Raw genomic sequence first — 42,116 nt, 5'->3', positions numbered from 1 at the left:
CACAGATGTAATTCTGTTTACCACGACGATGCCCGTTCTTACGGACATGATTAGATGCACAATTAGGACAGTTCATCCCTTAATTATGCAACGCCCAAATTTTAATTGCTTTCTTAGCATGAATTAAAAAATGCGATCGCACAAGTTACAGGTAATAGTCCAAAAACTGTGAAAGATTGGGGGACTGACTTTGGCCGACGACCTAAATACGTTACCCGAATATTACGGCAAGCTGATTTAATCAATCAATTTAAACAACTAGTTGTCAAAGGAATTGTTATCTTACCACCAGACTTTCCTCAAGACTAAGCAAAAGCGATCGCTACTCACGACCAACTGCCCCAAAAACCCCTTGCTGTTACCCCAAAGAGAATCTTAGGCTGAGGTACAGAAGTACTAGCTGTAGCGAGTAGCCGCATCTTTCTTGATGACAAAAATGGCAGAACATCCAATGGACTCAATCTCTACCTTTGACATCACTAAATATTTTCTCCTTGATGTCATGAAAGACATTAAAACTGGACGTATCCAACTTCCAGATTTTCAACGAGATTGGGTTTGGGACGATATCCATGTGCGTCGTCTGCTTGCCAGCATATCTCTGGCTTACCCAATTGGCGCAGTAATGATGCTTCAGCAAGGTAATCAAAGCCGACAATTCAAACCCCGCCTAGTCAATGGGGTATTAAAACCAGAAAATTCTACTCCAAGCCTATTAATCCTTGACGGTCAGCAACGCCTGACAGCTTTGTTTATGGTGCTGCTATCTGAGCTACCTGTATGCATCAAAGACCAAAAAAGCCAGAAATTTATCAAAAAGTGGTACTACCTAGATATCAAAAAATGCCTCAACCCAGAGTGCGATCGCACTACAGCAATCGTTGTGTTGCCAGAATCCAAAATTATGCGAATTTTTTCCGGTAACTTAATTGATTGTTCTACTCCCGAAAAAGAATATGAGGCACTCTTGTTTCCTTTATCCAAGGTTTTCTTTTTTTCGGAATGGCGTAGTAAATTCTCTAAGCATTGGCGATACAATCCTCAAAAGCTGGAATTAATTGATACTTTAGAACTAGAAATTCTCAAGAAATTCGAGCATTATCAAATACCTGTTATCCAACTGCGTGACTCCTTACCAAAAGAAGCTGTTTGCCAAGTCTTTGAGGATACAAATACTTGCGGCTGTGACCTTAATTATTTCGATTTAATGAGTTCCAGCTATTGTACTGCTGACTTCAGTTTGAGAGATGATTGGAAGCAACGGGAAAATCGCTTCAAATCATTAAAAGTATTGCGAAAGCTAGGAAGCACTGATTTTGTATAAGCAGTTACGTTGATCGCCAGTTACGCTAAGAGGATAGAAGCTTTAAAAAAAGGCTGGAATGTCGATAAACTACCGGGTGTTGCTTGCGGTCGCGCTGAAGTACTAAAACTCACCAAAGAAGAATATCAGAAATGGGCTGACCCAATTACCAGAGGTTTTGAAGAGTCTGCTCGCTTTCTTTATAACCAAAAAATCTTTGATGCAGATGATTTAGCTTACCCCATTCAATTAGTCATCCTCAGTACCATTTTTACTGTTCTGGGAGAGCGCTCCCGTTCTTTTCAGATACGTTCTATGCTGGAACGCTGGCTATGGTGCGGGATGTTTGGTGAAATATATACACATTGGTATGAGGCACGAGCCGGGCGAGACGTTATAGAAGTATCAGAATGGTTAGCAGGTGGATCACTGCCGCTTACTATTCTGCAACCGGATTTTTCTTTTGATAGGTTGATTAGCGTTAGAAAACGTTACGGTGCAGTGTATCAGGGTTTAGCTGCTTTACTACGACGTGAGGGGGCAATTGATTGGTGTACGGGAGAAGAAATCAATGATGTGATTTATTTTGAAGAACAAATAGATTCGCACCATATCTTCCCTGTAGCATGGTATCGCAAAAAAGGCATTGACCCCAAAAAGTATAATTGCTTGATTAACCGCACCCCTCTAAGTGCCAAAACAAACAAAAAGATTGGAAGTAAAGCACCTTCGGTTTATTTAGAGGAGTTTAAACTTTCTGGGACATCAGTTACAAGACTTGATGAAATATTGCGATCGCAAAAGCTGAGGACACTATGAGCGTTGTTACAATTCAATGTCGCTTGGTTGCTGAAGAAGACACTCTTCGTCAACTGTGGGAACTGATGGCTGAAAAAAATACACCACTCATCAATGAATTATTGGCACAGGTAGGAAAACACCCAGAATTTGAAACTTGGCTACAACAAGGCAAAATACTTACTAAATTCCTTAAGACACTTGTTAAATCGCTTAAAACTCAAGAGCGTTTTGCTGATCAGCCTGGACGCTTTAACACTTGTGCGATCGCTTTAGTAGATTATGTATATAAATCCTGGTTTGCTTTACAAAAACGAAGAAAGTACCAAATAGAAGGGAAAGAACGTTGGCTCACAATCCTCGAAAGTGATCTTGAACTAGAACAACAAAGTCAACTTAGCTTAAACTTAATTCGTACTAAAGCGACCGAAATTATTACCAAACTTACTCCCCAGTCTGAGCAGAATAACAACCAGAAAAAAAGCAAAAAAACTAAAAAATCTACAAAGTCCAAAAAACTTTCGCTTTTTCAGATTTTTTTAAATACTTACCAAGAAACAGACGACCCTCTTATTCGTTGCGCTCTTGCATATCTGCTCAAAAATAACTGTCAAATTAGTGAAATCGACGAAGACACAGAAGAATTTACTAGAAAGAGACGCAAAAAGGAAATAGAAATTGAGCGATTAAAAGACCAACTTCAAAGCCGCATACCGAAAGGTAGAGATTTGACAGGAGAAGAGTGGTTAGAAACTTTAGAAATTGCTACATAATGTAGCTCAAAATGAAAAAGAGGCAAAAGCTTGGCAAGCAGCACTTTTAAGAAAAACTGCTGATGTCCCCTTTCCTGTGGCTTACGAATCTAAAGAAGATATGACATGGTTAAAAAATCACAAAGGTCGTTTCTTTGTTCGGTTCAATGGCTTGGGAAAACTGACCTTTGAGATTTATTGTGATAAGCGTCATTTGCAGTACTTTCAACGCTTTTTAGAGGATCAAGAAATTAAACGCAATAATAAAGATGAACACTCAAGCAGCGTGTTCACTCTGCGTTTAGGAAGGCTTGTTTGGTTGCCAAGAGACGAAAAAGGCGAACCTTGGAAAGTAAATCAACTCAATCTTTACTGTGCTTTAGATACTCGGATGTTGACTAATGAAGGAACTCAACAGGTAATTGAAGAGAAAGTCACAAAAATTACTAAAACTTTAGTGAAACAAAAACAGAAAGATGACCTCAACGCTCAACAACAAGCTTCTATTACTCGTCAGCAATCCACGTTAGATCGAATTAATAACCCTTTCCCTCGTCCCAGCAAGCCTACTTATCAAGGACAACCCTCAATCCTAGTTGGTGTTAGTTTTGGTCTAGAAAAGCCAGTAACAGTAGCGGTGGTAAATGTTGTTAAAGGTGAAGTTTTAGCTTATCGCAGTGTCAAACAACTACTTGGTAAAAACTACAACCTTCTCAATCGCCAGCGACAACAACAGCAACGTCTTTCTCACGAACGCCACAAAGCTCAGAAACAAAATGCACCCAACTCCTTTGGTGAATCAGAGTTAGGACAATATGTGGATAGATTATTGGCTGATGCAATTATTGCGATCGCTAAAACCTATCAAGCAGGCAGTATAGTTATCCCAAAACTCCGCGATATGCGTGAGCAAATCAGTAGTGAAATTCAATCCAGAGCAGAAGAGAAATATCCTGGTTATAAGGAAGTTCAACAAAGATATGCCAAATGAATATCGTATGAGCATTCATCGCTGGAGTTACGGTCGATTAATTGAGAGTATTAAATCCCAAGCTTCAAAAGCCGGAATTTCTACTGAAATTGGTACACAGTCAATCAGAGGCAGTCCACAAGAAAAAGCGCGAGATTTAGCCGTCTTTGCATACCAAGAACGTCAAGCCATTTTAATCCAACTCACTGATCCGAACCTTGAAAATATAATATTGTAATAATAGCGCCGCAGTTCATGCTCTTTTGAGCCAATGTTCTCTGAAAAATCTGGGTTAGTTTGGCGGTTGTCAGACCGTCATGCTTTCTGACCCTGGTAGCTGCCCGCTTCTGATGCTGCCATCTGTAGAATTCTATAGATGGGATAGGTGCGCTCCCAGCAATAAGGAGTAAAGCTTTTAACCGTAGCCGTTATTTATAACGGTGTGGATTACCACAGTGGTGGCTACTGAATCACCCCCTTCGTCGGGGAAACCCTCTCAAATATTTTTTTGGCATGTCGAAGCAGGGGCAAAATCCCTGGAGTCCTGCCAAAATCTTAAAACCCTGGTAATGTCTTAATTTCAGAGACTAATGTGCCAATTGATTTAGTTTTTTGATGTGAGACAAAGGAAGCTTTTTCAGAGATATGCCAAATTTGTATCTGGAAAGCTTTATTTGCAAGGGGTCTAGGCGGCGCGGTTTCAACAACCATCCCGGCTAGGGGTGGGTTGAAAGGTTATTTGAAAACAGGCGCATTTCTGATACACAATGGGTTTCAACAACCATCCCGGCTAGAGGTGGGTTGAAAGGATTTTTTGTTCGTGAGGCAAAACTCGAAAACCGTGGAAGTTTCAACAACCATCCCGGCTAGGGGTGGGTTGAAAGGATTTTTTGTTATGCAGGCTGAATTAGTTTCAGTTAGGTTTCAACAACCATCCCGGCTAGGGGTGGGTTGAAAGAACCCACATCCATAACTTACACAGCCATATTTCCCGTTTCAACAACCATCCCGGCTAGGGGTGGGTTGAAAGATTTATTCTAGTGCCACATTTGCTAAATATCCAGGTTTCAATAACCATCCCGGCTAGGGGTGGGTTGAAAGTACTTAGAAGCTGTTGAATCGAATGGAGTTGCGAAAGCGTTTCAACAACCATCCCGGCTAGGGGTGGGTTGAAAGACGCCATAATCAAATACCCACTTTCCCCAGATGTTTCAACAACCATCCCGGCTAGGGGTGGGTTGAAAGTATTTATTATTAGCTAAATAACGGCGAGCGCTTTTGTTTCAACAACCATTCCGGCTAAAGATGGGTTGAAACAGAAAAGACTCATGAGAATTACTTGTGAGTCCTTGATTTAAATAAATATTCCGGCTAGGAGTGAATTAAGAAGAATATTTGGCGTTGCTGAATCATGGGATGATTTCATCCTATTTGTTTGGAACAAATTTTCAATGGTTTCAACTGCCAATTCATCCCATATTTATACAACGCCGAATATTTGAAGTATTAAAATTTTTTTGAGAGGGTTGAAAAGCGCACTTCGTTCGGGAGTATTTCAACATTTTTCAGTATATTTCAATATATTAGAGATGTGCTGGACTCAACTCTACCAAAAATATCGGCGACATTAATTTGTTAACAGATGTTTGGCGAAAATCGGCGACATTAATTTGTTAAGACGATATTTAAATCGTTAATAACGACACTAATGTGTTAACAACGACAAATAAAGTGTTATTCGACATCGACAAATCGGGATGACTGGATTCGAACCAGCGGCCCCTTCGTCCCGAACGAAGTGCGCTACCAAGCTGCGCCACATCCCGGCATAAAAATGCCATTGTAAATTAAGAATATCACAACCTGTGCAAAATAACAGAATTACATCTATATGTATGATCGCTTCACCCAAGGCTTTGCTTGCTACGATTAAATTTGTACAACTTTAGTGGTAAAAGCGGATTGTGACTGTAAAACCAGACTGGTTGCGGGTAAAAGCACCTGGGCGTGAGCGCATTGGTAATGTTAAAGATATTTTGCAGGATTTAGCCCTCAATACAGTTTGTGAGGAAGCATCTTGTCCGAATATTGGTGAATGTTTCAATGCTGGGACTGCCACATTTTTGATTATGGGCCCGGCTTGTACACGCGCTTGTCCTTACTGCGATATTGATTTTGAGAAAAAACCCAAACCACTAGACCCCACGGAACCTGCACGATTAGCAGAAGCTGTTCGCCGCATGAAACTTAATCATGTTGTGATCACTTCTGTAAACCGAGATGACTTGCCAGATGGTGGTGCGTCTCAGTTTATAGCCTGTATTAATGCGGTTCGCACTGTTTCACCCAACACCACAATTGAGGTATTAATTCCTGACTTGTGCGGTAATTGGAATGCTTTAGAGTTGATTCTACAAGCTGCGCCAGAGGTATTAAACCACAATATAGAAACTGTTCCACGCCTCTATCGCCGGGTGCGTCCCCAAGGAAACTACGATCGCACATTAGAATTATTGCACCGCTCTCGCCAAGTTTCTCCTAACACATACACTAAATCTGGTATTATGGTTGGACTTGGTGAAACTGATGCCGAAATTCGCCAAGTCATGCAAGACTTGCGAGCTGTAGATTGCGACATTTTGACAATTGGGCAATATCTCCAACCCAGTCAAAAACACTTGCAAGTAAATGAATTTATCAACCCAGAACAATTTGCAGCTTGGAAGGCATTCGGGAAAGAAATCGGATTTTTACAAGTTGTTTCTTCACCATTGACAAGAAGCTCATATCATGCTGAACAAGTCAGGGAATTAATGGAATGTTATCCCCGGTTTAAAAGTTAGGAGTTAGGAGTTATGAGTGAGCAGATGTACTCCAACTCAAAATTATCGGTTGCAATTCTTGGTGCAGGTGCTTGGGGTGCATCTCTGGCAAATCTCGCCACAGCAAATGGTCATCAGGTGCGCGTCTGGTCGCGTCAAGGTTCCCAAATCCAAACAGTTTTAAAAGATGTCCAAATCGTCCTATCCGCTATCTCGATGATTGGTGTGAGGGATGTTGCTTCCCAAGTCCAGTCTTTCCCCCTTTCTCCAGAGACAATTTTTGTCACAGCGACGAAAGGCTTAGACCCCCAAACCACCTGCACGCCGTCACAAATTTGGCAAATAGCATTCCCTAACCATGCAGTGGTTGTTTTGTCTGGGCCTAATTTATCTAAAGAAATTCAACTAGAATTACCAGCAGCCACGGTGGTAGCCAGTAATATTCTCACGGCTGCGGAAATAGTGCAGTTAGTATTTTCTTCTCAACGTTTTCGGGTATATACCAATCCCGATCCTTTGGGGGTGGAATTGGGGGGAACACTGAAAAATGTGATTGCGATCGCAGCTGGTGTGTGCGATGGTTTACAACTGGGAACCAATGCCAAAGCTGCTTTAGTCACCCGTGGACTCACAGAAATGGTTCGCATCGGCAACAACTGGGGTGCGAAGACAGAAACATTTTATGGTTTATCAGGTCTAGGGGATTTGTTAGCAACCTGCAATAGTCCCTTAAGTCGCAATTACCAAGTTGGCTACCAATTAGCTGGTGGTAAGTCACTTACAGAAACTCTCGAAAATTTACAAGGAACTGCTGAAGGAGTGAACACTTGTCGGGTTTTGATGCAACGAGCCAAGCAACAAAACATTCCTGTTCCAATTACCGAGCAAGTTTATCGTTTACTTCAGGGTGAAATCACACCTCGACAAGCGCTCGATGAACTGATGCTGCGAGATATCAAGCCAGAATACAACTACTAGCAATACCGTTCGGTTAAGGAATTTTTTGGTTGAGGCAGCCAGGGGAGGCAGGCGGAGAGAATTTCTGAACAATAAGCTTCTTTCCTCCTCTGCTCCCCCTGCTTTGTGCCTTTCTTCTCACTTCAACAAATAACTTCAGTAGACCCAACCGTATTGTCACCTCTTCTATCTCCGTGTCAAGAGAATTTTTGCCGTTAATACTAATCACTTCTCCAATATCTATTAGCTCTACTTATACCTAACTAATCCTGAGAAAAAATTGCTAAATCGTCAGGATATTACTTTTGTAGCCATGTAAATGTGACTATGCCAATTATAAAGATGACATTCACTGAAGGATGTTTATACTGTGTTATAAAAATTACCATTTAAACCATCAAGGTTGAAATGTTAACTAAGTAGTTTAAATATTGAAAACCTAGCTACCGATTTGAATAGCTATTGGTTTAATCAAAAGTTTAGCAGCCGATTAAGTTCAGTAATGCTGTATCCAATAAAACCCTTACAGTTAATTTTAAAAAAAATTGTAATGGAACGTTCAACCATGTTAGTTCATCGTAAGTCACGGGAACAATAGCAACAGTTGAATAGCTGACCGTAATCTAAGCTGACCGAAATCTATTGTTACCTGGAGCCATTGAGACGATCTTTATGCCAGCAACATCTTTTTATGCAGATGCCCCCTACAACACCAAAAAGTCCCGCCAGGCTTTGGACTCGGATCTCACGGTTGATGAAAGTGAGTTATCGGTAGATGATCTACAGGAGCTAGAGATAGCTTCTGCTGACAATGCTAACTTTGCTGCTAACACTAACCGTCGGAGTACAGACCTAGTACGTCTATATCTTCAGGAAATTGGTCGGGTTCGCTTGTTAGGGCGGGATGAAGAGGTTTCTGAAGCTCAAAAAGTCCAGCGCTACTTGCGGATGCGGATAGTGCTTGCTAATGCCGCAAAGCAAGGAGATGAAGTGATTTCGCCCTATCAGAGGTTAATTGAAGTTCAAGAACGTCTGACCTCAGAACTAGGACATCGCCCGTCTTTGGAAAGATGGGCTGCCACTGCTGGCGTAATGATATCGGATCTCAGACCAACTTTAGCAGAAGGCAAACGTCGCTGGGCTGAAATTGCCAAGTTGACTGTAGAAGAGTTGGAGCAAGTTCAGTCCCAAGGACTCCAAGCAAAAGAACACATGATTAAGGCTAATCTTCGCCTAGTTGTGTCTGTTGCTAAGAAGTATCAAAATCGCGGTTTGGAATTGTTGGATTTAGTCCAAGAAGGCACACTTGGTTTGGAGCGGGCTGTAGAAAAATTTGACCCAACTAAGGGTTATCGCTTCAGTACTTATGCTTACTGGTGGATTCGTCAGGGAATTACACGAGCGATCGCTACTTCTAGTCGCACCATCCGCCTCCCTGTCCATATTACTGAAAAGTTAAACAAAATCAAAAAAGCTCAACGCAAAATTGCTCAAGAAAAAGGTCGCACCCCTACTCTAGAAGATTTAGCAACTGAGTTAGAGATGACACCAACACAAGTACGAGAAGTTTTGTTGCGGGTTCCTCGCTCCGTTTCTTTAGAAACCAAAGTAGGTAAGGATAAAGACACTGAGTTAGGCGAATTACTCGAAACTGACAGTGTAACTCCAGAAGAGATGTTAATGCGAGAATCTTTACAAAAAGATTTGCATCATCTTCTGTCAGATTTGACTAGCCGGGAACGTGATGTCATTTTGATGCGGTTTGGTTTAGCAGATGGTCATCCTTATTCTTTAGCAGAAATTGGCCGCGCTCTTGATTTATCACGGGAACGAGTCAGACAAATAGAATCCAAGGCTTTGCAAAAGCTACGTCAACCCAAGCGTCGCAACCTCATCCGCGACTATTTGGAATCTCTAAGTTAGTCATTTGTCATTTGTCATTTGTTATTTGAAAACTACACTTGACAAATGACTACAGACAAAGGATTGATTTGATCCCCAAGTTAAACAATTTTGGATTTTAGATTTGCAATTTTGAATTGACTTTGCCCACAAGGGGACTTAGCTCAAGGATTTGAGATTGGTTCTGTACACAAGGGACGGCGAATGAACCAACAAATTATTTTAATTCAAAATCCAAAATCTAAAATCCAAAATCTAAAATCTAAAATTGCTGGTCAAAAGTCTTTTAGAGGCTTGTAGCAAATATTTTGCATTTAATTATACAAGAGTTTCTCCACACCTTTGCTCAAATATCTTGAAGGTGGGGAGCAACTGAGCAATTCAAAATCCGCTTATACAAAATTCAAAGTCAAGGGATGCAATCGTTATAAGTATCCTAACTATTAGCTGTATGCAAATTAAATGCACTACAGCTTATTACTTGAATTTTGATCAAGATTTGATGAATTGTTCTTAAATATTTAGTATATATTCTCAATAGGCAATGATTGTTGCAAATTGCTCCCAAGATTTGTTATATTCTCAATTAATAAGGTTTGTTGAGAAATATTAGTATGACTGTCTACACAACTACTTCACTCAAGGCAGAACTGAACGAACGAGGCTGGCGATTAACTCCCCAGCGCGAAACAATTTTACACATTTTTCAAGAACTTCCGCAAGGTGAACATCTAAGTGCGGAGGATCTTTATCATCGGCTAGAAACTGATGGTGAAGGGATCAGTCTGTCAACTATTTATCGGACTTTGAAGTTGATGGCAAGAATGGGAATTTTACGGGAACTAGAACTGGGCGAGGGACATAAGCATTATGAAATCAACCAGCCCTATCCCCATCATCACCATCACTTAATTTGTGTTAGATGCAACTCTACTATTGAGTTTAAAAATGACTCAATTTTAAAAATTGGGTCAAAAACCGCTCAAAAAGAAGGTTTTCATCTGCTTGACTGTCAAATGACTATCCATGCAGTGTGTCCCAAATGCCAAAGGGCACTGATGCCGCTTTAGCACTTGGGTAGATAAAAAACAAAACTACTCAAATTAACCAAATAAATGGAATTTTGAGCAGTTTGTAATTTGTTGTTATTGGAGGCAAGCAACCAGTTGGGGACTGATACTAACAACGCCAAAGCGGATGTTAAAAGCGTCCGCTCTTAAGATCCTTAAGACTGATGCCGTAGAATTCTTGGGCTTGTTTAATTGCTTTTTTGGTGTCATTTGCCATCACACCGTTCAGCTTGCCTTTATAAAAACCGCGCTCCTGTAGTCGCGTTTGGATTTCTAGGGTATTAAATTCGCTTTTGCTAGAAGTGTTAACTGAGCTATATAACTTAGCTCGGGTAGTTGGGCCAGCAACACCACTTGCTGATAAGTAATTAGCTGCCTGGAATCTCCTAACAGCATCGGCAGTATAGGGGCCATAGTAGCCATTTGGCTCTCCCTCTAAATATCCTGCCTGGATCAATTGTTGTTGAAGTAGTCTAACTGGCTCACCGCGATCGCCTACACGAAGTTTACTGCGATTGACTACCTTTGTGGGAGCCTCTTCTCCATCACCAATGCCAATTCCCGGCAATTTAGCTAATGTTGCTGGGCCAACAACTCCATCAACGCTTAATTTGTAAGAATCTTGGAACCGCTTGACAGCTTCTTCGGTAATTGGGCCAAATATTCCTGTGGCGTTCCCGTAATAAAAGCCTGCAATTCTTAAGCGTTCTTGCAAAGCTCTGACATCTTCACCTTCAGCCCCTTTAGTAAGGTAGTTGGAATTGCGGCGTTGGCTAGTTGTTGAACTGGCTGAACTAGTTGTGCTGGGCTTTTTGGCTTGTGCGCTTCTTACAGCAGTAGTTTTTTTAGTTTGTGTAGCCGTAGTTGTGGGCTTGTTCGCTTGCCAACTTTCTAATTTTTGCAGGGTGCTTGGGCCAACAATGCCGTCCACTGGTAAACCAGCGGCCTTTTGAAAGCGCCGTACAGCTTCTTGTGTGGATGTGTCATAAACTTGGGTAACAGAAGATTGGTAAAAACCTACTGTTTTCAACTTTTGTTGTAGATTTCTGACAGAAGGGCCTTGATCGCCTTTTTCCAATGCCATGACGCTAGTAACAGCGCCAAGAATAGATAAAGACAGAGCAAGGGGCAACATATACTTCCAAGCCCTACCTGAAAGCCGTTTCCAGTCTGGTGCAGCTGCGTCCTTAAACAAGGAACTGAGGGAGACCAATTCACTGGGTGTGCTGTCTTCGTAGGCGAAAGCTAGGTGCAAATACGCAAGATTTTCCATATTTGTTTCCTACACCATTGATTTTTCTTCGATCACTGCTTCAGCTTGATGTACTAGGTTCCTCAAAGCTTCTAATGTTCCTATATTTACATCCTCCCACAAATTGCGCTTGTGTGCTTCTAATAATTTTTCAGCAATATCACGCAGTGCATAAGGGTTCTTTTCCTGAATAAATTCTACGACAACTGGATCGAGTAAATAAGCGTCTACTATGCCTTGATACATATAATTTTCAACACATTTAGCTGTTGCATCATAGGCAAATAGATAATCTACCGTCGCTGCCATTTCAAAGGCTCCTTTGTATCCGTGGCGCATAATTCCGGCAATCCACTTAGGATTAACTACGCGAGAACGATACACTCGGGCAATTTCTTCTTTCAGTTGGCGGACTCGTGGTTTAGCGGGTATAGAATTATCACCCAAATAAGTTTGGGGATTTTTTCCCTGTAGAGAACGCACCGCCGCAGTTAAGCCACCCTGAAATTGGTAATAATCATCAGAATCTAGTAGATCGTGTTCACGGTTATCTTGATTGTGTAAGACAACTTGCATCTGGGATAAGCGTTGTTTGAAGGCTTCGGTATTGGGTATTGGGCATGGGGGAGCCACTGCGGTCTTGGGGTCTCCCCAAGTGGAGCAAGTGGCGTCATGGGGCATTGGGCATTGGGAGTTAGGAAGAAGTTCTGCTCCTCTGCTCCCCTGCCCCTCTGCTCCCCTGCTCCTCTGCTCCCCTGCCCAGTTTTCTGAAGAGTAGGCGTAAGAACTCCAGTTGATGTAGGCGCGGGCTAAATCTTGGTCATCTGTCCAGTTTTGCGATTCGATTAAACCTTGGAGTCCGGCGCCGTAAGCACCGGGGCGAGAACCAAAGATGCGATAGCGCGATCGCACTACTGCTGCTTCTAAAGTTAATCCTTGGCTTGTCCACAAATCAATTTCTTGGCGAACTGCATCTGCAAGGGGATTTTGTTCTGGCGGTTCATCCAAGTCTGCGACTGCTGATACTGCTTGAGCAAATAAATCAATTAAGTTGGAAAAAGCATCGCGGAAGAATCCTGAAATTCGCAAGGTGACATCTACACGGGGACGCCCCAAAATCGCTAGGGGCAAAATTTCAAAATCTACTACTCGCCGTGCTGCACCATCCCACACAGGTTGAACTCCGAGTAAAGCTAAGGCTTCGGCTATATCATCACCGCCTGTTCTCATGGTGGCTGTTCCCCACAATGATAAACCTAGTGTTTTGGGATACTCTCCATGTTCTTGAGTGTAATATTCAACGAGGGTTTCGGCGGCTTTTCTACCGATATCCCAAGCTGTCTCTGTGGGAATGGCGCGAATATCGACAGAATAAAAGTTTTTCCCTGTTGGTAGAACTTCGGGGCGGCCGCGGGTGGGTGCGCCAGATGGGGCACTTGGGACGTAACCGCCATCAAGTCCGTGTAATAAGTGGGTGATTTCTTCGGGGGTTTTTTGTAAAGCTGGAAGAAGGCGATCGCGTATCCAGGTAGAGACGCGATTTATTGCGTCTGTGCTGGGGGGGGAGAGGCGATTTATCGCGTCTGTGCTGGGGGGGGAGACGCGATTTATTGCGTCTGTGCTGGGGGGGGAGAGGCGATGAATCGCGTCTGTGCTGGGGGGGGAGACGCGATGAATCGCGTCTGTACAAGAGTCCTGATTTATTATTTTTTCTGCTAGGAGGGCGGCGTGTTCTTCTAGGATTTCGACGATATCGCCGAGGGTACGGCATTCTGTGCCATTGACTATTGAGTATTCACCGCTAGGCATTGACAAATCGGCTGTGAGGGGGTCGAAATCTAAACCCCAATCTTGAGCTATGGCGCGGGTAATACCTGAAGAATGGCGATTGGGTATGCGAGCGATCGCTACTATTAAATCTCGTAACTGCCTTCCTTGGGGACATTGCCCAAAAATATGCAACCCGTCGCGGATTTGGGCTTCTTTTAGTTCACAAAGATAGCCACCGATAGAATTCAAAACTAAAGATTTAGAATTAAAAATTTCTGTTTCATTTTGGATTCCTAAATCTAGATGGAGATTTTCTTTGATTACCAGTTCGTGGATGCGATCGCGTATCACTGGCAAACGCGAAGGATCTAAACTATCGGCTTCATAATACTCATCAATTAAATTTTCTAACTTTTGTAAAGAACCGTAGAGTTCTGCACGAGTCATGGGCGGCGTGAGATGATCTATAATCACCGCTTGAGCGCGACGTTTGGCTTGGGAACCTTCACCAGGGTCATTCACAATAAATGGGTACAGGTGGGGAAGTGCGCCGAAAGCCACTTCTGGATAACAATTACTGGATAAAGCCACACTTTTACCGGGTAGCCATTCTAGATTTCCGTGTTTCCCTACATGAACTACAGCATCAGCACCAAAACATTCTCTTACCCAATAGTAGAAAGCTAAATAAGCATGAGTTGGTTCTAAATCCGGCGCATGATAATTCAAACTGGGGTCATTATCATAACCCCTTGCTGGCTGAATTCCCACAAATATGTTGCCGAGTTGAATTCCGGGAACGGGCATTGGGCATTGGGCATTGGGCATTGGGCATTGGGGATTAATTATTCTCCTCTTTTCCCCCTGCTCCCCCTGCTCCCCCTGCTCCTCTGCCCCCCTGCCTCCCTGCCCCCATGCCCCCATGCCCCATTCCCCATGCCCCATTTCCCAACGTTCACTAATACCCTGCTGCACTGCTGGCGGTAATGAAGCGAAATATTCTTGATATTCTTCCCAAGAAACACTTTGGTGTACCGGAAGCCATTCTCTACTTTCTGGATCGTTGGTTACGCCATCTGTCAGCCGTTGAATCAACTCGTCTCCTTGAACAGGTGGATTTTCTACTTCATACCCAGCTTGATGTAAAGCTTGCAGGATTTCTACACAACTAGCTGGGGTGTCAAGTCCTACACCATTGGCGAGGCGGCCATTGCGGTTGGGGTAGTTTGCCAGAATTAGGGCTATTCGACGTTCTTGGGGAGGTTTGGAACGTAGACGCGCCCAATTTGCTGCTAGTTTAGCAACGAACTCGATGCGATCGCTGACTGGTTCATAAATTACCACATCTGTCTCTAGATGTGGATTACGAGTTTGCACTGCTTTAAAAGACACAGCACGAGTAATAATCCGCCCATCTACTTCTGGTAGCGCCACATTCATCCCAATATCGCGGGGAGAAAGCCCTTGAAACTGTGACTCCCACTGTTCAATTGATCCGCCACTGAGGATTACTTGCAACACAGGCACATCTAATGTTTCCCATAGTTCAGTTTGGGGTGTTTCGCTTTCTAAGCGTGCTAGAGAAAAACTGGTGGTATTCAGCAGTACAGCTATTGCTTCAGCTTCTTTGGGTTGAAAAAATTCACTCAATTCAACTTGCACATCAGGTTCACGCAATGAAGAAACAAACACTGGCACAGGTTGTAAATTTTTCTGCACCAAAGCTTCGCATAAAGCATCAATTACTTTAGTGTTTCCCGCTAAATAATGAGCGCGGTAGAAAAGGATGCCAATTTTGGGCATGGAGCATAGGGGAGCCACTGCGGTCTTGGGGTCTCCCCAAGTGGAGCAAGTGGCGTCATGGGGCATTGAGTCTTGGAACCTTTGAGCTTCAAAGGTGGATTCATCCGGTTCAAAGGTGGATGAACGGAGTTCTGAGGTGGATTCATCCGGTTCAAAGGTGGATGAACGGAGTTCTGAGGTGGATTCATCCAGTTCAAAGGTGGATGAACGAGTATCTGAGGTGGATTCATCCAGTTCAAAGGTGGATGAACGAGTATCTGAGGTGGATTCATCCAGTTCAAAGGTGGATGAACGGAGTTCTGAGGTGGATTCATCCAGTTCAAAGGTGGATGAACGAGTATCTGAGGTAGATGAATGGAGTTCTAACTCTCTTCTGCTCCCCTGCTTTCCCACTCCCCACTTATACAATCCTACGCGTGGAACTGGCTGTGGTGGACGGGGATTATATGTAGTTAATAAGCAACTATCGGAGATAAATTGCAGGGCATTAACGAAATTTTCTACGCCACCTTCGCTAAAATACTGCCATACCTGATTCACAACACCCAAGGGCACGGTAGACTGAGAAATTAAATTGGGATCAAAAGCGTCATCCCCTGGCATTACAATGAGGGTTCTACCATTACGTTGCACAATTTCTTGCACTACTTCTAAACCATAACTCCAGTAGGAACGTCCTCCTAACAGGCGCAAAATAATTACTTGGGCAAGTTCCAAAACTTGCTCTCCATAAGTATCTATGGTTAATTGTTGCTGTAACTGCAACAGGTTGGCTACTCTTAATGCAGGAAAGCTTGTAGGTAATTTTCTTACCGCAGCTGCCAAGGTTTGAATGTCTGTATCAGCAGCCGTAATTAACACGAAAGGCGCTGGAGTTTGTTCTAGAAAAATTAAACCCTCTGACTGATTCCATTCACCCGATGTGCTACTTGTACGATGCATAATCCTGTATTACCGTTTTAAAATTGTTGGTTAGTAGATAATCAAAACAAACTTTTTTCCCTGCATTTAGCCCTCTCTTACCAAAATGATTGAAAATGCTTAGTTCTCCTGATTTGAGCTTTTCTCGAACCTTGCCTATTGTTGTATTTAATCAGCTTGGGGAGTTGTTAGAGCAGATTGCTCAAACGGTGGAAAGTGGCGCTTTAGTACTGACAGAAGCTGTGTTAGTAAGAATTTCTATACCTGTGGAGTGGCAAAGGCAAAGGTTTACGGTAGTAGTTTCTGAGCAGTTTAGTGCGCTTCTGGTAGGAAACTTAGCGCAGGAGGAGCAGGGGAATAGGGGAGATGAGGGAGAACAAGTACCCACTCACAACTCGGTACTCAATGCTAGTTTGACATTTAATTTAGAGGCGATCGCAACATTTGTCTACGAATTAAGAGACTTGTTTGAGTGTGATTCCTCCACTTACCAAAATCTTGAAGGCTATCGCCAAATTATTCGACCCAATGATGCCACACTCCAAAGTCAATTTTCACTGTTGTTATTAGAATATCTTTTAACTCAGCCAAACCAAGAAATAATAGCACCTCCAAGCTCAACTGCGCCGACAATTTATATCTGTCAGCCAGTGGAAGATGCTTTAAAAAAACAGATTTCCCAAGAGCGGTTGTTAAATCAGGTAACAACGCAGATCCGCAAAAGCTTGGATTTGCCGGTGATTATGGCAACAGCAATTACACAAGTGCGTGAGTTTCTAGAATTAGACAGATTAGTAATCTATAAATTTGCAGGTTCTAAAGTCCAGACTCAACAATACCAGTCTGACAGTATTCCACTTAATGGAACCGCACTACTAACAGGTATGGAACTGTCGGTTGGCGAAGCTTCGGAAATCTATTTTTCTATAAATGAGAACAACGGTAAACACTCGTCTTCTGTGTCTGCCAATAATCAACCATTATTAGAAGACTACCAAAACTATGGAGGTTATATTGTCTATGAAGTCCGTGCTACAAATACTATTACATCAGTGTTGAATTATACGGAAAGAAATTGCTTTATCCGAACCTCTCAATGTTGGGAAAAGTATCGGCAAGGTTTTACCTTAGCTGTGGATGATGTCGAAAAAACTTATGCTTTAGAAGAGTGTTTGTTGAATTTTTTGAAGGAAAGCCAAGTTAGGGCTAAGTTAGCAGCACCGATTATATTTGAGGACAAATTGTGGGGATTGCTGATTGCTCATCAGTGCGATAATCCACACCAGTGGAGTGAGAGTGAAAAAAACTTGCTGACTTCGATAGCAGAACAATTAGCGATCGCAATTCACCAAGCTGAGTTAATGCAAACGCTCACCCAAGAAAAACAAACTCTTGAAGAGCGAATTATTGAACGCACAATAGGGCTACGTGATGCTCTCCTCGCCGCCGAAGCTGCTAGCCGCCTCAAAAGTGAGTTTCTCGCTACTATCAGTCACGAATTGCTTACGCCTTTAACTTATGTGATTGGAATGTCATCTACGTTGTTACGCTGGCCTTTAGGTGAATTGAGTCAACGACAACGGGGTTATCTGCAAACAATCCACGACAGTGGAGAACATTTATTAGAAATGATTAATGACATCCTCGATTTATCGCAAATCGAGGCTGGTAAGACAGCTTTAAATATTTCGGAATTTTCTTTGGTGAATGTTGCTGAAAATGCTGTTGAATCACTGCGAAAAAAAGCAATCAGTGAGCAAATTAATCTCAACCTTGATTTGCAAATCGATCCTAAGCGCGATCGCTTTATCGCCGATGTCGAACGAGTAGAACAAATTCTCTGGAATCTGTTAACTAATGCGATTAAATTTACCCCCGAAAGTGGCAGCGTTACTTTACGTCTTTGGGTGGAAGATAATACTGCTATTTTTCAAGTCGAAGACACCGGGATTGGTATTACCGATGAACAATTACCATTATTGTTTGAGAAATTTCAGCAACTAGATACACCCTATCGCCGCCGCTACGAAGGTACTGGACTTGGACTGGCTTTAACTAAACAACTTGTGGAACTCCATCGCGGACGAATTGAAGTAGAATCAACTGTAAGTATTGGCTCAATTTTTACTGTATGGATACCAACTCAGGCGATGAGAGCAGTGAATGCTGAGTTATGAGTCAACCCCTTCCCTACAGAAGGCTGCGCGTAGCTTGCTTCCTTGCAGGGGTACGGGAAAGTCAAAAGTCATCTAATTTTAGATTTTAGATTTTGGGTGAACCTATCTGACTATTCTAATAATCCTTACTTCTTTTCGGAAGATGTGCTTGAAAACCTTGATTTTTAGTTTTTAGTTCTCAATAAGCTTAAGCTTTGTAGCACAATATATTATTAGTGGGATAGGTTTAGAGAAAGCAGGATAATTTAACAACTTCCAAAATTCCTCCCCTACCTCCTTCAACTTGAGGCTAGGCTGATAAGCATTTTTTCAAAAATTCTCAACACAGGCTCCTCTCCATTATCTCTAGTAAAAATACTATAATTTGGATGAGAATTGATTTCAATTAACCAATATTGTTTATCTCGATCTAAAACTATATCTAAACCACCATAATCAAGGTCTAATTCTTCAAAAATTGGTTTAGCAAAATTAGCAATCTGTAACCATATTTGTGGATCATTGATATACTTGGCTTTTGCACCATCCCAGTGTAGAGGACTAAGATTACCTGTAAATTTTGCGTCAGTTATATCTTTTTCATAGAGCAAAACTAACTCTTTATTTAAGAAAACCGCTCTATATTCCGATTTAATGTGAATAAATTCTTGAGCGATCGCAACGTAATCATACTTGTGATTAATATTAAAAATCTCTTTAACGGCAGTTTCAATTTCATCTGTATTCTGACATAAAAAAACGTTATGTCCACCAGAACCAGAATTCCTTTTCACAATCACTGGTGTTTCAAATTTTTCTTTAATCTCTAATACGATATCTTGAATACTGGGGAATTTTAAATAAATTTTATATTGAATGTCACAAAAAGGGGAAAGAAAACCTACTGTCCGAGGAATTTTAATCTTTTGTTTTAAAATATGGTAAGTGTATTCTTTGTCTTTTATTATTTTTGCTACTGCTTGATTAATTAACGGAGTGCTATAGTTACAAAAATAGTGCTGTTTATTATTGAGTTTAATTCTTATTAAATTTTCAGCAGGTTTAAAAATTTCATAGCTGATGTTTAAATTTTCACAAGCTTGGAGCAATAGCGAAACATTATCTAACATAAGTATTTTAAGTGAAATATTTTAAAAAGTGTTTACATGAATTACGAACAGATATTTTACTGAAATTGATGAATATCAACTCAGCTTTTCTATAATATGTTGAAATTATCTTTTGTTTAAGCTTTCGATAAAAGCCATTCTGTACAATACACCTATTTACTAGATAAAGCAACAGTTTTTCGGTAATTTCACAATAGAAAATAATGTTTTATATTTACATCTAATTCTTGAGCTAAAAACGTAGATAATTTTTTTATAATATATAATTTTGAGAGCGTTGCATAAAGAAGGGATGAAATTTAGGCATTGAAAAGTAAAAAAACTCATCCCCTCTGTGTGAGACAAATTATCCTAAAAATATACAATGCTAATTTTTAACTTGCTGTTTGCCGTTTAAAAATTACTATTTCAGTACCAACAACTGGGTTACGCGCTATCAACCTATTTTGGGAGTCAATAATTTCTAAATGGGTAAAATCAAGTTCTTGTGAGCGTTGTAATATTTCCCCAGCTAGTTTGTCTTGCTGAGATTCTTTGAGAGTGTACCAATCGTCACTAATTTTAACCGTAAGGTTGCTGGTGCGGAAGTTGGCTTGAATTGACTTTATCAGACCAGAGGCAATGCGATCGCTAGTTTCAACTACCTGATTTTCAATAGCCGCAATCAAGGCTTGTTCTGGTGTTAATTCTATGGCTGGTGTTGGCGTTGGCGTGGGAATTGGTTCGGGTTCGGGTTCCGGCGTTGGTGGCGGGGGAGTTTCTAGTTGTGGTGGCGGCGTAATTTCCTCTGGTGGCTGTGGCGGTTGTGGTTCAGGTGCAACTGACTCACGGGGAGTAGTTATCGTTGGTGTCGGTGTTGGTGTAGGAACTTCTTCAATGGGTGGAACTGTTGCTATTTCAGTAGGTTTATTAGAAAAGACACTCGCAGTTGTCCAAAGGATAATTACAGCAATTGCAGTAACAATTCCCGTCAAAGCTGTATCTGATAACTTTGTTGACAAATTTGATGGTAAAAACAAGCGGATTGTCCTTAACAGTCCACCCCACCACAACTGAAACTGCTGGAAAAAACTGGGTTTTTCCTTAGTACCAGGTGGGGGTTCTGTCTCCAGTTTCTCCACGCTTACTTCTAAAACCCCAATCGTCCCTCGCAGAAGTTGGATAATTTTAGCCTTCCAAAATGGCTGAACTCTCTGATAAGGTTTTTGGGGAGGTTGAGTTACCTGCTCATCCGTCGGTTTTGACTGATTGTCTTGTGACATGGAACTTTCACCAAAAGCAGCGAATCAAAGACAAACAACGTACATTATTACTGGTGCTGCCTTCTTTTGCCTTAATGTATCACTTCAATTGCACGTTGCTTCAGCTAATCTGACTATTTATTAAATTTGGTGAGTTATGAACCTAAAACGCCGTCAATTTTTATTTTTAAGTAGTCTCAGCGCCATTGGTGCAGGATTTTTAGCCTGGACGTTTCGTCAAAATCATCAAATTGCTGATATTAACGATTCAACAACCGCTATAGCCGCCAACCCAGCCAAAAAAGACTTATTATTACGTTTTGTGTCTGTAGCAGATACAGGAACTGGGGCTAAGGGGCAGTATGCTGTGGCTGGAGCGATGAATGCGTATCATCAGAAAAATCCTTATTATTTAGTTGTTTTAGCTGGAGACAACATTTACAATAACGGCGAAATTGAGAAAATTAATGCAGTTTTTGAGCGTCCCTATCAAGGTTTACTTAAGCAAGGTGTGAAATTTCAAGCTTGTTTAGGTAATCACGATATTCGTACTGAAAATGGCGAGCCACAAGTCAAGTATGCTGGCTTTAATATGAAGGGACGTTACTATACATTTAAACGTAATCAAGTACAATTTTTCGCTTTAGATACTAACGATAATGCTGATTGGAAAAACCAGCTAATTTGGTTAGAAAAAGAATTAAGTCTTAGTAATGCTCCTTGGAAAGTTGTATTTGGTCATCATCCGATTTATTCATCGGGTCAGTATGGGAGTAATCCAGATTTTATTAAAACTTTCACTCCTCTATTTCAAAAATACGGTGTTCAACTTTACATCAATGGTCACGAACATAGTTATGAACGTACTCGTGCTATTGATGGGACAACTTATTTAATATGTGGCGCAGGTGCTGGTAATCGTCCTGTCGGACGTTCTGAGTGGACAAAGTATTCTACGAGTGATTTAAGTTTTGCTTCTTATGAAGTGTATAAAGATAGAATAGAAGTAAGTGCGATCGCTACTAATAATCGCGTTTTTGATAAAGGTATTATTCAGTTAAAATCAGCGTAATTATTATGAAAGTCAAGCGATTGAAAATGCAGTCCTTCCGTGGAATAGAAAAATGTATTAAATTATACTAAATTTTAGCCAACTAAGTTGGTAAACTTTTATAAATATGTAAAATTGGTTACAATAATAGCTTTTGCTAAAGTGATAATTTTAGCTACATCATCCTTTGCTTAATATTTAGTAATTAAAATTTATATCAGCACGCTGTCATTCTATTTTTGATTAAAGATTTAGATACTCGAATCTAAGTTTTTTGACATAAATTTTTTTCATTGTAGTAGATAAATTATTTATCAACCCTATAGAAAATACACAGTTAGTAAGAAATATTTATTTATATGTTCTCTGTTACCTTTACTAAACACTCATTTTGAATAACAACTATAGAAAATTTTTTAGTAATTTATTGTGACAATGACACTAATTCTTTCCCAAGCAGATTTATGGGAACTATTAAACACAGCAGAGCCAATTCAGCAAAATGGCGATTTTGATAAGTTTGACATTACTCGAAAATATCCAACCTTATTGGCACAAGGGTATCATCGGCATATTAAATTACGAGATTGCATATTTATTGATATTTACAATTGTCAGCAATATAAATCAGTAATTGTAGAATATCCGGCTAGAGAGCATTTGTTAGAATTTCGATTCTATATTATGGTGGATTCTCCGTCTAATAATATACCATTCCAGACTGGGGAATATTTCTTGAGCGGCAGTGGTATGGCTTGTGAGTGTACTGATTTAGGTGAGGAGTTACTGCGAGAAGTAACAGTAGCTATTCATCTAGAACCAGAGATATTTCGTTGTTTTGCAGGAAATACATCTGGAGAACTTCCAAAAGAATTACAACATCTGATCAGACGACCGGATCAATTAACATATGAATGCTATAGAACTCAAACTCCAGGAATGCTATTAGCACTACAGCAAATTCTTCAATGTCCTTACCAAGGTGTGACTAAACGCGTCTATCTTGAAAGCAAGGTTTGGGAATTAGCAGCATTAGTTATAGAACAAGAAATACAAATTTACCAAGGTTTTTTAAAGGTTCATGCACTTAGACCATCTGAGGTTGACTGCATTTATCATGCTAAAGAAATTTTATTAAAAAATCACGATAATCCGCCCTCTCTGATACAACTAGCACGGCAAGTGGGATTAAATGATCGCAAACTTAAAGAAGGCTTCCGTTCTGTTTTTGGAACTACAGTATTTGGTTATCTCCACAATTATCGTATGGAGCTAGCACACAATTTGCTCATCCAAGGCCAGATGAATGTTACACAGGTGGCACATCAAGTAGGCTACGCTAGTCCAACCTCATTTTACAATGCCTTTCGCAAGAAGTTTGGCGTAAGTCCTAAGTCTTGTCACGGCTAAAAAGTCCGGCTCGAAGAGAAAAAGTCCGGCTCGAAGAGGACGCGATCGCCCCAACAATTGTATTCTTTGTGAATAATCCTGGTTGGTATAAATGGGTTACTTTACCAACTTTTTCTAGTGTGGTGTATTGGTCTGGAGCGGATAAAAATGCTTGTGAAATTACCCTATGCTGTTATTAGCATCTTAATACCAATCTTCTGTGTAACTGTAGCTAATTCGGCCTATGGTGAGCAACCATCAGGTTCGGTTCGCTTTGCCAGTGAAGTGCAGTCTGCTAAAACTAGTGCAGTATATTTGTTGAGGATACCCACAGAGCAGAACAAAGTTCCCCAACTGAGTCAAACGATATTAGATGTGGTGTCAGTTACAGATGTGAAAGTGAACACCACAGATAAAGGTATAGAGTTAATTTTAATTACACAAAATTCACATAAATTACAAGTTAAAGGCAGAATAGCGGGTAATTCTTACATTGCAGATATCCCTAATGCGAAGTTACAGCTTACGAGTGGGAAGAGTTTTCAACAATTAAAGCCAGCAGTAGGAATTGCTGAGGTGACGGTTGCAAATGTAGATGTAAATATTCTACGGGTGACGGTGGTGGGTGAAACGGGTACGCCTATGGTCAATTTGTTTGATACTACAGAGGAGGGGTTGGTATTTGGAGTAACTGCTACTGCATCGACTACACAACAACCGATAACTACGCCACAGCAAAATCCCCAAACAGAACAGAACCAATCACCAATTGAATTGGAGGTAACAGCTCCACCAGACACAGATTATCACGTTCCAGATACCAGTGTCGGTACAAAAACAGATACACCACTGCGAGACATTCCCCAATCGATTCAAGTGATTCCTCGGCAGGTGTTGGACGATCAAAACGTACAAAACTTTAGCGATGCGCTTAGAAATACAGGTATAATAGGGGCGCTCGTTCCAGCCAGTACTAATGCTGATATATTTACAATTCGAGGTTTTCAACAATCCAGAGTTATTCTTCGCAATGGTTTAAGAGATCCGTCTCGCATTGATTCTGGTCGCACTCAATTAACCAACATAGAACGGATAGAAGTTCTTAAGGGACCTGGTTCGGTACTCTATGGTCAACAATCACCAGGAGGCACTGTTAACTATATTACAAAACAGCCACTTTCCGATCCCTACTTTGCTGCCAACATGAGCGTTGGGAACTATGATTTTTATCAACCCGCCCTTGATATTTCTGGTCCTTTAAACTCTGATAAAACTGCTTTATACCGCTTAAATTTTTCTTACAATAATTCGGGAAGTTTTATTGATTTCCTCAGTAGTCGGAACTTGCTAATTGCACCAGTGTTAGCTTTTCGTCTGGACAAGAACACAACATTTAAGCTGGAAGGAGAGTTTTTAAATCAAGAACAAGACAGTGTTAATAATGGTCTGCCAGCAGTGGGAACTGTACTACCTAATCCTAATGGCAAGATTCCCCTAAATCGTAATGTTTCAGAACCAACAGATTCAAACTTTCGTTATTCAACTTTGCTTAATTATAGCTTAGAGCATAAGTTTAATGAGAATTGGGCGTTGCGAAATGCTTTTCATGTCAGATTTGTACGCAACAATCAAGATATTTTCTTTCCCATAGGTTTACTATCAGATGGTCGGACTTTAAATCGGATAAAAAGTAGTTTTAATGGCCCAGCTTTGGAAAATACTTATGTGATGGATACTAACGTTGTCGGCAAGTTTAAAACAGGCAATGTTGTACACGAACTATTAATCGGTTTTGACTTATTCAGAGATATATTTGCTTCCGAAAATATTGTTAGAGAAGCTGCTTCGCTCGATTTATTTAATCCTATATATAATCAACCTTTAGGTTCTATTACATCTACAAGCAACACTAAAGGAAGAAATGATGCACTAGGGCTTTATGTTCAAGATCAAGTAAATTTATTTAACAACCTGAAATTAGTTTTGGGTGGACGCTTAGACTTTGCAGAAAATAAAGTTACTAATTTTATAACTTCCCAAACCACCAGTCAAAATGACTCTGTCTTTAGTCCTCGTGTAGGCATTGTTTACCAACCTATCGAACCTGTTTCCCTTTATGCCAGCTATAGCCAATCATTTACACAGAATGTAGGCGCAACTTTTGATGGCAGTCTCTTTGAACCTAGTCGTGGGACTCAATATGAAGTTGGGGTCAAAACTGATTTACTTAATAATAAGTTATCCGCAACACTCGCTTTGTATCAACTCACCCTATCCAATGTTCTCACACAAGACCTTGCTCATCCATCGTTTAATATTCAGACCGGGGAGCAAGAAAGTCGGGGCGTTGAGTTAAATGTGATTGGTGAAATTCTACCGGGTTGGAATGTGATTGCGTCCTACAACTATACCTATGCAGAAATTACCAATGACAACAGGTATAAAGTAGGCAATTTATTGGTGAATGTCCCTGAAAATAGTGCTAGTTTGTGGACTACTTACATCATTCCCAAAGGTTCACTCCAAGGTCTAGGAGGTGGCTTTGGTATGTTCTATGTTGGCGATCGGCAGGGTGACCTAAATAACTCGTTCAGCGTGCCAAGCTATTTACAATTAGATGCTGCACTTTACTATCGCAGAAATAACCTTCGCCTTGCACTTAATCTAAAAAATCTATCTGATGTTAGGTATTTTACTCCTCGAAGTGCTACACAGGTATATCCTAGCGATCCCTTTACAATAGTGTTAACAGCAGGGTGGGAGTTTTGATGAGGAATGGAAAAATCTCACTGCGGATAAAAATGTACCGTGTTCTTCGACTATCTTTGTTTGGTCTACTAACTCTGCTGTTAGTTTCTTCTTGTACCTACTCGTTTCGTAAAGCAGCAACTCCTCACCGAGGTTCTTTAGAGAAACCAATATCAGCCACTGTTCGGCTAGTGAAACACGCAATGGGTGAAACTCTTGTTCCTGTTAGCCCACAAAGAATAGTTGCATTAGATCCATTCCTAGCTGAAGATGCTTTAGCTTTAGGAGTTAAGTTAGTAGGCGCTCCTCAAAAGAACTTATCAGAACTTCAACTATGCTATGACCAATGTTTGAATATAAAAGATATTGGATGGAGACCCACCAATATAGAAAGAATTGTTGCTCTTAAACCTGACTTGATCTTGGGTAGCACTATTGATAACAAAGAAACCTATAAATTGTTATCGCATATAGCACCTACTGTTTTATACAAATACAGTTTTGAGGAATGGAAAGACACATTTATACAAGCAGCTAATGCTTTAAATAAGACCGAGTCAGCCCAGATGGTCTTGGCAAAATATAATACACGTTTAGCCCAATTCAAAGCCAAGATGGGCAACCGACTCCAAAAAACTGTTGTGTCATTTTTAAGCCCTAGACCTGAAATAATGGTTGTATTCACTAAAAAGTCATTTTCTGGACTTATCTTAAAGGAGGCTGATGTGGCTCGCCCAACTTCACAAATGTTACATAAAGAGGCAACCCCTGGCAAAGGAGGGAATATTGCTTATAATCTATCACGGGAACTTCTAGAAGACGTTGATGGAGATGTTCTGTTTGTCAGCCCAACATCTACTGCCAACACAACTTCTCAAAAGGTACTTCAGAAACTTCGTTCTGAACCATTGTGGTCAAAGTTAAAAGTTGTCCAGCAGGGCAAAGTTTATTTGGTTAGAGATTACTGGATATGCTGTGGTTCAATTGCAGCTAATCGCGTGCTTGACGATCTATTTAAGTATTTGCTCAACGAGTAATAGGATTTGAAATTGTTCTTTGTAAAAATAGTCTATCATGCTGGATTTAAATGCCATTCGCACGGGAATAATGCAAGAAGTACCCTATCGCTGGGCATTTTTGCAAAATCTGTTTCCACAAAAACAGAGTTTAGAGTTATCCAATAACTATCCTCAAGAAGGTTTTTATCAAGATGGCAAAGGGTTTCCAATGCGAATGGTATTTGATGAGATTCAGGATATTACTAAGCCACGAATTACTGATTCTCCCAAGCTGAATAACCTCTGGCAGCAATTGGTTAACGACCTGCACGCCACTGCTTATCGAGCTGCAGTTGGTGAATTAACTGGTTTGAACCTAATGGACGATTTAATGTACATTTATTTCTTCCGTTATGACATAGATAACTTCTTTTCTCCTCATCCTGATTCCCCCATTATCCGTATGGTGCAAATGTTTTATTTCAATCAAGAATGGAACTCTAACTGTGGTGGTTGTTTACGTATTCTAAAAGACGATAATCCTGACTCGGTTTTTCAGGAAATTCCACCATTGCTGAATACTTCAGTTATTTTGGTGCGTTCAGATAATTCCTGGCATACTGTGACCCCAGTATCAAAAGAAGCTGCTCAGTCTAGACTGACTCTAAAAGTTGCCTTTATAAACCGAGAAGAATATTTTACCTACAAGAACAATACTTAATTAAGTTCAATGATGAATTATGGTTTCTAGAATATTAAAAGCATATCCAAATCTGGCACTTGAGTACACAAATCTCATTGCTTCATGTCAAGGATAAAGTGAAGAACCTCCTACTGTTCCGGTGCATTGCGGACATAATAAAAAGTATTGGTACGATGAAAATTTGATGGTTTCACCTTTGGAAATAAACTGTGCTGATTTTTTTTATATCCTGCTTCTGATGAAATTCAACCGACAGATAATCCAGGTAAAAAAGCTGTTGCTGAAACAACAATACGAAAACTGCTGTATACGTAGGCGTAGCCCATCGTAGACCTCAGATTCACTTTATACTAAATAATATTAGTTTAATTATGACCGCAAAAGTTTATGATTCTTGAAGCAGTTATTCTTCATGTCAAATCTGGTTTGGAATCCGATTTTGAAGCTACTTTCAGAAAAGCTTCTAAAATTATTTCCTCAATGGACGGATATTTATCCCATGAATTGCATAAATGTATAGAAGTCAAAGGTAAATACTTACTATTTGTCAGATGGGAAACCTTAGAATCTCATACTGTTGGATTTAGAAATTCTGCTGAGTTTCAAGAGTGGAAAAAACTTCTACACCATTTTTATGAGCCATTTCCCACTGTTGAACACTTTGAAGAAATTAAAATATAAAAAACAAGAACCCCGCTTGATTTGATAAGTCGGGGTTCTGCGATTGTATCACTCTACTCGTTGCAACTGTGCTACTCTTGGGTCAACAATTTTTTGTCCCAAGCTAGAAAATTTAATAGCCACAGACATCTTATTACCCGTTCCAAAAACATGCGTTATTTCACCAAGCCCAAAAGTTTTATGTAATACTTGATCGCCTACTTGCCAATTCTGCTTTGTATCTTGTTTTCCATTGTGAGTAGAGGCACTTTTAGTATAAGTTTGACGACTCAGGCGTTGAGTAGTTAATAATTCTTCTGGCAACTCATCGAGAAATTGCGATCGCACAGCAGGTTCACGAGAACCATACAAACGGCGTTCTCGCGCGTGTGATAAATACAACCTTTCTTGGGCGCGAGTAATCCCCACATAACACAAGCGGCGTTCCTCTTCCAAAGATGCGGGATCGCTTAGGGAACGAAAGCCGGGAAATAACCCTTGTTCTAATCCCACCAGAAACACCACAGGAAATTCTAAACCTTTGGAAGCGTGCAAAGTCATCAAAGAAACGGCTGTTTGCCCTTCTTTTAAATTATCTAAATCGGAACTGAGGGCGGCACTATTGAGAAAATCTCGTAGGGAAACCTCTTCGTTTTCTTCTTGAAATTGCAGTGCGGCGTTATAAAGTTCTTGAACGTTTTGTACCCGATCTGTGGCTTCGTCTGTGCCTTGACTCATCAAGTCTTGAACGTAACCAGAGTCTTCTAGTATTCCTTGCAAAACCTCAGTCACAGGAAGCATACCGATTTGTCTTTGCCAACGGCTGATCATTTCGGCAAAGCTATTTACAGCTTTTGTGGCGCGTCCAGCTAATGTATTAACTGATGTTTCATCGCTGAGTATTTCCCACAGGGTTGTACCTAGTTGCTGGGAGGCGTTAACCAAAGCGTCAATAGTGGTTTTGCCAATTCCTCGCCGGGGAGTATTAATAACTCGTAATAAACTGACTGTATCAGATGGATTAGCGATCGCTCTTAAATAAGCAATCACATCTTTAATTTCTTTGCGATCGTAAAATCTCATTCCCCCTACAACTGTGTATGGAATTTGATATTTCACTAATAATTCTTCAAAGGGGCGAGATTGGGCGTTTGTCCGATAAAGTATAGCAAAACTACCCCAGTCCAACTCTGGATTTTGGTTTTTTAAAGTGCTAATTTGATTAATCACAAATGCCGCTTCTGCCAGTTCTTCATCGGCTTTGTGACAAGTAATCTGCTCACCCGGCCCCCGCGTCGGTTTGAGGATTTTATCAATCCGTTGGGTGTTATTTTCAATTAATTCATTAGCCGCTTGCAGAATGTTTTCACAAGAACGATAATTTTCTTCCAACTTAACCATCGTTCGGGTGTCATCATCTACTAAACCATCACCAAAGTCTTGCTGAAATCCTAGCAAGATGGTGAAATCTGCCATCCGAAAGCTGTAAATTGATTGGTCTGCATCACCGACAACGAAAACTGAGCGATTTTGCCATTCCCATTCGCTCTTTGTGCTTTCGCCATTAGTAACTAATAAATGAATAAGTTGATACTGAGTGCGGTTAGTATCCTGATATTCATCTACGAGAATATGGCGAAACTTGCGATGCCAGTAACCCAATACTTGCTCGTTTTGCTGAAATAATCTAGTTGGTACGAGAATTAGATCGTCAAAATCAAGAGCGTTATTTTCTGCTAACTTATCTTGATATAAACTGTAAACTTGGGCAATTACCCGCCCGCGATAATTTGGTTGGTCTTGCTCAAATTCTTGGGGGGATAAACCTTGATTTTTAGCATTACTAATAGCGTAGCGAACAGAACGAGCATCAAATTTTTTATCGTCTAAATTTAACTGTTTATTGACGATTTCTTTAATCAGAGTCATCACATCTGATTCATCAAAAATAGAGAAATTGCGATTCCAACGCCGTCCTTTTTCGTCTACATATTTTTCAATATCAAAACGGAGAATGCGAGAAAATAGACTGTGGAAAGTGCCACACCACAAATCTTTGATAGTATCTTTGTAAACTTGCGATCGCAATTGGATTTGTTGGTATTCTGTCAACAAATCCAATCGCTGACCGTATTCTTTCATCGCCAGTTGTTCCGCAAACAGCCGTTGAATCCGGTCTTTCATTTCCCGTGCGGCTTTGTTGGTAAAAGTAACGGCCAGGATATTTTCTGGATCGACGCGGTGTTTCAGAATCAGATTGGCAATGCGATAAGTCAGCGCTCGTGTTTTACCGGAACCTGCGCCAGCAACAACTAGCAACGGGCCGCAGTAATGTTCGACAGCTTGACGTTGACTGGGGTTAAGGTGACTGAGAAAGTCGATGGTTGTTGTCATGGATGTGAAAAAGCGATGTCTCCGATGGTCACTGAGCTTGTCGAAGTGCGGGCTACGCCTACGCCTGGCGTCACATCAATAGAGAATTGCTATTGCCCAGGTTACAATATCCTAACGAAACTTGGTCAACAAAGATTGGCAATATTCTTAACCAGAATGTTACTCATAAGCTAAGACCTTACGAGCTTCGCCATCAAAAGTATCAAGCATTTGATCGCGCCAGCTAAAAATGGGATCATCTGCTAGAAGTAAGGGAAATGGGCTAACGCTGCGTGCCCACTGAAAAGAGCTAAACACCACATAATCTGCCCAAGCTGGTGTTTGTCCAGCTAGAAAGCTTTGGTGCTGGAGAGTTCGACGCAGTGGGGTCAAGCTATTACGAAAGGTGACAACTCGTTGTTCCCGATCGGCAGAGATTACCTCCAATGTTGCACCAAAAGCCTTTTCGCGTGTTTGGCAAAAGTAGTCTTTGTCCTTTTCGTGTAGGTGCGAATAAATATCTGTGATAATCAATCGCATGATTTCAGGATTGAGTATTGCTTCTACCCAATCAGTAGTAAATCTGGATAACGATTTTCCAACTTCTCCACCAAATAGTGATGGGTACTTAGGGTAATTCTCCTCCAGATACTGAGCGATCGCCCAGGAATCGTAAACAACTTGTTGCTCGCGATCAACTATTACTGGCACTTTACCCTGTTCTGAGAAGGCAATAGTTTCTTTTTCAGTAAAACGCCAAGGTACAGTTTCAAAGGGCAATCCCTTATGGAGTAGAGCTAGCCGCACGCGCCAGCAGTTAGGACTAAAACGGCGATCGTCCTCAGCCCCTGCCAAATCGTACAGCTTAATCTTTGTTAATTGCATGATTGATTGTATTCCTGAAAATTTTATGCTGTCCTGACGATTCAGCCTAGATTAGTGCTAATCGAGCGCAATTTGAGCAAGGATTATCTTTACAGGATTTACGCCAAAAATTTCCAACATTATAGAATTTGAGTCAAGGCAATTTATGACTTGCCCCTACAATACGTTAATTTTTTATACGCTACATAGGTTGATCGTCAGTTCTTCTGACACTTTCTGTCGTAAGATCAGCGACGGGGATTCCAACATCAAAAAATGCTAGGCAAGCTCTAACTTTTTCTGCGAGCGTCGCTGTTTAATACTTAACCAATAAGTATTGTCACCAATAGGACTATCCACTCCTTGAGTAACCAATTGACATTGGGTAGGAATACACGATACATCATGATTCAACCGTTAAATTTTTAAAGATGAAAAATTTCTTTAATTTCAGGTTTAACCAATACCAAGGAGGGGGGATATGGATGTTAGCTTAATTGTATCCAACATTTTGAATCCGCCAATCCTGTTTTTCTTTTTAGGCATGACTGCTGTTTTTGTCAAGTCTGATTTGGAAATTCCCGCACCAGTGCCTAAACTTTTTTCGCTGTACCTATTGTTTGCCATTGGTTTTAAGGGAGGGGTAGAACTAATTAAAAGTGGCATCACTCAGGAAGTGCTTCTAACACTTGTGGCAGCAATGATGATGGCTTGTGTTGTTCCAATTTACACCTTTTTTATCCTGAAGTTGAAATTGGATACTTACGATGCTGCTGCGATCGCAGCCACCTACGGTTCTATCAGTGCCGTTACCTTCATAACAGCTAGCGCTTTTTTGACTGAGCTTGGTATTACTTTTGATGGTTACATGGTGGCAGCCCTTGCTCTAATGGAATCTCCAGCAATTATAGTTGGTCTAATTTTGGTGAATGTATTCACCGCCGATGGAAAGCGAGAGTTTTCATGGCCGGAAGTTTTGCAAGAAGCATTTCTTAACAGTTCAGTTTTTCTATTAGTCGGTAGTCTATTAATAGGTGTCTTGACAGGAGAACGCGGTTGGCACGTATTAGAACCCTTTACTCAAGGTTTGTTTTATGGCGTTCTCACTTTCTTCTTACTGGACATGGGATTGGTTGCTGCTAGAAGAATTAAAGACTTGCAAAAAACCGGAGTTTTCCTGATTTTATTTGCCATACTAATCCCAATAGTCAATGCAGGCATTGGGTTAGCGATCGCCAAATTCATCGGTATGCCTCGCGGAGATTCACTGTTGTTCGCTGTATTGTGTGCCAGTGCTTCTTATATTGCTGTCCCAGCGGCGATGCGGATGACTGTACCAGAAGCAAATCCCAGCCTGTATGTTTCCACCGCTCTAGCTGTCACATTTCCATTCAATATTATTGTAGGAATTCCGTTATATCTCTACGGAATTAACCTATTTTGGAGGTAATAATATGCACGTAGTTAAAAAGATAGAAATTATCGCTAACTCCTTTGAGCTTGCCAAAATTTTAGATAATTTAGACAAGTCGGGTGTACATAACCATGCCATAATCCGAAATGTTGCTGGTAAAGGATTACGAGGAACGACAGAAGATTTAGACATGACCATGCTTGATAATGTTTACATCCTGGCGTTTTGTATGCCAGAACAACTCAAGCCTGTTGTCGAAAATATCAAACCACTCCTTAATAAGTTCGGTGGTACTTGCTACGTTTCCGATGTGATGGAGATTCGCTCTGTCAGATGTGTTGCATCGATGTAAGAGAGTGATAAATTCAATGAAGCATTTCATGGAACGTCGTGACTTTTTGAAGTTAGGAATAACTGGAGCGTTTGGGATGATACTATCTGCCAGCGATTTATTCTGGCAGGTTAAACAGGCGAAAGCTGCCGAAATACCTTCAACTTCTCCTGAATCCCTCAGTCCTGATGCAGCCTTACAAAAGCTGATAGAGGGAAATCAGCGGTTTGTGGATCATCAACCGCAATACCCGGATCAATCTGCGCTGCGGTTGCAGGAAGTTGCTCAAGCTCAACATCCATTTGCAACTATTCTTAGTTGTGCGGATTCACGAGTACCTGCAGAAATTGTTTTCGATCAAGGCATTGGGGACATTTTTGATGTTCGGATTGCCGGAAATATTGCTACACATGAAGCGATCGGTAGTATTGAATATGCGGTTGTGTTGTTAGGCTCTCCGCTATTGATGGTAATGGGTCATGAACGTTGCGGGGCTGTAACCGCTGCTGTCCAAAACGAATCGTTGCTTGGTGATATTAGTACTTTTGTTAAGGCAATTAAGCCAGCCGTAAAAAAGGTCAAGGATCAGTCGGGTGATGCAGTTGAAAACGCTGTGGTGGCAAATGTGCAATATCAAATTGAACAGTTGAAGCACTCAAAGCTTTTAACTGAGCAGGTAGAGTCAGGCAAATTGAAAATTGTTGGAGGTCGTTATGACTTGGATACAGGGAGGGTGAGTATCATTACTTAATTCGGCAAAGGATTCCCAGATGAGGGGGAGCAGAAAAGTAGAGGGGCAGAGGGGCAGGGAAGAAGTAATTAATGCTCAATACCCAATGCCCAATACTTCTCTACGAGAGGCTGCGCCTTAAGCGTAGCTATGCCGTAGGCTTTACGACTCCTTTTGACTACGCCCCTCGGCTTTGCCCAACTCTACCAGAGGCTGCGCCTTAAGCGTAGCTATGCCGCAGGCTTTACGACTACGCCCAACTCTTCTTAGGCTACGCTTAAGGCGAAGCCTCTCGTAGAGAAGGGCAGTACAAGTGCCCAATCCCCAATGCCCAATTCAATCTTGCACAGTCATTGGTAGACGAATAGTGAAAGTAGAACCAACTCCTGGCTGGCTTTTGACAATAATTTCACCACCCATCATCTGGCAAAAGTAGCGGCTAATTGCCAACCCTAATCCCGTACCTCCATACTTTTTCGTAGTCGAGGTATCACCTTGTGTAAAAGGTTGAAATAACTGTTGCTGTTGACGGTGAGACATACCTATACCTGTGTCGGTAACGGTGAAAACAATGCTGCCCAAAGGAGCCTCCGGTCGGAATTCATCCTTTTCTATTTTGACTGTCAGCGTCACCTTCCCATTTGTAGTAAATTTACTAGCGTTGCTGAGTAAGTTTAATAATACCTGCCGCATTCTAGTTTGATCGGCGTACATGGTGCCAAGTTGCTCATCAAAATCCACCTCTAAAACATTGGCATTTTTTTCTATAGCTGGTTTGACTGTGAGGACAACGTTCTGAATCAGCATCGCAATCTCAAAAGTCTCTGGATAGAGGGTCATTTTCCCCGCTTCAATTTTTGACAAGTCGAGGATTTCGTTAATCAAGTGTAGTAGATGCTTACCAGCAGCGTTAATTGTTTCTAAGTCTATGATAAAGTCTGCCGATAAACCAAGATCGGTAGCGTCGTCTTCTAAAAGTTGGCTCAAACCAATGACAGCATTTAATGGTGTGCGTAATTCGTGGCTGACATTGGCTAAAAATACGCTTTTTGCCTTGCTAGCAGCTTCAGCTAATTCTTTAGCTTGTTGTAGTTCTTTTGTTCGCTCGGATACTCGCTCAATCAGACGATTTAGAGATTTGGCAAGTAGGCCAATTTCATCTTCAGTGGTGACAGGCGCTCGCAAATCGAAATTGTGTTTCCTTGCAACTTGTTCAGCTACTTGGGTTACAGTGATCACTGGTTCAGCGATCGCCCGACTGGTACGCCAAGCGACAATAGCTGCGATCACTACCGAAACCAGCATACTTATAATCACGATGAATCGCTCAACTATTCTCGCCTGCTCAACGGCTTTTTGCCTTTCTTGCTCCTGATCTTCAGCAGTTTGCAGGATGTTAGTCAAGCTTTGAGAAAGCTGGTCTAGCTGCATGGCTGTTTCACCACGCATTATTGTTAATAACTGCGATCGGGCAGAAGAAATCTGCTGAGGCTGCACTTTTTGGGAGTCAATCTTCTTTAAAACGACCTCTATTTGTTCAACGTAAGCTTTTAAATTAATTTTGTAATCCTGCAATAATGTTTGTAAAGTCGAACTTGTTGCAGCTAGTCTTTTAGGTTTACTGTCGATAAATCCGCCAATTTTTAACTCTAGTTGCTTGGCTTTTTCAACATTATTCAGAAAATCGGCTTTTTTGCTTTGTAGCTGTTGTGAATTTTCCAATACAGCAACTAGGTTAGAGCTATGTAATTGCGCCCCAACTACTGCATCTTTATAGTTACTCAGTAGTTGCCCTTGTTCGTATGCTTGATTGAACTGCCTAACTTCCCTTCCTCGGTAGTAATTAGCAATCACTAACCCAGTCAGTGAGCCAAAAAAGCCAATTCCAATAGCTACAAAGTACCCATAGCCAATTTTTTGATGGATGCGCCAGGAACTGGCTTTGAGTTTCCCTCGTGAAGGAAATTCTATTGTCGGGAGTTCGTCTGTCGATGGCTCTTCGGCTGACACTTTTTTGCTTTCTGAACTGCTGTCGATAAAGGTTGGCTTTTGAGAAAGGCATTTCTCAAACCTCCTTGCCTTCCCACAAAAATCACCAAATCAGTTTAGCTTATGCAAACACTATAATTGGTGATTAACATTTACATTATCTTCTTTTATAGCAATAGCAAATCGTTACTTACTATATAATTAACATGTACTTAAATCATATAAGCCACTTTTATGACAAATTTATTAAGTATAATTATTTAGAGCAAATAGAATTCACTTTTTTCAGCAGCTACAAATAATTTCCTGTACTAAAGACCTATCTGAGACTATATTCTCCTTAACACAAGACTTTCCTCAATATGCGGTTGATAACAATGAGTTCTTGCCATCAGGTATGCCACTACTCTACCTTAACTGCTTCCTTATGAAATTAATACAATCAGGAAAAAAACAAAAGCTTTGACATTCGTTAAGCATTGGGCATTGGGCACTTGTACTGCCCAACTCTACCAGAGGCTACGCTTAGGGCGCAGCCTCTGGTAGAGTTGGGCGTAGTCGAAGTAAGCCGAGGTAGAGACTTGTACTGAGCTTGTCCTGAGCTTGTCCTGAGCTTGTCCTCTTGGTAGTCGTAAAGCCTGCGGCATAGCTACGCTTAAGGCGCAGCCTAAGAAGAGTTGGGCGTAGTCGTAAAGCCTGCGGCATAGCTACGCTTAAGGCGCAGCCTCTGGTAGAATTGGGCAAAGCCGAGGGGCGTAGTCCTAAAGCCTGCGGTATAGCTACGCTTAGGGCGCAGCCTCTGGTAGAGTTGGGCGCAGTCGAAGTAGCCGAGGGGAGCCGTAAAGCCTACGGCATAGCTACGCTTAAGGCGCAGCCTCTCGTAGAGAAGTATTGGGCATGGGGCATTGGTTATAAATTCTTCTCCCTCTGGTTCCTTGCTCCCTCTCATCTCCAAGGCATAGTCATCAAAAAAGAGCTTAAAAGTCTAGTCTGTGTGAACACACAAAAATTTTTATTCCGTATTAATATCAATACGAATGCGTAATTGACGGACGCTGCTTAAGATAGCTTTAATATCGGCTCAAATCGGGTTTTAGGCTTATATAAATGAGAGGTGGGCTGATTTTTGCCAGATTTGTACTTAATTTAGTACGATTATGAGCGAATGAAACGGAATGGGATAATCATAACCTGATGATTCCAGTTGATTCAAAAAAAAGAACTCAGAAAGGCTTATCAGAGTCCATTCTGTTGCCTTCTAAGTTCTATCCTCCTCTTGAGTGTCTACCTTGTAGTTGATGCAGTAGACATTACGGGGCAATTATAGTTATAGGACACTAAAACCCTTTTGTGCCCTTTACGCAATTGTATTAATGCACAAGTGCATTACCTAATCAACAGACTTTTGGATGTAATTATCCAGATTAGAAAAACTCAACTGTCAAATTTATAGGAGTGAAAATGCCAGAACAAGAATTTAGTGAAACCGCATCCAAAGAGACTACAGTGGCAGACATCAACAGCCAAACAGGAACCATCACCAAACTTCAGCCTCCTGCACAGTCTCAAGATGAATGGCAAAAATATGGTGAGCAAATTTCTACCTTTTTAGCAACATTGCCAGAATATCTGGGAGGCTTCTTTAATCAATATAAGCAACCTCTGATCACTGTTGGTTTAATTGTGGGATCAATTGTTGGGGTTAAAGTACTCTTGGCAATATTAGATGCTTTGAATGATATCCCCTTGGTAGCACCTACTTTTGAGTTGATCGGTATTGGTTACTCTGCTTGGTTTGTTTATCGGTATTTACTCAAAGCCTCAACCAGGAAAGAGTTAACTACTGAAATCACCACTCTTAAATCACAAGTGGTTGGTCAACAAATTCCAGAAGCTTAATAGTGATTATCTCTTCTCTATGAGATCCTTCGCTACGAGACGCTTTGCGTAGCTTGCTTCCACGTTCGCAAAGCGTGCCGTAGGCAAGTGGTACGGCAAGCTCAGAGCAAGGCGCTATGCGTAGCTTGCTCTTGTGTAGAAGTAAGCTCTAGTTGCAAATCACTGAAGTCTGATCGCCGACTTCTGGCGATCAGACTCAGACTTCTACAAGTCACTTCTTCTGACCTTTGGTTTAATGTAAGTTCGATTAACCTCTCCTGACTTGAACTAAAGTTCAAGTCTATCCCTCTTTAATAGGACTTACGCAAACTCTACGATTCTTAGCGTTCTTCGCTAACGAGACGCTTGCTTTGGAGTGGGCGAGAGTTTTGGAGACACGCTACCTGATGCCTGTGATGAGCTACGCCTACGCACTATATTTTGAGATGAAATTCTCTCCAACTTGCCTTGTTTTACTAAAGCTTGATGAATCATCGCCGCCACTTCAGCCCTAGTAGCTACTTTATTAGGAGCAAGAATTTGTGGATTTGGATAGTTAACTACCAGACCATTTGCTGTAGCAGCAGCTATTTTGCTAGTGGCATAAGTTGGAATATCTTTAGGATCTTTATAGACACTTAAAATCTGATTTTGGGAAGAGGGTGCTTTCAAATTCAATCCACTAACAAGGGCAACTAGAACTTGCACTCGTGTAATATTTTGTTGTGGTTTGAAGGTTTTTTTCGGGTAGCCTTTGAGAAATCCGGTACTGATAGCTTGGTCAATTGCTGAATTAGCCCAGAATTTTGCTGGTACATCTTGAAATGCGATCGCAGTCTTAGACGGTTCTTGCTCAAAGGCTTTTTGCAGGATAGCAGCAAATTCGGCACGGTTTACAGGCTGATTTGGTCTAAAAGAATAGTCAGGAAACCCTTTGAGAATCCCACGGGAAGAAAGAACATCTATAAAACGCCGACTCCAAAAGTTATTAGGCACATCGTTAAATGCAATTGGCGGCGGAATGATTGATTTTGGTTTTGCTGGAGTTACTAAAGGCAACGCTGATGATTTGAGTGATGACTCAAGTTCTGTTGGAGGGGATACAGGTGTTTGTAGTTGTGGGGATGGAGTTGGGATTACCAGAATAGATGGTAAAACTGCGCGGTAAGGAGTTGCGCTGTTACTTGAGAATGCAGGTGTCTTGGGTTCAACAACAGCTTCAGGTGGAGAAGAGGGCAAAACGTTGTTAGGGGCTACATTTGGTTCTACCTTGGGAGTAGGGAAGGGCGATACTTGATTTGGTTGAACACTTCTAGAGGGAGTAGAGGAAGGCGACAGCAACCCGTTTAAGTTCCAGCTAGAATCCCTGCGCGACAATGACCAAAAAAGAATTGCTCCGATAGTGGCGAAGGCAACCAGAATGGCTATAAATTCATCAAATCCAAGGGCAGTTCTTTGGGATGACTCCGGTTCAGAAAGAGGTCTATTTGTCATCGTGATTACCCTGGTAGCAGTAAAAATTTGTGTCTAAACAAATTAAGCCATAGATGACTCTTTTACACCAGCCTTTTTTTAATTCGTAATTCGTAATTCATAGAGAAATATTAAGCTTGTGGTTCAACGCCAAGCAAGGTCTAACCACAAGCCGCTTTGCGTCTACGCAATTGGGCGGCTAAACGATCAGCTCTTTGGGATTCCTGCTCGGCGGGGATGCTCTTGCCAATTTTTGCCTTTGGCACGCTTTGCAAACACGAACGCGCCATCAGACTCAGGAAGCTGGGTATGGTCAGGGAAAGGAGTAAGGGCGGTGGATGGGTTGGTTACAGAGGTCATAACGCTACCTTTGCACTTTTTGTAAAGGTTGTTTTCAGTGTAGCTTGCGATCGCTGTCTAAATATTCTCCAATTTTCACCCTGAGAGATCACTAGTACAGGTCGGTGGAAATAAACCGAGTATTTCATTACAGTCAGGAAGCCCAAAATTCAAGTATGCATGAGTTTTGACTTGCGCCTTACGGTAGATATCTAAACCGAAACCGGATTTAGAGGATGACAAAATGTAAAATATTAACTTATTGTTTACCTAATATTTGTAAAACTCAGGGTATACAGTGCCAGAAGAATTCAGTTACCAAATCTCACCACCATTTGTGTCTCTTGGTAGCGATCGCGATATCGATTTAGATTCAACCCTCCAAGAACTACCAATGTACAACTTCCCAGTGGAAATCAATCACACTGGTATAGAGGTGGCTAGTTTTTTGGAAAAATACCCCCAGCTACCAGGAGTAATTTTGGTAGAACAGGGAAAGTTCATTGGGATGATTTCGCGACGGCGACTGCTGGAATTTTTGATTCGCCCATTCGGACAAGAGTTATTTCTTCAGCAACCATTAGGCGTTATCTACAGCTATGCCCGGATACCGATGTTGCTACTTGCTGATACAACATCGATTTTAACTGCAATGCAACTTAGCTTAAAACGATCGCCAGAATTATTAGCAGAACCAATTGTAGTAGAAACAGAATCTGGTGCTTATAGATTGTTAGATGTTCAAGAATTAAATATTATTTCTTGGCAAATTCGAGGAATTGACAATCTGGTGCGGTATGAACGCAGCCAAGCCCAAATGATTCAAAATGATAAAATGGCAAATTTGGGACGTTTGGTAGACGGTGTAGCGCATGAAATTTTAGACCCAGTGGGTTTTATTTGGGGTAACATAACTTACGTCTCAACCTATAGCCAAGATTTGCTTAAGCTGATAGCGGCTTATGAAAAAGAGTTACCTTCAGCTTCCCAGGCAATTAATCAGATTAAAAAAGAGATTGAGTTTGATTTTTTAGAACCAGATTTGTTGCGATCGCTTGCTAGTATCCGCACTGGAGCGGAAAGATTAAAAAAACTCGTCAACAGCTTACAAAATTTCTGTCATATCGACGAGCTTTATCCTAAACCTGTAGATTTACACGCTTGTATTGATAGTATTATTTTATTAATTAATAGTCGTCTTCAAGGAGAAATTGAAATCGTTAAATACTATGGTCAATTACCCCCAGTGTATTGCTTTATGGGCCAGTTGAACCAAGTTTTGATGAATATTTTTAGCGAAATTGTAGATACTTTACTCAATGAAACAGTGCGACAAAAGTTGCATCGAGAAGATACAAAAACTTTTCAAAAACCCCGAATTGAGATTACTACAGAAGTAATTTCCCAGGAAGCAACTAACCCAAATGCACCCGATTCTCGCTGGATATTAATTCGTATTGCTGACAATGGTCCTGGAATGTCTCAAGAATTGCAACAGCAAATTATGGAATCGTTTTCTCTGGAAACGAAGAATAGTAAAAATACTAGTTTAGCAGTAAGTTATCGAATTATAACAGTGAGACATGGTGGTAAATTAAGTTTTCATTCACAGACTGGTATCGGTACAAAATTTGAAATCTTATTACCTTTAGTTTGATTAGACCTCTTGCAAAAGTCAACCCCAACTCTTGGAAACTAAATTCGCGTTAGGAGAAGGGATCAGGGCAAACGCATCTAAATATTGACAAGCCACCCTAAGAGTGGAATTCACCAAGACCCCGTTCAGACATGACTTTGAGGAATTAAATATTTAGGGTTATAGTAATGACAATCATTATAAGGAGGAAGTTAAAGGCAGTCGACGGCTACCAGATTTGATAATATTGACGCAAGAATTATTAGAAGCGATCGCAAGCGAACGAGCGACAATAACTCCAGATATGCTCCTAACTAACACATTTTATAACCCTTATATAGCAAGGCTTTGAGCCAAACAAAAAAATGTATTTGTTTCATTCGTTACTAGCAACGAAAAACGCGGCTAGTCGGGCGTTCACATCTTGCACCAAGCCCAAACGACTGAAAGTCGCGGCTACACAAACCAAGTCCGCCTGCGCGGACTAACGAAAAATCAAGTGTTTTGAAGCCTGCCTCTCCAGGCTTTGTTCTCTTAGCCGCGATTTTAATTGTTAGCTGCAAGATGTCAGTATTTGCTTAAAGAATTTAGATTTGCTTAATCCCTCTTTTGTTACTTTGGGGAGAGTATAATCAGGAAGGAAACCGGAAATAGTAATTAGTAGGGATGGTTACGCCACGCAGAGAAGCAGTA

At 41.1% G+C, this 42,116-nt stretch carries 31 protein-coding genes, 1 tRNA gene and 2 pseudogenes; 22 read left to right on the top strand and 12 right to left on the bottom strand.

From position 1 onward, the window contains the following. Positions 1-76 (bottom strand): transposase-like zinc-binding domain-containing protein (locus V7L20_RS32895; protein ID WP_442943530.1); only part of this gene is annotated, 76 nt, incomplete at its 3' end. Positions 77-168: 92 nt separating this feature from the next. Between V7L20_RS32895 and V7L20_RS28290 the strand changes: the two genes are divergently transcribed. The 4 genes and pseudogenes from V7L20_RS28290 (at position 169) to cas12k (ending at position 4,061) form a co-directional block, all read left to right on the top strand. Beyond that, positions 169-309, top strand: coding sequence for a hypothetical protein (locus V7L20_RS28290; RefSeq protein WP_334747260.1), 141 nt, complete (start codon positions 169-171; stop codon positions 307-309). Between the two features lie 142 nt (positions 310-451). Then, positions 452-1,324: a DUF262 domain-containing protein gene (locus V7L20_RS28285; RefSeq protein WP_334747259.1), complete on the top strand. Its 873-nt coding sequence runs from the start codon at positions 452-454 to the stop codon at positions 1,322-1,324. A 9-nt stretch (positions 1,325-1,333) separates the two neighbouring features. Continuing rightward, positions 1,334-2,122, top strand: coding sequence for a hypothetical protein (locus tag V7L20_RS28280; RefSeq protein ID WP_334747258.1), 789 nt, complete (start codon positions 1,334-1,336; stop codon positions 2,120-2,122). Further along, positions 2,119-4,061, top strand: a pseudogene (gene cas12k, locus V7L20_RS28275) (type V CRISPR-associated protein Cas12k). Before V7L20_RS28280 ends, cas12k begins: the two are co-directional and overlap by 4 nt. Before the next feature lie 1,514 nt (positions 4,062-5,575). Here the strand turns inward: cas12k and V7L20_RS28270 are convergent. Beyond that, positions 5,576-5,649 (bottom strand) — tRNA-Pro (locus V7L20_RS28270). A 138-nt stretch (positions 5,650-5,787) separates the two neighbouring features. Between V7L20_RS28270 and lipA the strand changes: the two genes are divergently transcribed. The 4 genes from lipA (at position 5,788) to V7L20_RS28250 (ending at position 10,574) form a co-directional block, all read left to right on the top strand. Beyond that, positions 5,788-6,666, top strand: coding sequence for a lipoyl synthase (lipA, locus tag V7L20_RS28265; protein ID WP_334747257.1), 879 nt, complete (start codon positions 5,788-5,790; stop codon positions 6,664-6,666). Positions 6,667-6,690: 24 nt separating this feature from the next. Beyond that, positions 6,691-7,623 (top strand): NAD(P)H-dependent glycerol-3-phosphate dehydrogenase, encoded by a 933-nt coding sequence (locus tag V7L20_RS28260; RefSeq protein ID WP_334747262.1) that lies wholly within the window; start codon positions 6,691-6,693, stop codon positions 7,621-7,623. Between the two features lie 651 nt (positions 7,624-8,274). Continuing rightward, positions 8,275-9,525 carry an RNA polymerase sigma factor SigC gene (gene sigC / locus V7L20_RS28255; RefSeq protein WP_334747256.1) on the top strand — a complete coding sequence of 417 codons (1,251 nt, stop codon included), beginning with the start codon at positions 8,275-8,277 and terminating at the stop codon, positions 9,523-9,525. A gap of 593 nt (positions 9,526-10,118) precedes the next feature. Beyond that, positions 10,119-10,574 (top strand): Fur family transcriptional regulator, encoded by a 456-nt coding sequence (locus tag V7L20_RS28250; protein WP_012407750.1) that lies wholly within the window; start codon positions 10,119-10,121, stop codon positions 10,572-10,574. Positions 10,575-10,704: 130 nt separating this feature from the next. Here V7L20_RS28250 and V7L20_RS28245 read toward each other — a convergent pair whose 3' ends face one another. Beyond that, on the bottom strand, positions 10,705-11,847 hold the full coding sequence (locus V7L20_RS28245) for a peptidoglycan-binding domain-containing protein (RefSeq protein ID WP_334747255.1): 1,143 nt from the start codon (positions 11,845-11,847) through the stop codon (positions 10,705-10,707). A gap of 9 nt (positions 11,848-11,856) precedes the next feature. Continuing rightward, entirely contained in the window at positions 11,857-16,341 is a 4,485-nt protein-coding gene (cobN, locus tag V7L20_RS28240) for a cobaltochelatase subunit CobN (protein WP_334747254.1), read from the bottom strand. Between the two features lie 95 nt (positions 16,342-16,436). Between cobN and V7L20_RS28235 the strand changes: the two genes are divergently transcribed. Beyond that, a complete protein-coding gene (locus V7L20_RS28235) occupies positions 16,437-18,497 on the top strand; it encodes a GAF domain-containing sensor histidine kinase (protein WP_334747253.1) in 2,061 nt (686 codons plus the stop codon). Between the two features lie 278 nt (positions 18,498-18,775). Here the strand turns inward: V7L20_RS28235 and V7L20_RS28230 are convergent, their stop codons facing one another. Together V7L20_RS28230 and V7L20_RS28225 are read right to left on the bottom strand one after the other, a co-directional pair. Continuing rightward, positions 18,776-19,606 (bottom strand): ATP-grasp domain-containing protein, encoded by an 831-nt coding sequence (locus V7L20_RS28230; RefSeq protein WP_334747252.1) that lies wholly within the window; start codon positions 19,604-19,606, stop codon positions 18,776-18,778. 374 nt (positions 19,607-19,980) lie between these two features. Further along, a complete protein-coding gene (locus V7L20_RS28225) occupies positions 19,981-20,868 on the bottom strand; it encodes a hypothetical protein (RefSeq protein ID WP_334747251.1) in 888 nt (295 codons plus the stop codon). Between the two features lie 136 nt (positions 20,869-21,004). Here V7L20_RS28225 and V7L20_RS28220 point away from each other — a divergent pair, with 136 nt between their 5' ends. From V7L20_RS28220 to V7L20_RS28190, 7 genes are all read left to right on the top strand, one after another. Continuing rightward, on the top strand, positions 21,005-21,919 hold the full coding sequence (locus V7L20_RS28220; protein WP_334747250.1) for a metallophosphoesterase family protein: 915 nt from the start codon (positions 21,005-21,007) through the stop codon (positions 21,917-21,919). Between the two features lie 414 nt (positions 21,920-22,333). Continuing rightward, on the top strand, positions 22,334-23,308 hold the full coding sequence (locus tag V7L20_RS28215; protein ID WP_334747261.1) for a helix-turn-helix transcriptional regulator: 975 nt from the start codon (positions 22,334-22,336) through the stop codon (positions 23,306-23,308). Continuing rightward, positions 23,296-23,487, top strand: coding sequence for a hypothetical protein (locus V7L20_RS28210; protein WP_334747249.1), 192 nt, complete (start codon positions 23,296-23,298; stop codon positions 23,485-23,487). Before V7L20_RS28215 ends, V7L20_RS28210 begins: the two co-directional genes overlap by 13 nt. After that, entirely contained in the window at positions 23,456-26,056 is a 2,601-nt protein-coding gene (locus tag V7L20_RS28205) for a TonB-dependent siderophore receptor (protein ID WP_334747248.1), read from the top strand. The genes V7L20_RS28210 and V7L20_RS28205 overlap by 32 nt, the downstream gene beginning before the upstream one ends. Before the next feature lie 32 nt (positions 26,057-26,088). Beyond that, the gene (locus tag V7L20_RS28200) at positions 26,089-27,072 is read left to right on the top strand and encodes an iron-siderophore ABC transporter substrate-binding protein (RefSeq protein WP_334747247.1); all 984 of its coding nucleotides are present in this window, start codon (positions 26,089-26,091) and stop codon (positions 27,070-27,072) included. A 37-nt stretch (positions 27,073-27,109) separates the two neighbouring features. Beyond that, positions 27,110-27,754, top strand: coding sequence for a 2OG-Fe(II) oxygenase family protein (locus tag V7L20_RS28195; protein ID WP_334747246.1), 645 nt, complete (start codon positions 27,110-27,112; stop codon positions 27,752-27,754). 369 nt (positions 27,755-28,123) lie between these two features. After that, on the top strand, positions 28,124-28,417 hold the full coding sequence (locus V7L20_RS28190) for an antibiotic biosynthesis monooxygenase family protein (RefSeq protein WP_334747245.1): 294 nt from the start codon (positions 28,124-28,126) through the stop codon (positions 28,415-28,417). Positions 28,418-28,465: 48 nt separating this feature from the next. On the opposite strand, the gene pcrA is transcribed toward V7L20_RS28190, so the two are convergent. Then, a complete protein-coding gene (pcrA, locus tag V7L20_RS28185; protein WP_334747244.1) occupies positions 28,466-30,790 on the bottom strand; it encodes a DNA helicase PcrA in 2,325 nt (774 codons plus the stop codon). A gap of 159 nt (positions 30,791-30,949) precedes the next feature. Beyond that, positions 30,950-31,654, bottom strand: a complete 705-nt coding sequence (locus V7L20_RS28180; RefSeq protein ID WP_334747243.1) for a glutathione S-transferase family protein — start codon at positions 31,652-31,654, stop codon at positions 30,950-30,952. 460 nt (positions 31,655-32,114) lie between these two features. On the opposite strand from V7L20_RS28180, the gene V7L20_RS28175 reads away from it, so the two are divergent. The 4 genes from V7L20_RS28175 (at position 32,115) to V7L20_RS28160 (ending at position 34,332) form a co-directional block, all read left to right on the top strand. Then, entirely contained in the window at positions 32,115-33,083 is a 969-nt protein-coding gene (locus V7L20_RS28175; RefSeq protein WP_334747242.1) for a sodium-dependent bicarbonate transport family permease, read from the top strand. Positions 33,084-33,087: 4 nt separating this feature from the next. Next, the gene (locus tag V7L20_RS28170) at positions 33,088-33,399 is read left to right on the top strand and encodes a P-II family nitrogen regulator (protein ID WP_322666570.1); all 312 of its coding nucleotides are present in this window, start codon (positions 33,088-33,090) and stop codon (positions 33,397-33,399) included. 28 nt (positions 33,400-33,427) lie between these two features. Further along, positions 33,428-34,129 carry a carbonic anhydrase gene (locus V7L20_RS28165; RefSeq protein ID WP_334747241.1) on the top strand — a complete coding sequence of 234 codons (702 nt, stop codon included), beginning with the start codon at positions 33,428-33,430 and terminating at the stop codon, positions 34,127-34,129. A 71-nt stretch (positions 34,130-34,200) separates the two neighbouring features. Next, positions 34,201-34,332 (top strand): hypothetical protein, encoded by a 132-nt coding sequence (locus V7L20_RS28160; protein WP_334747240.1) that lies wholly within the window; start codon positions 34,201-34,203, stop codon positions 34,330-34,332. A 112-nt stretch (positions 34,333-34,444) separates the two neighbouring features. Here V7L20_RS28160 and V7L20_RS28155 read toward each other — a convergent pair whose 3' ends face one another. Next, positions 34,445-36,118 (bottom strand): sensor histidine kinase, encoded by a 1,674-nt coding sequence (locus tag V7L20_RS28155; RefSeq protein ID WP_334747239.1) that lies wholly within the window; start codon positions 36,116-36,118, stop codon positions 34,445-34,447. A 646-nt stretch (positions 36,119-36,764) separates the two neighbouring features. Next, a complete protein-coding gene (locus V7L20_RS28150; RefSeq protein WP_334747238.1) occupies positions 36,765-37,046 on the bottom strand; it encodes a hypothetical protein in 282 nt (93 codons plus the stop codon). Between the two features lie 512 nt (positions 37,047-37,558). On the opposite strand from V7L20_RS28150, the gene V7L20_RS28145 reads away from it, so the two are divergent. Then, positions 37,559-37,996: a CAAD domain-containing protein gene (locus V7L20_RS28145; protein ID WP_334747237.1), complete on the top strand. Its 438-nt coding sequence runs from the start codon at positions 37,559-37,561 to the stop codon at positions 37,994-37,996. 333 nt (positions 37,997-38,329) lie between these two features. On the opposite strand, the gene V7L20_RS28140 is transcribed toward V7L20_RS28145, so the two are convergent. Together V7L20_RS28140 and V7L20_RS28135 are read right to left on the bottom strand one after the other, a co-directional pair. Continuing rightward, the gene (locus V7L20_RS28140; RefSeq protein ID WP_334747236.1) at positions 38,330-39,469 is read right to left on the bottom strand and encodes an S-layer homology domain-containing protein; all 1,140 of its coding nucleotides are present in this window, start codon (positions 39,467-39,469) and stop codon (positions 38,330-38,332) included. A 210-nt stretch (positions 39,470-39,679) separates the two neighbouring features. After that, positions 39,680-39,808: pseudogene (locus V7L20_RS28135) on the bottom strand (Uma2 family endonuclease); the annotation flags it as partial. Positions 39,809-40,085: 277 nt separating this feature from the next. On the opposite strand from V7L20_RS28135, the gene V7L20_RS28130 reads away from it, so the two are divergent. Beyond that, complete coding sequence (locus tag V7L20_RS28130) at positions 40,086-41,444, top strand: sensor histidine kinase (protein WP_334747235.1); 1,359 nt, start codon at positions 40,086-40,088, stop codon at positions 41,442-41,444. The last annotated feature ends 672 nt before the right edge of the window (positions 41,445-42,116 follow it).

This window comes from Nostoc sp., from assembly GCF_036916735.1.
Lineage (GTDB): Bacteria > Cyanobacteriota > Cyanobacteriia > Cyanobacteriales > Nostocaceae > Nostoc.
This window is presented reverse-complemented; position numbering and strand designations above follow the sequence as displayed.

Bases quoted from the DNA above. Each gene is read 5' to 3' on its own strand.
- V7L20_RS28170 (WP_322666570.1), top strand. From the start codon at position 33,088: ATGCACGTAGTTAAAAAGATAGAAATTATCGCTAACTCCTTTGAGCTT.
- V7L20_RS28160 (WP_334747240.1), top strand. From the start codon at position 34,201: ATGCTCAATACCCAATGCCCAATACTTCTCTACGAGAGGCTGCGCCTT.
- V7L20_RS28245 (WP_334747255.1), bottom strand. From the start codon at position 11,847: ATGGAAAATCTTGCGTATTTGCACCTAGCTTTCGCCTACGAAGACAGC.
- V7L20_RS28260 (WP_334747262.1), top strand. From the start codon at position 6,691: ATGTACTCCAACTCAAAATTATCGGTTGCAATTCTTGGTGCAGGTGCT.
- V7L20_RS28230 (WP_334747252.1), bottom strand. From the start codon at position 19,606: ATGTTAGATAATGTTTCGCTATTGCTCCAAGCTTGTGAAAATTTAAAC.
- V7L20_RS28200 (WP_334747247.1), top strand. From the start codon at position 26,089: ATGTACCGTGTTCTTCGACTATCTTTGTTTGGTCTACTAACTCTGCTG.
- V7L20_RS28285 (WP_334747259.1), top strand. From the start codon at position 452: ATGGACTCAATCTCTACCTTTGACATCACTAAATATTTTCTCCTTGAT.
- V7L20_RS28180 (WP_334747243.1), bottom strand. From the start codon at position 31,654: ATGCAATTAACAAAGATTAAGCTGTACGATTTGGCAGGGGCTGAGGAC.
- V7L20_RS28215 (WP_334747261.1), top strand. From the start codon at position 22,334: ATGACACTAATTCTTTCCCAAGCAGATTTATGGGAACTATTAAACACA.
- V7L20_RS28220 (WP_334747250.1), top strand. From the start codon at position 21,005: ATGAACCTAAAACGCCGTCAATTTTTATTTTTAAGTAGTCTCAGCGCC.
- V7L20_RS28195 (WP_334747246.1), top strand. From the start codon at position 27,110: ATGCTGGATTTAAATGCCATTCGCACGGGAATAATGCAAGAAGTACCC.
- V7L20_RS28175 (WP_334747242.1), top strand. From the start codon at position 32,115: ATGGATGTTAGCTTAATTGTATCCAACATTTTGAATCCGCCAATCCTG.
- V7L20_RS28190 (WP_334747245.1), top strand. From the start codon at position 28,124: ATGATTCTTGAAGCAGTTATTCTTCATGTCAAATCTGGTTTGGAATCC.
- V7L20_RS28250 (WP_012407750.1), top strand. From the start codon at position 10,119: ATGACTGTCTACACAACTACTTCACTCAAGGCAGAACTGAACGAACGA.
- V7L20_RS28225 (WP_334747251.1), bottom strand. From the start codon at position 20,868: ATGTCACAAGACAATCAGTCAAAACCGACGGATGAGCAGGTAACTCAA.
- sigC (WP_334747256.1), top strand. From the start codon at position 8,275: ATGCCAGCAACATCTTTTTATGCAGATGCCCCCTACAACACCAAAAAG.
- V7L20_RS28165 (WP_334747241.1), top strand. From the start codon at position 33,428: ATGGAACGTCGTGACTTTTTGAAGTTAGGAATAACTGGAGCGTTTGGG.
- V7L20_RS28235 (WP_334747253.1), top strand. From the start codon at position 16,437: ATGCTTAGTTCTCCTGATTTGAGCTTTTCTCGAACCTTGCCTATTGTT.
- V7L20_RS28150 (WP_334747238.1), bottom strand. From the start codon at position 37,046: ATGAGAGGGAGCAAGGAACCAGAGGGAGAAGAATTTATAACCAATGCC.
- pcrA (WP_334747244.1), bottom strand. From the start codon at position 30,790: ATGACAACAACCATCGACTTTCTCAGTCACCTTAACCCCAGTCAACGT.
- V7L20_RS28205 (WP_334747248.1), top strand. From the start codon at position 23,456: ATGCTTGTGAAATTACCCTATGCTGTTATTAGCATCTTAATACCAATC.
- V7L20_RS28140 (WP_334747236.1), bottom strand. From the start codon at position 39,469: ATGACAAATAGACCTCTTTCTGAACCGGAGTCATCCCAAAGAACTGCC.
- cobN (WP_334747254.1), bottom strand. From the start codon at position 16,341: ATGCATCGTACAAGTAGCACATCGGGTGAATGGAATCAGTCAGAGGGT.
- V7L20_RS28145 (WP_334747237.1), top strand. From the start codon at position 37,559: ATGCCAGAACAAGAATTTAGTGAAACCGCATCCAAAGAGACTACAGTG.